53 protein-coding genes and 1 pseudogene (2 of these 54 cut by a window edge) are annotated in these 55,443 nt (G+C 72.2%); 17 read left to right on the forward strand and 37 right to left on the reverse strand.

Annotation, left to right across the window (positions count from 1 at the left end; all coding sequences use genetic code 11):
- A protein-coding gene (locus tag ACFVS6_RS11330; RefSeq protein ID WP_389702780.1) for a hypothetical protein crosses the window boundary here: on the forward strand, nt 1–187 show its 3' end. Its footprint begins 284 nt before the window's first position; 187 of the gene's 471 nt are visible here — the last part of the coding sequence; the start codon falls outside the window, past its left edge; it ends in the stop codon at nt 185–187.
- A gap of 135 nt (nt 188–322) precedes the next feature.
- Here ACFVS6_RS11330 and ACFVS6_RS11335 read toward each other — a convergent pair whose 3' ends face one another.
- Complete coding sequence (locus ACFVS6_RS11335; protein ID WP_389702781.1) at nt 323–1,255, reverse strand: NADP-dependent oxidoreductase; 933 nt, start codon at nt 1,253–1,255, stop codon at nt 323–325.
- 90 nt (nt 1,256–1,345) lie between these two features.
- Between ACFVS6_RS11335 and ACFVS6_RS11340 the strand changes: the two genes are divergently transcribed.
- Entirely contained in the window at nt 1,346–2,287 is a 942-nt protein-coding gene (locus ACFVS6_RS11340; protein WP_389702782.1) for an AraC family transcriptional regulator, read from the forward strand.
- Nucleotides 2,288–2,392: 105 nt separating this feature from the next.
- Here ACFVS6_RS11340 and ACFVS6_RS11345 read toward each other — a convergent pair whose 3' ends face one another.
- The 7 genes from ACFVS6_RS11345 to ACFVS6_RS11375 form a co-directional block, all read right to left on the reverse strand.
- Nucleotides 2,393–3,100, reverse strand: a complete 708-nt coding sequence (locus ACFVS6_RS11345; protein WP_389702784.1) for a sensor domain-containing protein — start codon at nt 3,098–3,100, stop codon at nt 2,393–2,395.
- A gap of 65 nt (nt 3,101–3,165) precedes the next feature.
- Nucleotides 3,166–3,828, reverse strand: a complete 663-nt coding sequence (locus ACFVS6_RS11350; protein ID WP_389702785.1) for a hypothetical protein — start codon at nt 3,826–3,828, stop codon at nt 3,166–3,168.
- Nucleotides 3,829–3,972: 144 nt separating this feature from the next.
- The gene (locus tag ACFVS6_RS11355) at nt 3,973–4,722 is read right to left on the reverse strand and encodes a nucleoside phosphorylase (protein ID WP_389702787.1); all 750 of its coding nucleotides are present in this window, start codon (nt 4,720–4,722) and stop codon (nt 3,973–3,975) included.
- Nucleotides 4,719–5,585: an ABC transporter permease gene (locus ACFVS6_RS11360; RefSeq protein ID WP_389702789.1), complete on the reverse strand. Its 867-nt coding sequence runs from the start codon at nt 5,583–5,585 to the stop codon at nt 4,719–4,721. The genes ACFVS6_RS11355 and ACFVS6_RS11360 overlap by 4 nt, the downstream gene beginning before the upstream one ends.
- Entirely contained in the window at nt 5,585–6,652 is a 1,068-nt protein-coding gene (locus ACFVS6_RS11365; protein WP_389702791.1) for an ABC transporter permease, read from the reverse strand. Before ACFVS6_RS11365 ends, ACFVS6_RS11360 begins: the two co-directional genes overlap by 1 nt.
- 1 nt (nt 6,653) lies before the next feature.
- Nucleotides 6,654–8,153 carry an ABC transporter ATP-binding protein gene (locus tag ACFVS6_RS11370; protein ID WP_389702793.1) on the reverse strand — a complete coding sequence of 500 codons (1,500 nt, stop codon included), beginning with the start codon at nt 8,151–8,153 and terminating at the stop codon, nt 6,654–6,656.
- On the reverse strand, nt 8,134–9,186 hold the full coding sequence (locus ACFVS6_RS11375) for a BMP family ABC transporter substrate-binding protein (RefSeq protein WP_389702794.1): 1,053 nt from the start codon (nt 9,184–9,186) through the stop codon (nt 8,134–8,136). The genes ACFVS6_RS11370 and ACFVS6_RS11375 overlap by 20 nt, the downstream gene beginning before the upstream one ends.
- A gap of 507 nt (nt 9,187–9,693) precedes the next feature.
- Between ACFVS6_RS11375 and mtnA the strand changes: the two genes are divergently transcribed.
- Nucleotides 9,694–10,725: an S-methyl-5-thioribose-1-phosphate isomerase gene (mtnA, locus tag ACFVS6_RS11380; protein ID WP_389702796.1), complete on the forward strand. Its 1,032-nt coding sequence runs from the start codon at nt 9,694–9,696 to the stop codon at nt 10,723–10,725.
- Nucleotides 10,726–10,792: 67 nt separating this feature from the next.
- Here mtnA and mtnB read toward each other — a convergent pair whose 3' ends face one another.
- The 8 genes from mtnB to ACFVS6_RS11420 all read right to left on the reverse strand — a co-directional run bounded on the left by mtnB (nt 10,793) and on the right by ACFVS6_RS11420 (nt 17,614).
- Entirely contained in the window at nt 10,793–11,395 is a 603-nt protein-coding gene (mtnB, locus tag ACFVS6_RS11385) for a methylthioribulose 1-phosphate dehydratase (protein WP_389702798.1), read from the reverse strand.
- Nucleotides 11,392–12,105 (reverse strand): acireductone synthase, encoded by a 714-nt coding sequence (mtnC, locus tag ACFVS6_RS11390; protein ID WP_389702799.1) that lies wholly within the window; start codon nt 12,103–12,105, stop codon nt 11,392–11,394. Before mtnC ends, mtnB begins: the two co-directional genes overlap by 4 nt.
- A complete protein-coding gene (locus ACFVS6_RS11395) occupies nt 12,102–12,686 on the reverse strand; it encodes an acireductone dioxygenase (RefSeq protein ID WP_389702801.1) in 585 nt (194 codons plus the stop codon). The genes mtnC and ACFVS6_RS11395 overlap by 4 nt, the downstream gene beginning before the upstream one ends.
- Nucleotides 12,687–12,805: 119 nt before the next feature.
- A complete protein-coding gene (locus ACFVS6_RS11400) occupies nt 12,806–13,549 on the reverse strand; it encodes an amino acid ABC transporter ATP-binding protein (RefSeq protein ID WP_389702803.1) in 744 nt (247 codons plus the stop codon).
- Entirely contained in the window at nt 13,546–14,463 is a 918-nt protein-coding gene (locus ACFVS6_RS11405) for an amino acid ABC transporter permease (protein ID WP_389702805.1), read from the reverse strand. Before ACFVS6_RS11405 ends, ACFVS6_RS11400 begins: the two co-directional genes overlap by 4 nt.
- Nucleotides 14,464–14,473: 10 nt before the next feature.
- On the reverse strand, nt 14,474–15,343 hold the full coding sequence (locus ACFVS6_RS11410) for an ABC transporter substrate-binding protein (protein WP_389702807.1): 870 nt from the start codon (nt 15,341–15,343) through the stop codon (nt 14,474–14,476).
- Nucleotides 15,344–15,551: 208 nt separating this feature from the next.
- Nucleotides 15,552–16,388, reverse strand: a complete 837-nt coding sequence (locus ACFVS6_RS11415) for an SAM hydroxide adenosyltransferase (RefSeq protein ID WP_389702808.1) — start codon at nt 16,386–16,388, stop codon at nt 15,552–15,554.
- Nucleotides 16,389–16,849: 461 nt separating this feature from the next.
- Nucleotides 16,850–17,614, reverse strand: a complete 765-nt coding sequence (locus ACFVS6_RS11420; RefSeq protein WP_389702810.1) for an SDR family oxidoreductase — start codon at nt 17,612–17,614, stop codon at nt 16,850–16,852.
- Nucleotides 17,615–17,818: 204 nt separating this feature from the next.
- On the opposite strand from ACFVS6_RS11420, the gene ACFVS6_RS11425 reads away from it, so the two are divergent.
- Complete coding sequence (locus tag ACFVS6_RS11425) at nt 17,819–18,700, forward strand: helix-turn-helix domain-containing protein (protein WP_389702812.1); 882 nt, start codon at nt 17,819–17,821, stop codon at nt 18,698–18,700.
- Between the two features lie 366 nt (nt 18,701–19,066).
- Here the strand turns inward: ACFVS6_RS11425 and ACFVS6_RS11430 are convergent, their stop codons facing one another.
- Together ACFVS6_RS11430 and ACFVS6_RS11435 are read right to left on the reverse strand one after the other, a co-directional pair.
- Nucleotides 19,067–19,264, reverse strand: coding sequence for a hypothetical protein (locus tag ACFVS6_RS11430; protein WP_389702814.1), 198 nt, complete (start codon nt 19,262–19,264; stop codon nt 19,067–19,069).
- Between the two features lie 145 nt (nt 19,265–19,409).
- The gene (locus tag ACFVS6_RS11435; protein WP_389702816.1) at nt 19,410–21,518 is read right to left on the reverse strand and encodes a SpoIIE family protein phosphatase; all 2,109 of its coding nucleotides are present in this window, start codon (nt 21,516–21,518) and stop codon (nt 19,410–19,412) included.
- Between the two features lie 243 nt (nt 21,519–21,761).
- Here ACFVS6_RS11435 and ACFVS6_RS11440 point away from each other — a divergent pair, with 243 nt between their 5' ends.
- From ACFVS6_RS11440 to ACFVS6_RS11455, 4 genes are all read left to right on the forward strand, one after another.
- Nucleotides 21,762–22,424, forward strand: coding sequence for a pyridoxamine 5'-phosphate oxidase family protein (locus ACFVS6_RS11440; protein ID WP_389702818.1), 663 nt, complete (start codon nt 21,762–21,764; stop codon nt 22,422–22,424).
- A 70-nt stretch (nt 22,425–22,494) separates the two neighbouring features.
- The gene (locus ACFVS6_RS11445) at nt 22,495–23,244 is read left to right on the forward strand and encodes a GntR family transcriptional regulator (RefSeq protein ID WP_389702820.1); all 750 of its coding nucleotides are present in this window, start codon (nt 22,495–22,497) and stop codon (nt 23,242–23,244) included.
- A 293-nt stretch (nt 23,245–23,537) separates the two neighbouring features.
- Entirely contained in the window at nt 23,538–24,623 is a 1,086-nt protein-coding gene (trpS, locus tag ACFVS6_RS11450; protein ID WP_389702822.1) for a tryptophan--tRNA ligase, read from the forward strand.
- On the forward strand, nt 24,623–26,455 hold the full coding sequence (locus tag ACFVS6_RS11455) for an FUSC family protein (protein ID WP_389702824.1): 1,833 nt from the start codon (nt 24,623–24,625) through the stop codon (nt 26,453–26,455). Before trpS ends, ACFVS6_RS11455 begins: the two co-directional genes overlap by 1 nt.
- Nucleotides 26,456–26,808: 353 nt before the next feature.
- Here the strand turns inward: ACFVS6_RS11455 and ACFVS6_RS11460 are convergent, their stop codons facing one another.
- Entirely contained in the window at nt 26,809–27,867 is a 1,059-nt protein-coding gene (locus ACFVS6_RS11460; protein WP_389702826.1) for an NAD(P)/FAD-dependent oxidoreductase, read from the reverse strand.
- 191 nt (nt 27,868–28,058) lie between these two features.
- Between ACFVS6_RS11460 and ACFVS6_RS11465 the strand changes: the two genes are divergently transcribed.
- On the forward strand, nt 28,059–28,961 hold the full coding sequence (locus ACFVS6_RS11465) for an RNA polymerase sigma-70 factor (protein WP_389702828.1): 903 nt from the start codon (nt 28,059–28,061) through the stop codon (nt 28,959–28,961).
- A 73-nt stretch (nt 28,962–29,034) separates the two neighbouring features.
- Here ACFVS6_RS11465 and ACFVS6_RS11470 read toward each other — a convergent pair whose 3' ends face one another.
- Nucleotides 29,035–29,376, reverse strand: coding sequence for a hypothetical protein (locus tag ACFVS6_RS11470; protein WP_389702829.1), 342 nt, complete (start codon nt 29,374–29,376; stop codon nt 29,035–29,037).
- 121 nt (nt 29,377–29,497) lie between these two features.
- Here ACFVS6_RS11470 and ACFVS6_RS11475 point away from each other — a divergent pair.
- Nucleotides 29,498–29,701 (forward strand): annotated as a pseudogene (locus ACFVS6_RS11475) (NUDIX hydrolase); the annotation flags it as partial.
- A gap of 278 nt (nt 29,702–29,979) precedes the next feature.
- Here the strand turns inward: ACFVS6_RS11475 and ACFVS6_RS11480 are convergent.
- Both ACFVS6_RS11480 and ACFVS6_RS11485 read right to left on the reverse strand, forming a co-directional pair.
- Nucleotides 29,980–30,450 (reverse strand): DIP1984 family protein, encoded by a 471-nt coding sequence (locus ACFVS6_RS11480; protein ID WP_389702831.1) that lies wholly within the window; start codon nt 30,448–30,450, stop codon nt 29,980–29,982.
- A 231-nt stretch (nt 30,451–30,681) separates the two neighbouring features.
- Complete coding sequence (locus ACFVS6_RS11485; protein ID WP_389702833.1) at nt 30,682–31,176, reverse strand: hypothetical protein; 495 nt, start codon at nt 31,174–31,176, stop codon at nt 30,682–30,684.
- 172 nt (nt 31,177–31,348) lie between these two features.
- Here ACFVS6_RS11485 and ACFVS6_RS11490 point away from each other — a divergent pair, with 172 nt between their 5' ends.
- A complete protein-coding gene (locus ACFVS6_RS11490) occupies nt 31,349–32,551 on the forward strand; it encodes a S8 family serine peptidase (protein ID WP_389702834.1) in 1,203 nt (400 codons plus the stop codon).
- 365 nt (nt 32,552–32,916) lie between these two features.
- Here the strand turns inward: ACFVS6_RS11490 and ACFVS6_RS11495 are convergent, their stop codons facing one another.
- The 3 genes from ACFVS6_RS11495 to ACFVS6_RS11505 form a co-directional block, all read right to left on the reverse strand.
- Entirely contained in the window at nt 32,917–33,282 is a 366-nt protein-coding gene (locus tag ACFVS6_RS11495) for a hypothetical protein (protein ID WP_389702836.1), read from the reverse strand.
- 75 nt (nt 33,283–33,357) lie between these two features.
- The gene (locus ACFVS6_RS11500) at nt 33,358–33,993 is read right to left on the reverse strand and encodes a GNAT family N-acetyltransferase (RefSeq protein WP_389702838.1); all 636 of its coding nucleotides are present in this window, start codon (nt 33,991–33,993) and stop codon (nt 33,358–33,360) included.
- A gap of 155 nt (nt 33,994–34,148) precedes the next feature.
- Nucleotides 34,149–35,072: a LysR family transcriptional regulator gene (locus ACFVS6_RS11505; RefSeq protein WP_389702840.1), complete on the reverse strand. Its 924-nt coding sequence runs from the start codon at nt 35,070–35,072 to the stop codon at nt 34,149–34,151.
- 95 nt (nt 35,073–35,167) lie between these two features.
- On the opposite strand from ACFVS6_RS11505, the gene lpdA reads away from it, so the two are divergent.
- Nucleotides 35,168–36,577, forward strand: coding sequence for a dihydrolipoyl dehydrogenase (lpdA, locus tag ACFVS6_RS11510; protein WP_389702842.1), 1,410 nt, complete (start codon nt 35,168–35,170; stop codon nt 36,575–36,577).
- Between the two features lie 180 nt (nt 36,578–36,757).
- On the opposite strand, the gene ACFVS6_RS11515 is transcribed toward lpdA, so the two are convergent.
- Nucleotides 36,758–38,317, reverse strand: a complete 1,560-nt coding sequence (locus ACFVS6_RS11515; RefSeq protein ID WP_389702843.1) for a carbohydrate binding domain-containing protein — start codon at nt 38,315–38,317, stop codon at nt 36,758–36,760.
- 479 nt (nt 38,318–38,796) lie between these two features.
- Between ACFVS6_RS11515 and ACFVS6_RS11520 the strand changes: the two genes are divergently transcribed.
- A complete protein-coding gene (locus ACFVS6_RS11520; protein ID WP_389702845.1) occupies nt 38,797–39,516 on the forward strand; it encodes a class I SAM-dependent methyltransferase in 720 nt (239 codons plus the stop codon).
- A gap of 105 nt (nt 39,517–39,621) precedes the next feature.
- Here the strand turns inward: ACFVS6_RS11520 and ACFVS6_RS11525 are convergent, their stop codons facing one another.
- Nucleotides 39,622–40,314 (reverse strand): DUF4232 domain-containing protein, encoded by a 693-nt coding sequence (locus tag ACFVS6_RS11525; RefSeq protein ID WP_389702847.1) that lies wholly within the window; start codon nt 40,312–40,314, stop codon nt 39,622–39,624.
- A 552-nt stretch (nt 40,315–40,866) separates the two neighbouring features.
- Between ACFVS6_RS11525 and ACFVS6_RS11530 the strand changes: the two genes are divergently transcribed.
- Nucleotides 40,867–41,778, forward strand: coding sequence for a helix-turn-helix transcriptional regulator (locus ACFVS6_RS11530; protein WP_389702848.1), 912 nt, complete (start codon nt 40,867–40,869; stop codon nt 41,776–41,778).
- 60 nt (nt 41,779–41,838) lie between these two features.
- Here ACFVS6_RS11530 and ACFVS6_RS11535 read toward each other — a convergent pair whose 3' ends face one another.
- The 7 genes from ACFVS6_RS11535 to ACFVS6_RS11565 all read right to left on the reverse strand — a co-directional run bounded on the left by ACFVS6_RS11535 (nt 41,839) and on the right by ACFVS6_RS11565 (nt 49,646).
- Nucleotides 41,839–42,219 (reverse strand): STAS domain-containing protein, encoded by a 381-nt coding sequence (locus ACFVS6_RS11535; protein ID WP_389702850.1) that lies wholly within the window; start codon nt 42,217–42,219, stop codon nt 41,839–41,841.
- Between the two features lie 649 nt (nt 42,220–42,868).
- Nucleotides 42,869–44,275, reverse strand: a complete 1,407-nt coding sequence (locus ACFVS6_RS11540; protein WP_389702852.1) for an oxygenase MpaB family protein — start codon at nt 44,273–44,275, stop codon at nt 42,869–42,871.
- A gap of 86 nt (nt 44,276–44,361) precedes the next feature.
- The gene (locus ACFVS6_RS11545; RefSeq protein ID WP_389702853.1) at nt 44,362–44,967 is read right to left on the reverse strand and encodes an N-acetylmuramoyl-L-alanine amidase; all 606 of its coding nucleotides are present in this window, start codon (nt 44,965–44,967) and stop codon (nt 44,362–44,364) included.
- A 29-nt stretch (nt 44,968–44,996) separates the two neighbouring features.
- Complete coding sequence (locus ACFVS6_RS11550) at nt 44,997–45,668, reverse strand: peptidoglycan DD-metalloendopeptidase family protein (RefSeq protein WP_389702855.1); 672 nt, start codon at nt 45,666–45,668, stop codon at nt 44,997–44,999.
- 113 nt (nt 45,669–45,781) lie between these two features.
- Nucleotides 45,782–46,162, reverse strand: a complete 381-nt coding sequence (locus ACFVS6_RS11555) for a hypothetical protein (protein WP_389702857.1) — start codon at nt 46,160–46,162, stop codon at nt 45,782–45,784.
- A gap of 200 nt (nt 46,163–46,362) precedes the next feature.
- Nucleotides 46,363–46,644: a helix-turn-helix domain-containing protein gene (locus ACFVS6_RS11560; RefSeq protein ID WP_389702859.1), complete on the reverse strand. Its 282-nt coding sequence runs from the start codon at nt 46,642–46,644 to the stop codon at nt 46,363–46,365.
- A gap of 1,091 nt (nt 46,645–47,735) precedes the next feature.
- On the reverse strand, nt 47,736–49,646 hold the full coding sequence (locus ACFVS6_RS11565) for a PucR family transcriptional regulator (RefSeq protein WP_389702861.1): 1,911 nt from the start codon (nt 49,644–49,646) through the stop codon (nt 47,736–47,738).
- 721 nt (nt 49,647–50,367) lie between these two features.
- On the opposite strand from ACFVS6_RS11565, the gene ACFVS6_RS11570 reads away from it, so the two are divergent.
- Both ACFVS6_RS11570 and ACFVS6_RS11575 read left to right on the forward strand, forming a co-directional pair.
- Nucleotides 50,368–50,862 (forward strand): helix-turn-helix domain-containing protein, encoded by a 495-nt coding sequence (locus ACFVS6_RS11570; RefSeq protein WP_389702863.1) that lies wholly within the window; start codon nt 50,368–50,370, stop codon nt 50,860–50,862.
- Nucleotides 50,863–50,903: 41 nt separating this feature from the next.
- Nucleotides 50,904–51,626 carry a hypothetical protein gene (locus ACFVS6_RS11575; protein ID WP_389702865.1) on the forward strand — a complete coding sequence of 241 codons (723 nt, stop codon included), beginning with the start codon at nt 50,904–50,906 and terminating at the stop codon, nt 51,624–51,626.
- A gap of 93 nt (nt 51,627–51,719) precedes the next feature.
- On the opposite strand, the gene ACFVS6_RS11580 is transcribed toward ACFVS6_RS11575, so the two are convergent.
- Nucleotides 51,720–52,910, reverse strand: a complete 1,191-nt coding sequence (locus ACFVS6_RS11580) for a cytochrome P450 (RefSeq protein WP_389702866.1) — start codon at nt 52,908–52,910, stop codon at nt 51,720–51,722.
- 477 nt (nt 52,911–53,387) lie between these two features.
- Nucleotides 53,388–53,831: a hypothetical protein gene (locus tag ACFVS6_RS11585; RefSeq protein WP_389702868.1), complete on the reverse strand. Its 444-nt coding sequence runs from the start codon at nt 53,829–53,831 to the stop codon at nt 53,388–53,390.
- Between the two features lie 207 nt (nt 53,832–54,038).
- Between ACFVS6_RS11585 and ACFVS6_RS11590 the strand changes: the two genes are divergently transcribed.
- Complete coding sequence (locus tag ACFVS6_RS11590) at nt 54,039–54,422, forward strand: hypothetical protein (protein WP_389702870.1); 384 nt, start codon at nt 54,039–54,041, stop codon at nt 54,420–54,422.
- Nucleotides 54,423–54,482: 60 nt separating this feature from the next.
- Here ACFVS6_RS11590 and ACFVS6_RS11595 read toward each other — a convergent pair whose 3' ends face one another.
- Nucleotides 54,483–55,443, reverse strand: the 3' portion of a protein-coding gene (locus tag ACFVS6_RS11595) for a nitrate/nitrite transporter (RefSeq protein WP_389702945.1). It continues 200 nt past the right edge of the window; only the last 961 of its 1,161 coding nucleotides appear in the window; the start codon falls outside the window, past its right edge; the stop codon is at nt 54,483–54,485.

Here is a 55,443-nt window from a genome sequence, read left to right on the forward strand (position 1 = left end):
CCACATCCGCCTCCAGATCCTGGTTCCCGAGTTGGCGGGCCCCGCCCAGCAGGCCGCGGACGCCACCTACGTCCTGCGCAAGTCCGTCGACCGGACCGAACTCGACGTCCGGCGGCACGCGGCCAAGGAGGCCTCGGTCGCCTTCATCGCAGCGGCCGCCACGCTGCTGAGCCCCGACCACCACTGACCGGGGCGAGCCCTCGCCGGGACCTTGACGGACCCTTCGCGGTCCGACACCGATCCGCGTCCGGGAACCGTCCGTGTCGGTGGGGCGGTGATGCCGCATCGGGCAACGCGCCTTCGTCGGAAGCCTTGTGGGAGTTCACGGAATGATGAGGACCTTGCCCCTGATCCGCCCGGACTCACTGCTCCGGTGGACGTCCGCGAGGTCGGACAGTGCACGTGACTCGCTGATGTCGATGCCGAGCGCGGCGGCGTCGACGAGGTTCACCAGCGCCGCGAGATCCGCGACGTCGTTGCGTGCGACCATGTGCTTCGTGCTCACCCCGGTGCCGGCGGTCGGTTCGATCGGGGTCGCGATCGACACGATCCGCCCGCCCGGACGCACCAGGGTCGCCAGGGCGGCGGCGTCCCTCGGACCCAGCGGAACCAGATTGAGCAGGGTGTCCACCGGCCCGTCGAGCGCGTCGCCGACCGGACCGGCCGTGTAGTCGATGACTCGGTCCGCGCCTTGTCCGCGGACCGCGTCGGTGCTCCGAGGGCCGGCCGTGGCGATCACCTCCGCTCCGGCGTACTTCGCGAGCTGCGTCACGAAGCCTCCGACGCCGCCGCCGGCGCCGTTGACCAGCACCCGCCGGCCGGCAACCACCTTCCCGTGCTCGAACACCGCCTGCCAGGCCGTCAGACCGGCCACGGGAAGGGCCGCGGCGTGGGCGAGCGGGACGGACCTCGGCGCCGGAACCAGCAGGTCAGCGGGTGCACGGACATACTCGGCCGCCGCACCCCCGGCGCCGAGCCGTCCGATGACCCGGTCGCCGATGGCGGGGCCCTCCGTCCCCGGGCCGATTTCGACGACGGTGCCGGCTACGTCCCAGCCCAGGGTGTAGGGGAGGTCCACGGGGAGGAAGGCGTGCAGCAGCCCGGCTCGCAGGGCTGCCTCGGTCGGATTGAACGAGGTGGCGGCGACCCGGACCAGCACCTCACCGGGGGCGGGTCGTGGACGGTCAACGGTCTCGTGGCGGATCACGGAGGTATCGCCGTACTCGTGGATGCGTGCGCTCTTCATCGTCGTCATGCGGCGAATCTACGACCGCGCGGAGAGACGATCCATGCGCGACAGTGCCCCGTTCATGTGTGTGCGTCTCGCACCCGTACCCTCGACCGCATGGACGTACTCAGCGACGTGGTCGCGGTGACCCGGACCGGCCGTCCCCGGGCCGCGTACGTGCGGTGGCACGCCCCGTGGGGACAGGAGTTCGCGGCCGTCCCCGGGTCGGCGGGTTTCCAGGTGGTCCTGCGGGGTTCCTGCTGGCTGCTGCCCCCGAACGCGGAGCCCGTTCGACTGGGCACGGGCGACGTGGTGTTCCTCCCCCACGGCAGCGGGCACACACTGGCCGACAGCCCCGAAGGCCTCCTGACGGCCCCTGCCTGCGCCCCCGACGACCGTGAGCCGTACGCCGACCGCGCCTCGGACGGCGTCGACCGGACCGGAGGCGGCGGACAGGTCACCGTGGTGCTGTGCGGGGCCTACCGACTCGACCCGTCCCGCACCCACCCGCTCCTGCTGACCCTCCCCGATCTGATCCACCTGCCGGCACGGCCGGACCGTCATCCCGAGCTGCGCGCGGCCGTTGAACTCCTGGCCACCGAGCTGCGGAACCCGCGTCTCGGCACGGACGCGGCCGTACCCGCGCTCCTGGACGCGCTCCTGCTGTACATCCTGCGCATTTGGTTCGCCGATCAGAGCGCCCGTGGTGCCATCACCGGGGCCGGGTGGGCCGCCGCGCTGAACGATCCGCCCGTCACCGCCGCCCTCCATGCCATCCACCGGGACCCGGCGGCGCCCTGGACGGTGGCGGGACTCGCCGCGGAGGCCGGACTCTCCCGGGCACCCTTCGCAAGACGTTTCGCCACCCTGGTCGGCCAACCGCCCGTCGGCTACCTGACCTGGTGGCGGATGACCACGGCGGCGCGCCTGCTGCGGGCATCCGATGTGCCGTTGAGGTCCCTGGCCGCCCAGGTCGGCTACACGTCCGAGTTCGCCTTCGCGCACGCGTTCAAGCGTGCGCACGGAACCGCACCGGGCGCCTACCGGCGAACGGGCTGATGCGGAGGGCGACTTGGTGATGAGGAGGGCGGCTTGCGGATCGCGGCGCCCTCGGCCGTCCGCCTCGTGGCCGCGATGTTGCTCGACAGCGGTGGACCGTACCGCTCATCGAGCCATCCCGGCGGTGGTCGCCCGGCGTTCGTGGTCCCTCGCGGCGCCGTCGACGTACCGGTCCGTGAGCAGGGCGACGGCGAGCCGGGCCTGGAGTGCGGCCAGGGCGCGGACCACCGGGACCGAGGTGGCCAGGAGGAACACTCCGATGGCGGTGTTGAAGCCGATGTCGGCGGCCCGCGAGGAGGTGTCGAAGATCAGCTCGGTCAGGCCCCGGTTGTCGTCTCCCCGGGGAAGGGACCACGACCAGGTGGCGTAGAGCAGCTCGCCGATGCCGCCGAGGGTCCAGGTCAGCGCCACGCTGAAGGTCGTGATCCGGAGCGGGAAGGCGACGACCGCATGGGCGAGGTCACGCCAGGACCGCGGGTCGCGTACCGCGCTCAGCGTTCCCGCCCATCCCGTGCCGGTCGGCAGCGGGCGCCGCGAGGGCATCGGGCGGCCGGTGACGGCCGTGACGCGCCGGCGCTCCCGGTCGGCCAGGGACCGGGCCGCGCGCAGTGTTCCGGCCAGGATCGGCAGCCCGACCCACACCACCAGGGTGGACACCCCGAGGGCCGCTCCGGTCACGGCGACGGTGAACGCCGCGAGCCCGAGAGGTAGTCCGGACAGTAGGTATGCCAGCTCGCCGCGGAACCGGCGGGCTCGCGGCTCGGGCGCGGTGGGATCCGGCGACACCGTGGGGCGTGGGGCGGTCTCAGTCATGGGACCACACTCGCTGTTCCGCAAGGTCGGGACGAGCCTGCTACCCCGCCGGCGGAGGGTGGGGCTTACCCCACCACGTCGTCGAAGCGGGGCATGTCCTCGGGCGGACCCTCGTAGACGTGGGCCCGAAGGGCAGTCGGGGTGTCGAAGGCGTCGGCTTCGCCGCGGTACACGGCGACCAGCGAGCCCGGCCCCCACCACCAGGTGTCGGCCGCGCCCGCCACCGACGGCACCGGCCGCAGGCCGCCGAGGTCGAGGGATTCCACGGCACGCCCCCGTACGGTGGTGACGCGAGCGGCATGGACGCGGGCGGTGTGGGCGAGCGCCAAGGACTCCACCCACCCCTCGACGCTCGCGTGCAGGGCGATCCTGCGGACACCGCGGATCGCGAACTCTCCGTGGGGGCCGATCAGGAAGCCGAACGCCACGGAGCAGCGCTGGTCTCCGGCCGGGAGCCACCAGCCCTCCTCGTCGGAGCCCTCCGGTACGTCCACGCTCAGCACGCCGGGTCCGCCTTCGTACCAGGGCGACGGTGGCAGGACGAGCCCGCCCCAGCGGGCCTCGTAGTCCGCCGCCCGGTCGATGACCTCGGCCGGAACACCCGACTCCCGCCATCGCGACCGGTACCGCTCCACGTCGAGGCGTTCCGTCCGGACCGCGTGGGCCGCCAGGAAACGGGCGGACAACTCGCTCAGCCCGCCGGGCACTTCATCATGTGGGCTGCTCATCGCAGGAGCGTAACCCGGCCGCGAACACGGCAGTGCGGAGGCACCCGCGCACGCAGCGGGCCCGGGCACTCAACGCCCCCGCCCACGCTGTGGGCCGTGGCGTTCCGGGGCGACGGGCCCGTACTCATACGTCGTCCGCGGCAATCACCCCTCGTCCGCCACCAGGATCCGCAGCGCCTCCAGGGCGACGGTGGCGGCCGACCCGATCCCGTCCGCGACGACCTCGCGGTGCGGGTTGTAGCCGCCGGTCGCCTCCTCGTCGACGAGGTCGTCGGCGTTCGCGCCGTCCAGCACCAGTACTCCCCCCGCGATCAGCCCGCGCAGCGAGGCCGTCACCAGCAGTGCGGACAGCTCCATCTCGATCGCGGCGACACCGGCCTTGCCGTAGGCCGGGAGGGGGATGAGCCCGGGTTGGAAGGCGGCGCGCGTCCAGACGATGCCCCGATGGTGGCGTACGCCCGCCGCGCGGGCCGCCTGCTGGAGCGCCAGTACCGCCTCCGGCGTGGCGACCGCGGGATACTCCGGCGGCAGCAGTTGCCCGGTCACCCCGTCGTCGCGTACCGCCGCCTCCGCGATCACGAGGTCGCCGTCTGCCAGGCCCGGCCGGATGGCACCTGCCGTGCCCAGTCTGATGAGGGTGCGCACACCCGCTTCCGCCAGCTCCTGGAAGAGCAGGATCGCCCCGGGGGCGCCGACCCCGTGGGAGGCGACCGCGATCGGGAGTCCCCGCCACGTGCCGGTGAAGAGGCGGTATTCGCGGTGGTGGGAGACCTCCTCGGCGCCGTCGAGCCGTGCCGCGACGGCTTCGGCGCGCGCCGGGTCGCCGACGACGAGCGCACGGGCGGGCAGGCCGGCGCGCGGGATGCGGGTGAGGGGCAGCGGTTCCTGTGTCATACGACGACTCCAGTGGTACGGGTGGCACGGCGGCGGCGCGCCGTGGTGACGAAGAGGGCCACGAGGGTGACGGCGTACGGCGCGGCGTCCGTGGCCTGCTGCGGGAGGCCGAGTCCCTGGAGCCGGAAGCCGACCGCTTCGGCGGCGGCGAACAGCAGGGCCGCGAGCAGCACGCCGAGGGGCAGGGCGCGGCCGAGCATGACCGCGACCACCGCGATCCAGCCGCGGCCGGCGGTCATGTTCTCGGAGAACAAGGTGACGTTGCCGAGGGCCAGTTGGGCGCCGCCCAGGCCGCACAGCGTCCCGGAGGCCAGCACGGCGCCGTAGCGGTACTTGGTGGGGCTCACTCCCAGGGCCGCCGCGGCGTCCGGAGCCTCGCCGACCCCGCGTAGCCGCAGCCCCCACACGTGGCGGGACAGGGTGAGGGCGGCGAGGGCGACGGCGGCCCAGGAGAGGTAGGTCAGTGGTGACTGTCCGCCGATCAGCGGGAGTCCGGCCAGCAGGGGGTCGTCGAAGGTGCCGCGTACGCCGAAGACCGTGCGCAGCAGGAAGCCGGTGAGGCCGACGGCGAGGAGGTTCATGGCCACGCCGAGCACCACCGCGTCTCCGCGCAGTGTGACCGCGCCGACGGCCAGGATCAGGGAGTACGCGGCGGCGGCGAGCGCTGCCGCGAGTACTCCGAGCCACGGGCTGCCGGTGAACCAGCTCGTGGTGACGGCGCTGAAGCAGCCGATCAACATCATGCCTTCGAGGCCGATGTTGAAGACGCCGGCCCGTTCGCAGATCGCCCCGCCGAGCGCGGCGAGCAGGATCGGGGTGAGCGCGCGGAGCACCGAGAGGAGGAGGTCGGCTTCGAGGGACATCAGGCGGCCTTCCCGTCTTCGTGCGCCCGCCGGCGCGGTCGGGGCCACGCCATCCGCAGCTTGGAGGCGAGGAGGACGATGACGAGGGCCTGCAACACCTGCGTGAGCTCGCGCGGCACCTCGGTGACCCGCTCCATGCTCAGGCCACCGACTTGCAGGACGGTGAAGAAGAGCGCGGCGAGCACCGTGCCGATCGGTGCGGCCGCGGCGAGCAGTGCCGCCGTGAGCCCGGTCCAGGTGTAGCCGGGTGCGGTGAGCGCTCCGTCGAGGAAGCGGTGGGGGAAGCTGAGCACCCCGATGGCCCCCACCAGGCCGGCGATGGCGCCCGAGGTGCCCATCAGGCGCAGGGTCAGCCGCGTCCGGTCCACGCCCGCGTATGCGGCGAACCGTGGGTTCAGGCCGGTCATCCGAACCTCGTAGCCGGTGCTGGTCCGCGTATCGGCGAAGGCGTACACGAAGGCCACGACGGCCACGAGGAGCAGGCCGACGGTGACCGTGGTCGACCCGAACGCGGGCAGGGCCACGCCTTCGGGGAGCCGCCGGGTCTGCGGCAGGCTGGAGCCCGGCTCCTTCAGCGGATACCGCGCCAGGTAGGAGGCGAGGGAGACCGCGGGGTAGGACAGGAGCAGGCTGCTCACCAGCAGCGGTACCCCGAGGCGGGTCTCGCACACCGCGGCGAGTACGGCGTACGCGGCTCCGGCCGCCATGCCCGCGAGGAGTGCCGCGGCGACGGCGAGGGGGGCGGGCAGCGGTGCGTGGAGGCCGGTGACCGTTGCGGCGAGGCCGCCGAGGACGAGTTGACCGTCGCCGCCCAGGTTGATGAGGCGGGCGCGCAGCGGCACGGCCAGCGCGAGGGCCATGCCGAGGACGCTGGTGCCGGTGGTCAAGGTCGCGGCGAGCCCGTCGGGGCCGAGGGAACCGCTCAGGACGGCCCCGTACGCGGTGAGCGGGTCCGCCCCGGCGGCGGCCAGGAGGAGCGCCCCGATGAGGAGGGCGGCGACGACGGAGAAGAGGACGGGAGAGCACAGTACGGAGACGTGCGCACGGGGTGTGGTCGAGGTGGTCATGTCAGGTCTTCGCCCCTGCCAGGGCGAGACCCAGGGTGTGTTCGTCGGCGTCGTCGCGGGTGTAGGAGGCCGAGATCCGGCCCTCGTACATCACCAGGATCCGGTCCGACAGGCCGCGGATCTCGCTGAGTTCGGCCGAGACGAGGAGGACCGCGTGGCCCGCGTCGCGGTGGGCGATCAGCTGGTCGTGGATGTGGCGGACCGCGCCGATGTCCACCCCGCGAGTGGGTTGTTCCACCAGCAACAGTGGTGCCTCGTGGGCGAGTTCGCGGCCGACGACCAGCTTCTGCAGGTTGCCGCCGGACAGGGTGCCCGCGGGGGCGTCGGGTGAGGGTGCCTTGATGCCGAAGCCTTCGATCAGGGCGCGGCCGTGCGCGCGCAGGGATTTGGGGTGCAGCAGTCCGCGCCTGGTGGCGAGCCGTCGCCGGTGGTGGCCCATCGCCAGGTTCTCCGCGACGGAGGCTGCGGGCGCGGTGCCCACCGCCGCCCGGTCCTCCGGTACGTGGGCGAGGCCCGCCTCGCGGCGCGCGGCCGGCGAGGCGTGGGTGATGTCGCGGCCCGCGAGCTCGACGCGGCCTGTGTCGACGGGGCGCAACCCGGCGAGTGCCTCGATGAGCTCGCTCTGGCCGTTGCCCGCGACGCCGGCGATCCCGACGATCTCTCCGGCCCGCACGGTCAGGTCCACTCCGCGCACCCCGGACACGGACAGCACCACCTCGCCGGGGGCGCCGGTCGGGTGGACCCGTTCGAGCTCGACCCGGCGTCCGGTCATCGCCTCGGCGATCTCGGCCGCCGTGGTGTCGGAGGTGCGCAGCCGGGCGGTGACCCGCCCGTCTCGCAGCACCGTGACGTTGTCGGTCCCCTCCAGCACTTCGTTCAGCTTGTGGGTGACGAGGATCACCGAACGCCCCTGATCCGCAAGTGACTTCAGGACGGTGAAGAGCCTGCCGGCCTCGTCGGGGGTGAGGACGGCGGTCGGCTCGTCGAGGATCAGCACGCGGGCCCCGCGGTACAGCAGTTTGAGGATCTCCACCCGCTGCCGCACCCCGACGGGCAGGGTCGCGACCCTGGCGTCCGGGTCCACCGGCAGCCCGTGCTCCTCGGCGAGTTCGCCGACCCGGCGGCGCGCGGCGGCACGGTCGAGGAGGCCGAACCGGCGCGGCTCGGCGCGGAGGACGACGTTCTCGGCGACGGTGAGCGAGTCGAACAGCCGGAAGTCCTGGTGGACCATGCCGAGCCCGGCGGCGATCGCGTCGGCCGGGCCGGAGAAGTTCACCTCGCGGCCGTCCACGCGGATCGTGCCCGCGTCCGGCCGCTCCGTCCCGTACAGGACGGACATGAGGGTGGACTTTCCGGCGCCGTTCTCCCCCATCAGGGCGTGGATCTCGCCGTGTCGGACGCTGAGGTCGACCGCGTCGTTGGCCAGGGTTCCGGGGTAGCGCTTGGTGATGCCCGACAGTTCGACGGCCGTCCCCGCGCGACTACTTGGCGGCGGGGTCATCGACCTTCAGCTCCCCGGAGACGATCTGGTCGCGCAGCTGCTTGACCCGGTCGAGGACCGGGGCGTGCCGGGCGATGACGCACTGGGAGTCGGCGACGCCCTGCTCCAGGCCGGTCAGGCTGATGCCGCCCTCCTTGAGCCCGTAGGAGACGCTCTGGCCGCCCTTGCCGCCGATCACCTGCTCGATGCCCTTCTCCACGACGACGTCGGTCTTCTTGATCACGTTGTCGACGACGGTGCCGGGCGCCGACGCGCACTGGTTGACGTCCACGCCGTAGGCGAAGGCGCCCTTGGCCTTCGCCGCCTCGAAGACCCCGTAGTTGCCGGCGGCGGCGGCCGCCATCAGCTGGTCCGTCCCGCCCGTGATCAGGGAGCTCGCCTGTTCCTTGGCGCGGGCCGAGTCGTTGAAGGGCGACTGGCCACCGACGAAGCGGGTGCTCGCCTCGCTCGCGGGCGCGGTCTTCTTCGCCCCGGCCGCGAACGGCTCGCTGTAGCGGCGGAACTGGGGCGTGTCGAGCACGTCCACCGCCCCGACCTTGCCGCTCCTGGTCAGCAGTCCGGCCTCGGCTCCGGCCAGGAAGACCCCTTCGTGCTCCCGGAAGACGGCGCAACTCACGTTGGGGAACGTCTGCTTGGTGCAGGCGTCGACCACCAGGAACCGCTGGCCCGGTCGGGCCTCGGCCTGCTGGGCGACCAGGTCGGCGAATTCGAAGCCGACCAGGACGATCACCTCCGGCTGGGCGTCGACCGCGGCCTGGACGTTCTGCTGCCGGGTGGCGGCGTCGGTGGACTCGAACACCTTGGAGCTGCCCGCGTGCGCCTTGGCCGCGGCCTTCACACCGGCCACGGAGAGCTTGAGGAACTCGTTCTGCCCCACCGCGTCCGGGGTGACGAGCGTGAACACCGGGCCGGCGTTCTTGCCGCCCTCCCCTTCCTTCTTCGCCGCCGCGGCGTTGCAGCCGGTGGCGAGCAGGGCCGCTCCCGCGACGGTGGCGGCGAGTCGAAGGGCGCGGGTACGGGATCTCCGGGACATGGAGGTGACCTTCCAGGACGGTACGGGCGTACGGGCTTACGGACGTACGGGGGCGCACGGGCACGGGGTACCGGTGCGAGGGAGTACGGACGTACGGGGGTACGGGGGTACGGGGGTACGGGGGTACGGGGGTACGGGGGCACGGGGGCACGGGGGTACGGGGGCACGCGAAACAGGCGGCCGCTCGGAGGCGAACGGCATGCGGGACACGTGAAATCGGCGTGAAATCAGACGAGTCGCGAAGGGGCTCGTCGGGCGCCGGGCGAGGGTGCGCTCAGCCGCGACAGGCGTCGCTGGCGCACCGGCCGTAGTCGAGGTAGCGGCGCATGGTCAGCAGCATGTGTGCGCTCTCCCCTCGGCTTTTCCTGCAACAGATTGTTGAGGCAGGAGAGTAGCACTGGGGTTGGTGTGACCGGCCCTCCGTCTCGAACTGTGGTTCCCCGGGCTCCTGTACGGTGGCGCGCACCCCTCCCCCCTGTTCCTTTCCAGCCTTTGGAGTGCACTGCCATGACCCGGGAACTGCGTGCCGTCGAGTGGGTCGGTGACGGCCTCGCGCTGATCGACCAGACCGCCCTGCCCCACCGGAAGGAGGTGCTGCGGGTCGCGGACGTGGACGCGCTGGTGGACGCCATCCGGCGGCTCGTGGTGCGCGGTGCCCCGGCGATCGGGGCGGCCGGGGCGTACGGCGTGGCCCTCGCCCTGTTGCAGGGCGAGCGCGAGGGCTGGGACCGTACGCGGATACGCGAGGAGGTCGCCCGGGTCCGGGCGGCCCGGCCGACCGCGGTGAACCTCGCCGTGTCCGTGGACCGGGTGCTGGCGCGGCTGGACGAAGGCGTGACGGCGGTCCTGGCCGAGGCCGCCGCCGTGCAGCGCGAGGACGTGGAGGCCAATCACGCGCTGGGCGGGCACGGCGCGGACTGGCTGCTGAAGCGGCAGGGCGAGGACCGGCAGCTGCGCGTCCTGACCCACTGCAACACCGGCGCCCTCGCCACCGCGGGCTGGGGCACGGCGCTCGGCGTGATCCGTGAACTCCACGCCCGCGGGCGGCTGGAGACGGTGTACGCCGACGAGACGCGACCGCTCCTGCAGGGATCCAGGTTGACCGCCTGGGAACTGGCCGAGGAGGGCATCGCGCACTACGTCCAGGCCGACGGCGCGGCGGCCGGGACCATTCTGCGTCGGGAGGTCGACGTCGCGGTGGTGGGCGCCGACCGGATCGCCGCGAACGGCGACACCGCGAACAAGGTCGGCACGGTCGCCATCGCGCTGGCATGCGCCCATGCCGGCATCCCCTTCATCGTCGCAGCCCCGACCACGACGGTGGACCTGGCGACCGCGAGCGGCGAGGACATCACCATCGAACTCAGGGGCGAGGAGGAGGTGTTGGAGTGGGCGGGCATACGCACCGCGCCGGCCGCCTCCCGTGGCCACAACCCGGCCTTCGACGTGACGCCGGGCAGCCTGGTGACGGCGCTGGTCACCGAGCGGGGCGTACTGGAGGTGTCGGCGGGCGAACTGCCCTCGGAACACCTTGCCTGATCCGGGATACGCCGAAGGGGGCGCCCCCGGGTGGGGGCGCCCTCCGCGCGACGGACCGCTGGGCGTATCAGCCCGTGGCCAGCTCCAGTTCGAGGAGCCATTCCACGATCTCGGTGTGGTGGCGTGCCTGCCGCGGCGAATCGCCCCACGCGTACAGGCCGTGTCCCGCGACGACCACCGCGGGCATCCGCGGGTCCCGGGCGGCCTCCAGGCGGTCCCCGAGCACCCTCATGTCCTGGCTGTTCTCGATGACGGGCAGGGTGATCTCCGCGCCTTCCGCCGGATGGCCGACGCCCTTGAGCATCTCCAGGTCCTTCAGGACGATGCCGCCCGGTCGCCTGCGTCCCATGAGCACGGAGGCGACCGTGTGCACGTGCACCACCGCGTTCGCGCCGGTCAGGCGTGCCACCCGCGCGTGCAGTTCGGCTTCGGCGGACGGCCTGCCGCCGCCCACCGCCGCGCCCCGCTCGTCCACCAGCACCACGTCGGCCGGGGTCAGCTCGCCCTTGTCGTGGCCGCTCGCCGTCACGGCCAGCCGGAACGGATCCCGGGAGAGGAGGACCGAGAGGTTGCCGGAGGTACCGCGCATCCAGCCGAAGGAGGCGAATCGTGCCGCCTCGGCCGCCAGCACCGCGCCCGCCCGCTCCAGGTCGTGGCCCACCGTCGTCATGCTCCGCTCCCCACCACTTCGATGTCCTCGAAGGTCCCGGCCCGTACGTGGCCCCGCGAACCCTCTTCGTAGTACGGCTCCCCCGGCCGTCGCACGCCCACCACCCGCCAGCCCGCCGCCCGGGCGGCGTCGAGTTCGCTCCCGCGGTCGGAGAGGAACAACAGCCGGTCGGGTGCGATGCCCGTGTCCGCGGCGATGGCGCGGAAGGATCCGGGCTCCTGCTTCGGTCCCGCGTTCTCGGTGTCGTACCAGCCCGTGACGAGCTCGCGCAGATCCCCCTCGGGGCTGTGCCCGAACCACGCCCGCTGCGCGGCGACCGACCCCGACGAGTACACGTACAGCCGCACGCCCTCGGCACGCCAGCGCCGCAGCGCGGGCACCACGTCGCCGAAGAAGTGCGAGACGAGCTCACCGCGCGCGAACCCCTCGGCCCACAGCACGCCCTGGAGGGTCTTCAGCGGGGTGGCCTTGCGGTCCTCGTCGAGCCAGGCGTTCAGGGTCTGCTCGATCCGGGCCGGGCCGGCGTCCGGTTCCCCCAGTTCCGCCCGTACCTGGGCGAGGGCACGGGCCACCGCCGGTTCCCCGGCCCGCTCGGCGAGCAGTGCGCCGAACCGTTCGCGCGCGTACGGGTACAGCACGTCGACGACGAAGCCGGTGGCACTCGTGGTGCCCTCGATGTCCAGTACGACGGCGTCCACGGTGTCGCTCACGCCGCGTGCTCCGCGGTGATCGTGTCGAAGTCGGGGAAGCGGTGGGAGAGGCCGCTGCCGGTGAAGGTGCCGATCCAGCCGTCCTCCTCGTGGAAGAAGCGGATGGCGGTGAAGGCGGGCCGGGTGCCCATGTCGAACCAGTGCGTGGTGCCCTTCGGCACACCCAGGAGGTCGCCCCGCTCGCACAGCACCGCGTGGACCTCGCCGCCCACGTGCAGGTAGAAGATGCCGGAGCCGGCGACGAAGAAGCGCACCTCGTCGTCGTCATCGTGCGTGTGCTCCTCCAGGAACTTCGCCCTCGCGACCTTCGCCGTCTCGGCGAAACCGGGGTCGTCGCCGGGGTGCAGCGCGACCACGTCGACGGTGGCGAATCCCTCCGCCGAGGTCAAGCGGTCGATCTCGGCCCGGTAGGCGGTGAGGACGGCGTCGCCGACGGCGTCCGCCGGTACGTCCTCACGGACCGGCCAACGCTCGTAACGGACCCCGATCGGCGCCAGTGCGGCCGCGATCTCGGCGGGGTCGGAGGTGCGGCGCACGACGGTCTCGGGGCCGCTCTCCGGCCAGGTCGTCAGCAGCGTCACGGAATGCTCCAGGGTGGGACGGGAAGGGGGGGCGGGCGTGCGGACCCTGACCCGGGCCTGATTCTCGCCGCCCTTTGTTGCCGCGGCGTGGCGGCCGTATGGCGGCCGCCACGGACCGTCTAGGAGCGGTCGAGCACCCGGGCGAGGAAACGCTGGGTGGCCTGCTCCCGTGGCGCGGTGAACACCTCCTCCGCGGTGCCCTGTTCGACGATCACGCCGCCCTCCAGGAAGCACACCCGGTCCGCGACGTGCCGGGCGAATCCCATCTCGTGCGTTGCCATCAGGATGGTCAGGCCCCGCAGCTTGAGGTCGGCGACCACGTCGAGGACCTCTCCGACCAGTTCCGGGTCGAGCGCCGACGTGATCTCGTCGAAGAGGAGCAGTTCGGGTTCCGTGGCCAGTGCGCGGGCGATGGCGGCGCGCTGCTGCTGACCGCCGGACAGCCGGTCGGGGTGCTCGTGCGCCTTGTCGGCGAGTCCGAGCCGGGCCAGGAGCTCGCGGGCCGACTCCTCGGCCCGCTTGCGGGGTACTCCGTGCACCCGGCGCGGCGCGAGCGTGATGTTGTCCAGCACGCTCAGGTGCGGGAACAGGTTGTACGCCTGGAAGACGATCCCGATCCGTCGACGGGCGACGTCGGGATCCAGGCGGGGATCCGTCAGTTCGCTCTCGCCCAGGTGGACGGTCCCGTCGTCCACGACCTCCAGCAGGTCCACGCAGCGCAGCAGGGTGGACTTACCCGAGCCCGAGCCCCCGATGAGGCAGACGACCTGGTGCTCGGCGACGTCCAGGTCGATCGAACGGAGGACCACGCGCGACCCGTACGACTTGCGTACGCCGCGGATCCGCAGCAGGGGGACGCTCATCGGGTCGCCTCCGCCCAGGTGCGCCGCGCCGCGCGGCGCTGGAGCCGGTCGGCGAAGCGGGTCAAGGGAATGGTCACCGCGATGAACAAGAGGGCCGCTCCCAGGTACGGGGTGTAGTTGAAGTCGTAGTCCGCCTTGATCTGCGCCGCCCTCAGTACTTCGAGCGGACCGAGGACGGCGACCAGCGCGGTGTCCTTCTGCAGTGCGATGAAGTCGTTGAGCAGGGGCGGGAGTACGTTGCGCACGGCCTGGGGCAGTACCACGTGCCGCATGGTCTGGCGTTCGTTGAGCCCCAGGGCCCGTGCGGCGTTGCGCTGCGCAGGGTGGACGGAGTTCAGGCCGGCGCGCAGCACTTCGCCGACGTAGGCGCTGTAGGAGAGGACCAGGGCGATCACTCCGAGCACCCAGGGATCGGAGGGGGTGCCCTGGAGTCGCAGGGCCGGCAGCCCGAAGCCTATGAGGAAGACCAGCAGCAGGGTGGGCACCCCGCGGAAGACGTCCACGTAGACGGTCGCGGCCAGTCTCAGCGGTTGCAGGCCCGGGGCACGGGACGTCCTGACGAGGGCGATGAGCAGTCCCAGGACCAGGATCAGTACCTCGGCGACGAGGAACATCTGGATGTTCAGCCAGAAGGCGCGCAGGAGTTCGGGGAAGGCATCCCGGAACTCGGCGCCGTCCAGGAACAGGCTGCGGACGCGTTCCCAGCCCGGCGAGGCGACCGCGGCCGTGGCCACCACCGCCAGCGCGAGCAGTGTGCACAGGGCCGCCGTCCAGGTGTGCCGCCGCTTGCGGGAGCGGCGGAAGCGCTCCCGCTCCTGCTCGTGGGCGCTCGGTTGGTGGTGGTCGTCCGGGGGCGGCGCCGACCGGTGCGGCGCGTCCGTCTTGTCGAGCTCTTCGAGCTTTTCGAGGTCCACGGTCGACCCGCTACGGCTTCAGCTCGGGGACGTTCGCCGAGGCGGACAGCCATTGCTCGGTGAGCTTGGCGATGGTGCCGTCGGCCTTGAGCGCGTTCAGGGCCTGGTTGACGCAGGTGGTGTACTTGCTGCCCTTGGGCAGGAGCAGACCGAACTCCTCGGGCGTGCCGCCCGCATAGCCGAACTGACCGACGATCTTCGCGTTGTTCAGCTCTGCGCCGGCCAGGTAGAACACGGTCGGCAGATCGGTGACGATCGCGTCGATCTGACCGTTCTTCAGGGCGTTGAGCTCGTCGTTGGTGGTGTTGAACACGCTCGGTCCGCGCGAGGGCTTCAACTGGTCGAGCACGGCCTGGTAACTGGTGGTGGCGACCTGCACGCCGATCCTGGCCTCCTTGAGCGCGGTCAGCGACGTGGCCTTCGCGAAGGGGGAGTTGTCCAGGGTGAGCACGGCCTGGTCGGCGGTGTAGTAGCTGGTGGAGAAGTCCACCGCCTGCGCGCGCTGCGGGGTGATGGAGATCTGGTTGATGTCGAAGTCGAAGTTCTTCGCGCCGGGGGCGTAGGAGTGGGCGAACGGTTCGACGACCCATTTCACCTGCTCCCGGCCGAAGCCGAGTCTCCCGGCCACCGCGTAGGCGACGGCGCTTTCGAAGCCCTTCCCGTTGGCCGGGGTGTTGCTGTCGAACCAGGGCGCGTACGCCGGGGAGTCGGTCGCGACGGTCAACTGCCCGCTCTTGTGCAGGCCGGGGCTTGCGGTCGTGCAGTCGGGGCCGGCGGAGCCGGTCGCCCCGGCGGGGCTCTCCGGCTGGGGGGCGCAGGCGGCGATCGTCAGCGCCACGGCGACGGCGGAAGCCGAAAGGGCTATGCGGGTACGGGACATGGGGTGGTCCTTCGAAGAGTCCGAAAAAGAGGTACACGAACGGGCCGACGCCGTGCGTTCAGCGACAGAGATCGGCGGCGCAGCGCACGTTGTCCACGTGGCGGCGGCGTACCAGCAGAAGTGTTCCGGACATGTGTTTCAGCATTCCGGTTGGTGGAGCGCGGTGTCAATCTCAATGGACGCCGCAGGGTAACGCGCTGATAACATGTCAGATGGTGAGATGGAATACCTGGTCGCCCTGGCTCAAGCCGAACAGTTCGGCTGCCGAACCGCCGCGGACCACCAGCTCGGCAAAGCCGATCCCGGAACTCCCGATGGTGATTCCGGGCTCGCCGAGCGGTACGTCGGGCAGCCGGTCGTAACAACGCACCCGGACGCGACGGCCGTCGTGCCGGCTCCGAACGGTCAGCCCCTCGGTCCCGTCGTAGCCGGGCAGCTCCACGGCCGGCCGGTCGAGTTTGCAGTTGCCGAAGTTGTCCACGACGGCGACCCGCACGGGCTGCTCGTCGGACGGGCGCACCGCGAGGGGCAGCGAGGGCACGGGGCGGCCGTCCGCCAGCCACCGGGCCAGCAGGGGGACGTACCAGAGGCTGCGGAACTGGGTCCGCACGATCTCCTCGACCTCGGCCGTCGTCAGCTCCGCCCAACCGGCGGCCGCGGCTTCCACCACCTCGCGGACGTCGGTGACCTGCACCTCGTCCAGTCCCAGGTAGCCGGCCAGCGGGGCGAGGACCCGTGGGCTCGCGGTGCTGATGACCAGGTGCTGCCCGTGCCGGAAGTAGCAGAACGGCACGCCGTTGGGCCAGTGCCCGTCCCGCGGGGCGATGTTGACCAGGACGACGACGGGCCTGGTCGGGCCGCCGGTCAGGTCCGTGGAGCGGAGCAGGTCGAGCAGGGTGAGTGCGGCGGCGCCCTCCGGGTCCGGCCCGCTGATCGGCAGGACGGTCGGAGTGGCACCGAAGAGGGTGGCGATCCTGGCGGACTGGCGGGCCAGCGCGTTGGAATCGGCACAGTCGGTCAGGGCTACGACGGGAAGGTCGGTCATGGCAGGTCTCTCGCTCCTGTCGGCTGAGAGTGGGCGGGTGCTGGAATGTCGAGGAGGAAATCCGGGGGAATTCACCGACCCGGATCGGGCGATGGCCGGGGCGGGCGAGCGGGTCGGGGCAACAAAAAAGGACCCTCCGTTTCCGGAGGGTCCGTCGCATCTGTGCGCGCACGACTTCGCTAGCGAAGCGCCTCCGAATTGCGGGGCATCATTCGCATCATGGCGAGGTTGGTGAGCTGCATGGACGGGACTGTAGCAGTCGCCGGGAGTGTCGGTGACAACCATCCATTCCGTGGACGACCCCCGGACAGGACCGGGGGACAGGACCGGGAATTCAGGGCCCGCGGGACGCGTCCGGATCGGCTGTCGCCGGTCCGCCGGGCCCGGTACGGAAGTGCCCACCCGGTGCGGAACGCCGTGACGGCGCCCGCACCGGGTGGGCGGGGTGGGGCGGCCCGGGGTCAGCGGGTGGTGTAGCCGCCGTTGAGGAACAGGGTCTGGCCGTTGGCCCACCAGCCCTCGGTGAGCATGTGCCGGACCCACGGCACGATGTCCTCGATCTTCGTCAGGTCGCCGTTCATCGCCGAGGACTTGTGGTAGGCGACGGAGTCGTCGTCCTCGGCGGGGTAGAAGAACGAGGTGTCCATCGGTCCGGGCGCGATGTTGTTGACGGAGATGTTCCGACCGAACAGCTCCTTGGACAGGGCGCGGGTGAAGTGCTCGACGGGGGCCTTGCTGCCCGCGTACGAGGAGTACAGGCCGGTGTAGGCGGCCAGCAGCGAGGTGACGATGGTGATGATCTTGCCGCCGTCCTCCATGCGGCGGGCGGCCTCGCGCATCACGAAGAACGCGGCCTTGGAGTTGACCGCGAACATCTGGTCGTACTCCTCCTCCGTGATCTGGGTGAGGGGCTTCTTGAGGACCATGCCGGCCGTGTTGACGCTGTAGTCCAACTTTCCGAACCGGCTCAGGACCTCGTCGAAGACCCGCTCGACCTCGGATACGCGGGTGAGGTCGCCCTGGATCGCGAACGCCTCGCCGGGGCCGGCGTTGATCTGCGCGACCACGTCCTCGGCCTTGGCCCGCGAGGAGTCGCTGTTGTAGTGGACGGCGACCTTGGCGCCCTCGGCGCCGAGCGTGCTGCTGATCAACCCGCCGAGATTGCGGGACGCGCCGCCGACGAAGGCGACCTTCCCGTTGAGCGTCTTGTCAGGGGTGTTCACCATGGCTGTCTCCTTTGAGAGCAGGGGTGGGTGTGCCCCGCGGGCCGTGTGAGGGGGCGCACCCGCGTTCAGCAGCATGCGCCGGGCCCGAGGGGAAGTTCTTGGACGATCCGCGCGGAAGGTTGGACGATCCGCGCATCGGTTCCGTACCGGCGCGTAGCGTGACGGCGGTAGCACGCGCCGCGGGCTTCGGGGAGAATCGCGAACGTGGTCGGTTCCTTCATCAAGCCCGGTCTGCACGTCCTCAGCAGCAGCGCGGACGACATGAGGCACGCCGTCGTCGAACGCGGCGTGGAGCGTGCCGCCGGCCGCGAGGACACCGCGCCGCCCGCCGCCGGGCCGCGCACGCACGTGCTCGTGGTGCACACGGGGGCACCCGCGGACCTGTCGTGGAACGCGGACGGGGCCGCCCGCCGGGCCCGGTTCCACACCGGGGAGGCCCTGGTCAACCCGGCCGGATACGCCTCGCGGCCGCGCTGGCGGGACGACGTCGAGCTGATGCTGCTCTCCATCGACCCCCAGTGGCTGGGGGCCCAGGCCCGCGGCGGCGGAGCCGTGCCGGACCTGCGGCCGGATTTCCACTTCACCGACCCCCTGTTGACCTTGCTGGTGCAGCGCCTGGTCGCCGAGTACGAGGCGCCCGGACCGGCCGACCCGCTGTACGTGGAGTCCCTGGTGCAGACGGCAGCCGCGATCGTGCTGCGGCGGTGCGCCCAGGGTGACGAGCCACGGCCGCGGGAGGGTGGCCTGCCCGCCCGGCGCCTGGCGGAGCTGCGCGACTACATCCACCTGCACCTGGCCCGGCGCATCACCCTGGAGGAGCTGTCCACGGTCGCCGGTGTCAGTACCGCGCACCTGAACCGGCTGTTCCGGGCTTCGCTGGGCGAGAGCCCGCACCAGTACGTGCTGCGGCAGCGTGTCGAGCGGGCCCAGAACGCCCTGCTCCACGGCGACGACAGCATCGCCGACATCGCCGTGGCGCACGGGTTCTCCGACCAGAGCCACCTCACCCGCGTGCTGCGACGGACGACCGGCCTGACGCCCGGGGTGCTGCGTGAGGACCGGACCCGAGGGCCGTCGGGCGGCTGAACCGGGGACGGCCCCACGGCCTCGACGACGTCGGGCCACCCTGCCCATGCGGCGGGCGCGGGCAACGATGAGGCATGCACTGCTCCGGTTCGTGCCGAATGGGTTCCTGAACGCACGCACGCCGCCCCGCTCCCCGGCGGGACGGGCGGACAGACCTGACAGATTTACGCATATGGGGCATGGATCCTGTGACTCGACACGCACACGGAAGCGCTCGCGAAGGCACCCGTGGAGGCACCCGTGGAGGCACCCGTACCGAAACGGATCGCGAAGGTCCCCGAAGGGGCGCGGGCCCGCGCGCGTACGGACCCGGAACCCGAGGGCGGACCACCGGAACGGCTCCGCCCAGGGGCGCCGCGCCGGGGCTCAGTCGCCGCAGCCCCCACCGCCGCTTCCGCAGCCGTCTCCCCCGCCGCCGCAGCCCGCGTCGCCGCCCCCGCTGTCGCGACGGCCGCCCGACCGGGGCTTGCCCGTGGTTTCCCGGTGGGCCAGCAGGAAGACCAAGCCCCAGCCGACGACGGTCATGGTCAGAACGATCAGGAAGGCCGCGGCATGGCTGCTCATGGGAGCGGTGTGCCCGGCCGCCCGGCCTGGAACACATGCCTCCGCCGGCGCCGTCCGACGGGCGGTCACCCGCCGGTACGCCGAACGCGCGTCCGGTCCGGGTGTCGTTGCCAGGGCGCCTCCGCCATGGTCGTACTCGGGGTCGTTACGCAAGGTCCTGCTCGGTCCACACGGTCTTGCCGGCGGCCGTGTAGCGGATGCCCCACCGCTGGGCGAGCTGCGCGACGATGAACAGGCCCCGGCCGCCCTCGTCCACGGCGCGCGCGTGGCGCAGGTGCGGACTCGTGGTGCTCGCGTCGTGGACCTCGCAGGTGAGGGTGCGGTCCTTGATGAGGCGTAGCCGCAGGGGCGGGCTGCCGTGGCGCAGTGCGTTGGTGACCAGTTCGCTGACGATCAGTTCGGTCGCGGCCGCGGTGTCGTCCTCCACTCCCCAGCTCTTGAGCGTCCGGCGTGCGTGCCCGCGAGCGGTGGCCGCCTCGGAGAGTTCGTCGGCCAGGAGCCAGGTGGCCGCGCCGTCTGCGGGGAGGGGCCGGGTGCGGGCCAGCAGGAGGACCGCGTCACCGTCGCCGCCGCGGGTCCCGAGCGCGTACAGGACGTTGTCGCACAGGTCCTGGAGGGGTGGGCCGGGGCGGGCTAGGACCTCGCGGAGCACGTCGGGGACGTCATCGGTGGTGGCCGGGGCCGCCCTGAGCAGTCCGGGCGTGTAGAGGGCGAGGGTGCTGCCTTCGGTGAGTTCGACGGTCGTGGTGGCGAAGGGCCAGCCCCCGCCGTCGCCCAGCACCGGCCCGACGGCGAGGTCCGCGGCCTCGGCCGACCCGTCGGGACGGACGATCACCGGCGGAGTCGGCTGGCCCGCGCAGGCGAACGTCCAGGTCCGTTCGAAGGGGTCGTACACCCCGTAGAGGCAGCTCGCGGACAGCGGTGGCAGGCGGGCGGGTTGGCCCGTGGCCTGGGCCGCGCGTTCGGCGGCGAGGAAGCCCGCGGTGTCGTCGAGGCGGGCCAGGAGCTCGTCGGGTTCCAGGTCCAGGGCGGCCAGGGCGTGGACGACCGTGCGCAGTTGGCCCATGGTCGTCGCGGTGTGGATGCCGTGTCCGGAGACGTTGCCGACGACGAGGGCGGTGCGGGCGCCCGACAGGGCGATCACGTCGAACCAGCCGCCGCCCCCGCCCTCGGCCGGGACGTGCAGGTGGGCCGTGTCGACGGTGCTCCGACCCACGGGGTGGCGCGGCAGCAGATGTCGTTGGACGGTCGCGGCGATGGTGTGCTCGCGGGTGAAGCGGCGGGCGTTGTCGACGCACAGTGCGGTGTGGGCGCACACCTCGCGGACGAGACCGAGATCGCCCTCGTTGAAGGGGGACGAGTCCGCCGTGCGGTACAGGCTGACCAGACCCAGGACGCTGCCGCGCAGGGCCAGCGGGGCCACCAGCAGGCTGTGGGCCCCGGAGGCTCGGATCGCGCCGGCCCTCCTCGGGTCGGTCCCGAGCCACGGGCTGTCCTCGTCCAGGGCGACGATCCGCGGGTGCAGGTCCGTCAACGTGCGGCTGTAGGGGGTGGGATTGCGAAGACTGCGCACGTCACCCACCGGATGGGCCTGCTCCTGCCGACCGCCGCCACCTGACCGGAACGCCGCGCGGCGCAACGGCACGTCCTGCGCGAGCGGGCCCGCCGGGGGTTCCTCGCCCCGGACCACCGCCTCCACGACCTCGACCACGGCGACGTCCGCGAAAGCCGCCACGAGGGTCTCCGCCAGCTCCTCGCAGGTGGTGATCGCGTCGAGGGACTGCCCCACCCGCTCGCGCACCGCGTCCAGCACCCGGAGCCGGGCGCGCGCCTCCTCCGCCTCGGTGACGTCGACGGCCGCGACCGCCACCCCCAGAACCGTGCCCTCGTCGTCGCTCAGGCGGAACACCGACACCGAGCGCGCCCGCTCCCGGCCCCGGTCGGACACCAGCCGGGTGCGCACCAGTCGTTCCCGGACCGGCACTCCGGTCTCAAGAACCCCGCGGATCATCTCCGTGACCTCGCCGGGCGAGTTCAGTCCCGTGAAGACCTCGGCGAAGCGCCGCCCCAGCAGGTCCTCCACGGGAACGTGGTGCATGGAGCGCGTGGCGGTGTTGATCCGTACCAGCCTCAGGTCCGTGTCCAGGACGTGCAGGCCCACCGGCGACTGGGTGAACAGGGCGTCCAACACCGCCAGGTCCAGGTCCCCGGGGACACCTTGCCCCGCCCGCCGGGACGGATCGTCGTGCGTCATCCCGATCACCTCCGTGGCCCAGCCTGCACGACCGGCGCGCCACCTGCCTTTCGCGCAGCCGGGAAGTAGCTCGATCAGCCTCCGCACCCGGACGCGGGGCGGTGCGGGACGCGGGCCGCTCCGCCCCCGGCCGACCCGTCATCGGCCCGTGGGGGCGGCTTCGTCCGCGCGCCGAGGAACCGGGCGTCCGCCGCGGCGTTTCGGGAGGTCCCGGGAAACGCTCCCCGCCTTACATTGGCGCGCATGGCACCCACCGCACGCACCACCGCCCAGCGCTACCCGGAGCGCGTCAGCCACGACCGGGAGGCCGCCTACGCGATCCTGGACGAAGCGCTCGCGGTGCACGTCGGCTTCGGCACCGACGACGGCCCGATGGTCATTCCGACCCTGCACACGCGCGAGGGCGACCGGATCCTCCTGCACGGTTCGGTCCACGGGCGCTTCGTGAGCAGCGCCGCGGCCGGCATCCCGATCTGCGTCACGGCGACGCTGATCGACGGCCTGATCCTCGGCCGGGCCGCCTCGCACCACTCGGCCGCCTACCGCTCCGTGATGGTCTTCGGGCGGGCCACCGGGATCGAGGACGTGGAGGAGCGCGCCGACGCCCTGGCCCGCATCGTGGAATGCGTCGTCCCGGGCCGGATGTCCGGTCCCCACGCGGCCCGCCGCCCCAGCATCGAGGAGGCTCGGTACACCGCGGTCCTCACGCTGCCGATCGAGGAGTTCTCGGTCAAGACCCGCAGCGGTTTCGCCCGGGACGAACCCAAGGACGACGCGGTCGAGGCCTGGGCCGGCTTCATCCCCTTCGGCTCGACCACCGGGGCCCCCGTGCCGGACGCCATCACCGGCACGCGTTTCCCGGCCCCCGACGCGGCCCTCCTGGACCGCACCCGCCGGCAGCGCTGAGGCGCGGCGGCCCCGTACGCCCCCGGGCCCTCGCGGGCCGCGTTCCACCCCGGAAGAGTGGGAGCCGCCCGTGTCCGTGGAGCCCGTGTTCCACCCCGTCCCGCCGAACGGCGCGCACCCGCCGTACGTCCTGGCCAAACAGGCCTTGGCGCACGCCATCGCGGCCGGTGCCCTGGCGCCGGAGCAGCGGCTGCCCTCCGAGCGGCACCTGTGCGAGCAGCTCGGGATCAGCCGTTCCACGTTGCGCCGCACCCTCAAGGCGCTGGAGGAGGACGGCCTGGTCGAGTCGTCCGAGCGGCGCGGCTGGCACGTCCGGCACGTCGGTTTCAGCCGCTCGGCGGACACCGCGGCCCTGGCCGGCTTCGGCCCGACGAACCGGAGCCTGGGGTTCGCGGTCACCGCCCGGGTGCTGCTCGCCCGTACCCGTCCCGCCGCGTCGGCGGAGGCCGAGCGCCTGCGGCTCGCCACCAAGGACCCCTTGTTCGAGTTGCGCAGGCTGCGGTTCCTGGACGGCGCGCCGGTGTGCGTCACCCACGATCTCGTCCCTCTGGCCGTCGCCCCGGCCGTCACCGGGGCGGACTTCACGACCGCGTCCCTCTTCGGCATCCTGGCCGCCGCCGGACACGTCCCCGTCGGCGCGCGCTACACGGCGCGCGCGGCCCTCGCCGACGCCGAGCAGAAGCGGCTGCTGGGCCTGAGCGGCGCCGCGCCCGTCCTGAACACGCGCCGCCTGTCGCTCGACGCGGACGGCATCCCCTGCGCCGACACCCGGGAGGGTTACCGGGCCGACCGGTACGAGGTACGGCTCACGCTCGGTTGATGGTCGGCCGCGCCGGGCTGCGGCACTGCCCGTGCCACGTCGCTCGCCCCGGCCCCGGCCCCGCCCCGACAGGCCCGGCCCGGCCCCTGAACCGTGCCCCTCCCCCGACCCGCCCCGACGCGGAGTCGGTGTGCCCGGGCCTTTGGTCGGCATCCTTCCGCCGATCGACCCGTTACGAACGAATTCGATGGAAATGCGGCATTTTCGGGCGTATACCTGAACCATCTGGTCTGCCTCTGGTGTAGGCGCCGGTGTGTCCTCCGCCCGTTGCGACGACCCAGCAGGAGAAGCCCATGAGCAGCACGCAGGCCCCGACGACGTCCCCGGCCCCCGACCTGTCGGCGGCGCGGCGGCGCAGCGCCGAGTTGGAAGGCCTGATCGCCGAGGATCCGGGCCGCTTCCGGGTGCTGACCGGCGACCGGCCGACCGGGCCGCTGCACCTGGGGCACTACTTCGGCACGCTGCAGGGCCGCGTCCGGCTCCAGGACGCCGGGGTGGACACGTTCGTGCTGGTGGCGGACTACCAGGTGCTGACCGATCGCGACGTGGCCGAGCGGCTCGCCGAGCACGTCGAGGACCTCGTCCTCGATTACCTGGCCGCCGGGATCGACCCGGAGCGGTCCACGGTCTTCACGCACAGCGCCCTGCCCGCCCTCAACCAGTTGCTGCTGCCGTTCCTGTCGCTGGTCTCGGTGGCCGAGTTGCGCCGGAACCCGACCGTCAAGGACGAGATCGCCCACTCCCGGCAGGCCGCCGTCAGCGGGCTGATGTTCACCTATCCGGTGCACCAGGCCGCCGACATCCTCTTCTGCAAGGCCGACCTGGTGCCCGTCGGTCAGGATCAGCTCCCGCACCTGGAGGTCACCCGCACCATCGCCCGGCGCTTCAACGACCGCTACGGCACGTCGGGCCCCCTGTTCCCCGAGCCGCACGCCCTGTTGTCCGCTGCCCCACTGCTGCTCGGCACCGACGGCACCAAGATGAGCAAGTCGCGCGGCAACTCCGTCAACCTGTCGGCGACGGCCGACGAGACAACTCGCCTGATCAGGAGCGCGAGGACGGACGCGTACCGCCACATCACCTACGACCCGGTCGGCCGTCCGGAGGTCGCCGGCCTCGTCCTGCTCGCCGCCCTCTGTCAGGAGCGGGACCCCCGGACGGTCGCGGAGGAGATCGGCGACGGCGGGGCGGCGCAGCTGAAGAAGGTGGTCGCCGAGGCGGTCAACGACCGGTTCGCACCGCTGAGGGCGCGCCGCGCGGAGCTGGCCGCGGAGCCGGGTTACGTACGCGAGGTGCTGCGGGCCGGGAACGAGCGGGCGAACGCGGTCGCCGAGGCCACCCTGGACGAGGTACGGGCCGCCATGGGAACGGCGTACTGATGCGCGGCTTCCCCGCGTGGTTGCGGCACTCCATGGAGATCCGGGCCGTACCGGTGGACCGCTCCCTGGTCGTGCGCGGGATGCTGGGAATGCTGCTGCCGTCGGCGCTCGGGCAGATGACGGGGCGGCCCGACCTCGGCGCGGCGGCCGCCCTCGGCGCCTACGGCGCGGCCGTCGACGATTCGGCCGCCCCCCTGCGGACCCGTGCCCTGACCCTGCTGCTCCCGCAGTTCGCCGGCGCGGTCGGCCTGGCCCTGGGTCGACTCACCGACGGCCGGGCGTGGGCGCAAATCCTGTTGGTCTGCTTCGTCGCCCTGGTCTCGGGGCTGATGTCGACCGTCGGCCGTGTCAGTGACATGGCTGCCCTGGTGCTGCTGCTCGCCACCGCCATGGGCCTGGGGCTGCCCACCGCGCCGCCCTGGTGGGAGGTGCCGCTGCTGTTCCTGCTGGGCGGTGTCCCGCTGGTGCTGCTCTCACTGGCCGACGCGCTGCGCCATCCCGGGCGGGCGGAGCGGAGGGCCGTCGCGGGTGCGTTCCGGGCCGTCGCCGACCTTCTCGGGGCGACCGAGGACACGTGGGGCGAGCGCCGCCATCGGGTGACCGGGGCCATGGACGCCGCCTACGACACCGTGGTCGTACGTCGCCTCCGCGCACCCCGCCCGGGCAGTGCCGCGGCCTGCCTGGTCGGCCGGCTGGACCGCCTGGTCGAGGTCGTCGCCGCTGCTCCCGCGGTCCTCCGCGTCCCCGCGGAGGAGGTGTCCGGCGGGTACGCGGATGCCGTGCGCGCCGTCGCCGACTCCGTGGAGGCGGGGACCGCGGGACCGGTCGCCCTGCCGCCGCCCCCGCGAGCCCGGGCCGCCCTCGCCCTCCGCGCCGCCGTGGCCGCGCTCGCCGCGCCCGCCGACCCGCAGGCCGGTGGCCGCCCGCGCCTCCTGCCGCCGCGCCGGACACCGTTGCGCCGTCCCGCCGCCGCGGTGGTCGGCCGGGTCCGTGATCCGGCGGCCCGCCGCTACGCCCTGCGGTTGATGCTGTGCCTGACCACCGCCCAGGTCATCGCCTCGTTCAGCGGCCTGCCGCGCTCGGGATGGCTGGTGCTGACCGTCGCCCTGGTGGTGCGGCCGGGCCTGGGCACCGTGCCGGCCCGGCTCGTGACGCGCACGGTCGGCACCATCGCCGGAGTCCTGATCGGCCTCGCCGCGATCGCCGTCCTTCCCACGGGCTGGTGGCGCATCGGCGCCATGATCGTCCTGACCGGCCTCCTCCAGGCGTACGGCCGCCGCAACTACGCCCTGCAAACCCTCTTCCTCACCCCCGTGATGCTGCTCCTCGCCGACCCCCTGGGCCTGGCGGGCTCCGCCGTACCCGTGGCCCGCCTGCTCGACACCGTGATCGGCTGCGTCGTCGCCCTCGTCTGCGGCCATGTCCTCTGGCCGGAGGACACCCGCTCCCGCGTCACCGAGCGGCTGGCGGGGGCCCATGACGCCATGGCCGCCTACGCGGAGCACACCGCCGACCCCAGCGGTGACGCCGAACTGCCGCACGCCCTGCGCCGCCGCGCCCACGCGGACCTTGCCGCCGTCCGCACCGAACTGGAACGCCTGCGCACCGACCCGCGCCACCAAGGCGCCCTGGACGCCTGGCGGACCGAACTCGCCCACGCGGAAGGGGTCATGGCCCACCTCACCACGGCCACGGCCACCGGCGCAGGCGCCACCGGCCGGCGTGGGGCAACCGTCGCGCGAGCGGACACCGAGCGCGACCTCGCCGCCCACCTCCGCCGACGCGCCGCGAGCCTGCGCGCGACCCCGACCCACGGAAAAGGAAGGCGCTGAGCCGCCGGTCGGCCCCGGGTGGGACGGCCCGCGGACGGTCGACGTCACGCCCGGCGGTTCCGGACCGGGACCGCGGCCCGGATGCCCCGGGTGCGGGGACCACCCGTGTCGGAGCCCGGGCACGGGGCAGCCCTCCCGTGGGGAAGCCGGGAGGGCGCCCGGCCGGGGAGGTCCGGTAGCCGTCACCGTAGACCCATCACACCGGTCGGCGGTAGGCATATGACAGAGCGAGCTCCGGCCTCCCGCTCCCCCGAACGAAGCGCGCTGCCAACCCGTCCGTCCACCGCGGCCGGGGGCACCCGCACCGCCGGACGACGGGCACCGGTGCGCGTCCGCGCGGGCGGGTCCTGCCTTCAGCCGCCCGTGCCCGTACGCGCGCCGTACTTCCCACCCCGGGATGCCATCTCCTTGATCACGACCGCGGTGCGCCCGGTGACGTACCCCCGCCGGAGGGTGTCGTCGGGGCGGGTGAACTGGCCCACCGCGTCCTTCCGTCCGAGGGTGACGGCCCGGGCGACGTAGCGCGGGGAGTAGGCCTCGGGCGTGCGGCCGTCGGTCAGGCGGACCAGGGTGTCCACCGCGTGGGCGGCCTGCGGTACGGCGAGCGCGCAGGCGAAACGGGCTCCGGGTACGGCCGCGCAGTCGCCGACCGCGAAGATCCGTCCGTCGCTGACGCTGCGCAGGTGCTCGTCCACGACCGCACGGCCGCCCGCGTCGACCCGCAGACCGCTGCGCGCGGCGAGGTCGGGGACGTCGGCCACGATCGCCCACAGGGTCAGGTCGGAGGCGAGGGCAGGACCGGACCGGAGGCGTACGGCTCGGTCGGCGACCTCCGTGACGCCGTCGTCCACGATGTCGACCTCCAGCCGTTCCAGTCCGGCCCGGACCCGCCGGTGGGCGCGTCGGGAGAAGACGCCGGCGACCGACGAACCCACGAGCCGCACCAGGAGGTCCGGCCTGGCCTCGGCCACCTCGGCCGCCGTCTCGATGCCCGTCGCGCCGCCCCCGATCACCGTGACCGTGCTGCCCGCGGGGAGCGCCGCGAGTGCCGCGCGAGCCCGCTCCGCTCCCTCCCACGTTCCCACGGGGATCGTTCCCGGCATGGGTACGACCGTGCTGCCCACGGCGAGGAAAGCGTGGTCGAAGTCGAGGCTCGTCCCGTCGTCGAGTCGAACCCTGCCGTCGCCGATCCGGTCGACGGTGGCGACGCGCGCGGTGATCCCGTCGCGGAGCATCGACGTGAGGGGCGTGGCCACGGCGGCCGTCCCCGCGAGCTGTTGGTGCAGGCGTACGCGCTCCACGAATTCGGGGCGCGGGTTGATCACCGTGATCTCGGCGCCCTTCACCTTCTTCGCCAGCCGGTTCGCCGCGTACATGCCCGCGTATCCGGCACCCATCACTACAACCTTCATGTCGGCCTCCCACCTCGGTGACTGGTCGGACATGGGATGCCGGCGGTACGGCTTCCGTGACACCCACGGAGAGGTGTCACGCGTCACAGTGGCGCGGTGTCACGGACCGGGTCGGTCCGGTGTCCTGTGAGGACCGGGTCGAGAACGAAGCAGCGAACCGCGAAACCAGAACGAGAAGCAGGAGACACCGCATGAGTGATGAGGTCGACCGCCGTCCCGACGCCGCCACCGAGACGTTCATCGCCCACCGCAGGCTGCTGTTCACCATCGCCTACGAGATGCTCGGGTCGGCCGTGGACGCGGAGGACGTCCTTCAGGAGACCTGGCTGCGCTGGGCCGGCGTCGATCTCGACGTGGTGCGGGACCGGCGTGCCTACCTGGTCCGGATCACCACCCGGCAGGCGCTCGGACGGTTGCGCACGCTCGCCCGCCGCAAGGAGTCGTACGTGGGGCCCTGGCTGCCCGAGCCGCTGCTGACCACACCCGATGTGGCCGAGGACGTCGAGCTGGCGGACAGCATGTCGATGGCGATGATGCTGGTGCTGGAGACGCTCGCGCCGACCGAGCGGGCGGTGTTCGTGCTGCGGGAGGTGTTCGACCTGGGGTACGAGGAGATCGCGGAGGCCGTCGACAAGAGCCGGGACGCGGTGCGTCAGATCGCCCACCGGGCGCGGGCCCACGTCGCGGCGCGCCGACCACGCGGCGAGGTGTCGGCTGCCGAGTCGCGGGCCGCGCTCGGGGCCTTCCGAAGGGCGGTCGAGACGGGTGACCTGCAGGGTCTGCTCGACCTCCTCGCGCCGGACGTCGTCGCCCTGAGCGACGGCGGTGGCATCAAGCAGGCCATGCCGCGGCCCGTCGTGGGGGCCGACAAGGTGGCCCGCGCGCTGGCCGCGGGCATCGCGGTGTTCGGCCCGGTGTCCACGGTGGAGTCCACGCGGATCAACGGACACCCGGCTCTGGTCGTGCGGATCGACGGGGAGATCGACATGGTCGTGGCCGTGCGGATCGACGACGGCCTCGTCACGGGCCTCTACACCGTGCGCAACCCCGAGAAGCTGACGCGCGTGGAACGGGCGACCGCCGTGAGTCGTTGAGCGGCCGGGCCGCCGGTTCATCGGGAACGCGCCGGGGGCGGGGGCCGGGCGCGGCCCCCGCCCCCGGCGGGGATCAGTTCCCGACCGGGTGCCCCGGCACGTGAGCGGTGCCCGGGGCCGCCTCGACCGTCTCGCTGTACGAACCGCCCTGCGACGCGGGCGCCACCTTGCCCGCCGGTACGTGGTCGGTTCGCGGAGCCGCCTTGACCGTCCGGCTGTGCGGGTTGTCCTCCGAGGCGGGCCGGACCTTCTGTGCCGCGGTGCTGTCCGTACCCGGTGCGGCCTTGGCCGTCCGCTCGTACGGGGCCTTGCCGGCGCCGCCGCCCTGGCTGTCGGCGTGGGCGGCCCCGCCCAGGGCCAGGGTGGCGAGCAGGACGGCGGCACAAGTGGCGGCGATGCGCTTTCCGGTGTTCATGAGGTGCTCCTTGGAGTGGGTGTCCGTCTGACACCCCGAACGTACGAGGGACCGACCTTTCGTCTCTCTCACGTCCTGCGGCAGTTCGACCCCTCCACGCTTACCGCGACCTCACGCCGCGGTCGCCGAGGAGACCGGCTGCGAGGCGGTGGTCGAACGTCTGCTGGGCGTGGACTCCCGGGTGATCCCCGCAGCCGAACGCGCCGCGCCGGGTGGACCGGAACACCACAACGTCGGAATCCACTACCAGGTCCGCATCACCGGCGGCCGGCTCCGACCCGAACCGGACGGCGAGACCGCCGAATCGGTTCGGACCCTCATTCCGCCGCGCGGTCAAGAAACGGCGCCCGGTCCGGGAGCCTGAGCTCCGGACCGGGCGCCGTCCTGCGATGCGGATGCCCCGAACCCGCCCTCGTCGCGACCGGATCTGCACGTGGTGATGAGATGTGCGCGATGCACGGTGACTCGTCACGCTGCTGAGCTGCACTGTCACTTCGGGACTCGAACCCGATGCGCTGCTCTCCGCGCGCCAGTCGGGCCGGTAACCGCCGGCCCTCGGTTGTGCACGCCTCCGGAGCGACTACCTGCTCCGCACCGCCGGTCTCAGTCCAGGAGGTCGGCCTCCCAGTTGGTGCGCTGGATGCGCACGTCGATCTCGCGGATCTCACGGGCGGCGTCGTCGGCGCGGGCCCGGAGCTCGGCGACGGGCAGCGCGGGGAGCACCATCAGCTCGGAGCGCAACTGCCGGCCGTGTCCGCGCTCGCCGCCACCGGCGGCGGCGTCGGCGGCCGAGGTGAGTACGGAGTGGCGCAGCCGCAGGGTGTCCCGGCGGGCGAGGGCGTCGGTGAGGGTGCCGTCGGCGCCCATGTCGACGGCTGCGTTGGTCCGGTTGACGCGCCGGATGAGGGACTCCAGGGCGTCGAGGGTCGCGGTCACCTCGGCGAGCAGCGCGGCCGGATCCTCGGCAGGGGTCTCGCCCTCCTGGTGCCGGGCGTTGGCCACGATGCGGGCCCGCAGCTGTTCGACGCGGCGAGCCGCCTCCGCGCGCTCCGCCAGCGCTTCCCCGAGCTTCATCGTGGTGGTCCCCTCCCCCTGGTGTCGTTCATCGGTCGTGCGCAGTACGTGGTGCGCCGTGCTTGGTCCGTCGCGCTCGGTCCGTCGTGCTTGGACCGTCGTGCTTGGACCGTCGTGCTTCGTGCGAGACGCGTCGCCGGCACGGCGCTACGGTGCGCCGATCACCCTACGTCACTTCGAGGCCGGCTCGGCCCGCGGCGGCCGGCGGATCCCGCCGCTCGTCGGTGACGGTCACGCCGCGAAGCACCCGAAGTCCTCGTTGTCACGGCTCCGGTACTGCTCCGGCGATTCCTCGTTGCCGTCGCCGAAGACCAGTTGTCCGGCTGCGAGTTGCTCGGGTCGAAAGGTGACGAAGCCGGATACCCCGCCGTCGGAGGACATGTTCGTCCTGACGGCGTACGTGGTCCCGGAGACGAGTTGGGTGGTCATGGGGAGAAGGCTCGTGAAGCCGGCCGGCGTTTCACCGATGGAGATGCGCTTCGAGAGGTTGCCCTGGGTGGCTTTGATGTGCCAGATCAGCTCGCCGGGGGAGTCCGCGGTGGCCTCGTCCGCCCCCTCGTAGAGCCCCACTTCGGCGACTCCGTCGGGCTCGGAACCGGGACAGTCCCGCCAGCCGATGACCGGTGTCGAGACGTCACCACCGACGAAGAGCGGGTCGTACTTGGCCACGCATCCGCTCAGTAGCAGTACGAGCCCCGGAACGATCGCCGCTCTCCCCCATTTCATGCCGGGAGTGTACGTGTTCGAGCACCGAGGGGACTCACCCTCGTCCGGCCACGGCGGACGGCCGGGCGGTGCGTCTGGATGGCGGAGCTCAATGCGGCGATGCTTCCGCCCCGGGACGAATCGCCGGGGAGGGTCCTTGGGCAAGATCGTTCCTGCATGATCGCCTCACGCCGTGAACACTCGCAGCAAGCTCGCTCTGGCCGGTGCCCTCACCGCCGCCGTCGCCCTGACCGGGCCCCTCGCCTCCGGTACCGCTTCCGCCTCGGCCCCCGAGCCGGAACCCGCACCGCTGATCCGGGCGGCGGACCCGGTGCCCGGTCAGTACATCGTGACCCTCGACAAGCTCGTGGACCCGGCCAAGGCCGCTCAGAAGCTCGGTCTGAAGCCGACGTTCGTCTACAGCAAGGCACTCAACGGCTTCGCCGTCCCCCTGACCCCGCTGCAGCTGACGCTCGTGCGCAGCAGCCTCGGCGTGAAGGCGGTCGAGGAGGACGCGAAGCTCGCGGCCCCCGAGTCCGTGACCGCCGCCGGCACATCCGCTCCCCGCGGTCCGGCGTCGGCCTGGGGGCTGGACCGGATCGACCAGCGGAACCTGCCGCTCGACGGCAACTTCACCACCGACGGCAATGGCGCGGGCGTGACCGCGTACATCCTCGACACCGGTATCGACTACAAGCACACCGAATTCGGCGACCGTGCCGTCTTCGGGTTCGACGCCATGGGTGACGGCCGCCAGGGCATGGACTGCAACGGCCACGGCACCCACGTCGCGGGTACGGTCGCGGGCAGGACGTACGGCGTCGCGGGCAAGGCCAATCTCGTCAGCGTCCGCGTCCTGGGCTGTGACGGCCGGGGCACGTACTCCGGGATGATCGCGGGCTTCGACTGGGTGGCCAAGAACGCCAAGCAGCCCGCCGTCCTCAACGGTTCACTGGGCGGGGACCGGTCGCAGGCGTTGAACGACGCCGCGACCGCGCTCTCCGACGCGGGCGTGCTGCCGGTCGTGGCGGCGGGCAACGACGCGAAGGACGCCTGCGCGGTCTCGCCCGCGTCCGCCCAACGCGTGGTGACCGTGGCGGCGAGCAACCGGTACGACGAGGAGACCTCCTTCTCCAACTACGGCGAATGCACCACCCTCTACGCACCCGGTGAGGAGGTCCTCTCCGCGAAGCTCGGCGGCGGCAGCGTCGCACTCGACGGCACGTCGATGGCCTCCCCGCACGTGGCGGGCGTGGCCGTCCTCTACAAGGCCGCGCACCCGAAGGCGGACCCGGCCGAGCTCTACGAGTTCCTCGAAGGCGAGTCGACCAAGGACGTCCTGTCCAAGATCGGCAAGTCCAGCCCCAACAAGCTCCTCTTCACCAACGGGCTGTAGACCCAGGCCCACCGACGCCGCGCCCCGACGGACCCGCGTCCTCCTCGACGCCGAGCGCGTCGGGGCGCACTCCCGACGTGGCGGGCCGGCGTGCCGGCGGCCGAGCCGGGACCCGGTCGGAACAAAAAGGTCCCGGCCTCCAGAAGGAGGCCGGGACCTTGATCGAGCGCTGGGCAGGCCTTGCACCTGCATTCCCCCACGGGAAGTGGGGTGTCTTTCCTTGGACCACCAACGCCTGACCCGACAGTCGTTTTCCGCGACCGCGAGCTCAAGATCAACCATACACCAGCCGGCGCTTCCGGCGGCGACGACCCGGCGGCGGTGAAGTCCGGGGCGCACGTGGCGGAACTCCGTGCACGGGTGGACTACCCGCCGAGGTAACGGTGTCGGGCGCCGGCGGGCGAGGTGAACAGCTCACCGTCGCGGACCTGCCATTCGCTCGTCCCCTCGACTTCGTGGCTGACGAGGAACAGCCCCTGCACGAAGTCCCCGTCCTCGTCGGAAGCCGGGATCCGAGCGATCTGCCTGATCTGCTCCTCGAACCGGTCCAGGGCCGACTCACGGATGTCGGCGCCGTAGAACATGTAGCTGGTCCAATTGACCTGCCGGCGCGGTGCGCCCCACCCGTTGGAGTAGTGGTCGTCCTCATGGGACGAGACGATCCTTCGCACGGCGACGAGTTGCGTCCCGTCGCACTCCAACCACCCTCTGATCGACACGTACACACCCATCGGTGCGACCTCTCCCTCGTCGCCGGTTCCGGCGTCCTCGATGCGGTCCGACCGCGAGCCTGCCCGCGGCGGGATTCAGGGAGCGGCGGGCCTGTAGGTGAAGCCGGTGAGCGGCGCGAGGACCTTCCAGTCGAGCGTTTCGTAGAGGGCTCGGCCCGGGACGGTCGCGCCCAGGATGCCGGTGACCACACCGTGCTCGACGGCCGCGTTGGTGAGTGCGCCCATGACCACCGTCCCGAGGCCGCGGCGCTGGTGTGCCTCCTCGGTGATGATCTGGTCGAAGACGCAGGTGGCACCGTTCAGGCCGATCCGGCCGCGGGCGGCGAGCCCGCCGTCGGCCGCCAGGACGCGCACGTCCATGACATCGTCGACGGTCTCCGTGGTGACGGTGTAGCCGTCGGGCGCGCGCACGGCGGACGTTCGCAGGTCGACGGCCATCAGGAAGCCGGGATCGGCGGGCTCCCACTCCGGCGAGAACCACGGTTCCATGGCCTCCGGTTCCAGGAAGGCCTTGATGCAGGTGGTCGGTCGGGTGATCGCGCCGACGAGCCCGCGGACGGTCCCGGCATCGGCGTCATCGAGCAGGACGTGACGAACCGCCTGGGCGGGCAGCCCGACCTGGATGCTCAGCCCCCAGGGCGCGTCCACCGGCTTCGGTGTCCTCCGCGAGACGGTCCATCCCTCGACCCACGCACGCGCGATCTCCCACATCGGAACACCCCTCCAAGTAATGACTGATACGCAGATTGGGATGTTACACATGCGGGGTGACGGTGGTCGACGGAAATCATCCGCATCCCCCGGGGGACCGGTGGACACCCCCGGGCGTTGCCACCGACCGCGCGCCCCGGCCCGCACTTCGAGCCCTACACGGACGATCGCGCGGCGTCGACCGCCGGGCAGGCGTCGGGCAGTGCCCGGACCCCGGTGAACAGTTGCGCGAAGGCCGCGGCCGCACCGGTCAGCGGGACCCGGGAGAAGACTGCCAGCGGGCGGTGCCACGAGGGTTCGAGGGAGAGCAGGGCGCAGTCCTCGCCGACCGCCCCGCGGACCATGTGGGCGGGGGCCACGACGATGCCCACCCCGGCGGCGGCCATCCGTACCGCCGTGGAGGTGTGTTCCGTACGCATCACCGTGCGCGGGGTGTATCCGACGGCCCCGCACGCCCGATCGATCACGAGCTGCCCGTCGACGACCGGTTCCATGGCGCAGCGGATCCAGTCGCGGTCCGCCAGCTCGGCGAGGCCCACCGCGCCCCGTCCGGCGAGCGGGTCGTCGAACGGGACGACGAGGACCAATTCCTCGCGTCCGATCCGCCGCACCGGGCCGGGCCAGCTCGCGGGTTCGGGGCCGACGGCAAGGTCCGCGACGCCACGCTCCAGCTGTTCCTCCAGTGCCTCCGTCGAGCCGTACTCGCGCAGCACCAGGGCCACCCCCGGGTGCAGGGTCCGCCACCGGGCGGCTATGCCCGGCAGGATGCCGACGGCCAACGCGTGGACCGTGGCGATGTGCAGTTCGCCGCCGGCCACTCCGGCGGCCGCTCGGGCGGCCCGTTCCGCCTGGCGGGCGCTGCGGACGGCGAGCTGGGCGTGCGGGAGGAAGGCGCGGCCCATCGGGGTGAGCCGCACCCCGCGCGGCATGCGTTCCAGGAGCGCACCGCCCACGGCCTTCTCCAATGCCTTGACCTGATGGGACAGGGCGGGCTGGGTGACGTGAAGGGTGTCGGCGGCCCGGGTGAAGGAGGACTCCTCCACGACGGCGAGGAAGTACTCCATCTGACGCAGGCTCATGATCGGCCAGTCTAGAGAACCCCATAGAGAGCGTGCATGGAGTCCAGAAGATCATTGCCTTGGACTCCCGCCAACGGCCGGCGCAGGCTTGGCACATGACCAACGACAACAGCGTGGACGTGATCGTGATCGGCGGCGGTACCGGTGGCTACAGCACCGCACTGCGCGCCTCGGCCTTCGGACTGACCGTCCTGCTCGCCGAACGCGACAAGGTCGGCGGCACCTGCCTGCACCGCGGCTGCATCCCCAGCAAGGCGATGCTGCACGCGGCCGAACTCGTCGACGGGATAGCCGAGGCGCGGGAGCGGTGGGGCGTGCGTGCGCACGTGGAGGCGGTCGACTGGCAGGCGCTGACGGCGACGCGGGACGACATCGTCGGGCGCAACCACAAGGGCGTGGAGGGGCATCTGGAACACGCCGGGGTACGGGTGGTGCGCTGCGGGGTGCGGCTGACCGGGCCCCGGTCCGTACGGGCGGAGGACGGCCGGGAGTTCACCGCCACCCGGGGGATCGTCCTCGCCACCGGGTCCAGGCCGCGCACCCTGCCCGGGCTGGAGCCCGACGGGCGGACGGTCGTCACCAGCGACGACGCACTGTTCGCCCCCGGGCTGCCGGCTTCGGTCCTGGTCCTGGGCGGTGGTGCGATCGGCGTGGAGTACGCCTCGTTCCACCGGTCGATGGGCGCCGAGGTGACCCTCGTGGAGGCCGCGGACCGGCTGGTCCCGCTGGAGGACGCGGACGTGTCCCGGCACCTGGTCCGGGGGTTGAAGAAGCGGGGCATCGACGTACAGACGGGTGCCCGGTTGGAGGGCGCGGAGGTCTCCGACGGACATGTGCGGGCCACCGTACGGACCTCCCGGGGGGAGCTGCGGGAGCTTCGGGCGGAGCGGCTGCTGGTGGCGGTGGGTCGGGTCCCGGTCACCGACGGGCTCGGCCTGGAGGCGGCCGGACTGACCACGGACGAGCGGGGGTTCGTCGCGCCCGCCGACTGGTCGCGGTTGGAGACCGCCGTCCCGGGGGTGCACGTGGTGGGCGACCTGCTGCCCCCGCCGTCGCTGGGACTGGCCCACGCCTCCTTCGCGGAGGGGATGCTGGTGGCGGAGACCCTGGCCGGAGCGGCGGGCGTACCGGTGGACTACGCGGCCGTGCCCCGGGTCACGTACTCGTCCCCGCAGACCGCCGCCGTCGGTCTGACGGAGGCGCAGGCACGCGAGGCGTCGTACGACGTCGTGGTCAACACGATGCCGCTCACCGCTGTCGCCAAGGGGATGGTGCACGGGCAGGGCGGCATGGTGAAGGTGGTCGCGGAGCGCGGCGGCCGGGTACTGGGCGTGCACCTGGTCGGCCCGCACGTGTCGGAGATGATCGCCGAGAGCCAGCTGATCGTGGGCTGGGAGGCGGAGCCGGCGGACGTCGCACACCACGTCCACGCCCATCCCACGCTGTCGGAGGCGGTCGGGGAGGCGTTCCTCACCCTCGCGGGCCGGGGTCTCCACCAGCAGTAACCCGGTCGCCACCGGCCCGCGATCCATCCGGCCCGTGATCCACCCGGCCCGCGATCCGTCCCGCCCACTCGCGGGACCATCCCCTGCGCCTCCCGGCGCGTTCACGTCGGGGTCGTGACGGCCGTCCCGCGGGCCGCCACGACCCCGGGTGTCAGGCCGGACGGGAGGCCTGCCGGCAGGTCAACGGCCCTGGATGGACTTGACGTTGTCGCCGAAGGTCCAGCTCTTCGAACCGTCCCAGTTGACCGACCACGTCATGAGTCCCTTCAGCGAACCGCCGAAGGCGTTCCACGACTGGCCGACGAGGCTCGGAGCCATGTGGCCCCCGCCCGCTCCGGGTTGGGCGGGCAGGCCGGGCACCTGCTTGTCGTAGGGCACCTTGATGGTGGTTCCCTGGATGTTCAGGCCGTTGTTCAGGCAGGTGGTCTGCGCGGTGAAGCCCTGCACCGTCCCGGCCTGGTAGGAGTCGCCCGCACAGCCGTACATGCTGCCGTTGTAGTACTGCATGTTGAGCCACCACAGGCGCCCGTTGTCGGCGTACTTCTTGATGATCGGCAGGTAGGAACCCCAGATCGATCCGTAGGTGACGCTTCCTCCGGTGACGTACGCGGTCTCGGGGGCCATCGTGAGACCGAAGCCCGCGGGCATCTGTGCCAGCACTCCGTCGATGATGCGCACCAGGTTGGCCTGGGAGGCGGAGAGGGTGTTGATGTTGCCGCTGCCGGTGAGGCCGGTCTCGATGTCGATGTCGATGCCGTCGAAGTTGTACTTCTTCAGGATCGGGACGACGGTCGCCACGAACCGGTCGGCGACGGCGGCGGAATTCAGGTCGATGCCCGCGGTGGCGCCTCCGATCGACATCAGGATCGTCGCTCCGGCCGCCTTGGCCCGGCACATTTCGGCGGGGGTGGCGACCTTGACGCCGGTGTCCATGCCGTCCTGCCACAGGACCGTTCCGTCCGAGAGGATCACCGGGAAGGCGGCGTTGAGCACGTTGTAGCCGTGCGCGGGGATCCTGCTGTCCGTGATGGGGATCCAACCCATCCCGGGGTGGACGCCGTTCGCGGCGCCGTCCCAGTTCTCCCAGTACCCCTGCAGGACCTTGCCGGACGGCTTGGGCTTCGTGGCGCAGGACTCGTCCGACGGAGGGGTGGTGGTGGGGGTCGGCGTGGGGGTCGGAGTCGGGGTCGGAGTCGGAGTCGGGGTGGGCGTGGGAGTCGGAGTGGGCGTGGGAGTCGGAGTGGGCGTGGGAGTCGGAGTGCCGCCGCCGGGGCCGACCAGTGACACCTCGTCCGCGTGGTACGCGGGCTGCCCGTACCAACCGTGCAGGTGGATGGTCACCGAGGTGGTGCTCGGACCGGTGGTGAAGCCGACGGCGAGCCGACTGTACGACGGGCTGTTCGGAGTCCAGGTGGAACCGGCTCCGGTGACACCGGTACCGGTGGCCCCGAGGTGGACGTAGCTGCCCTGGACCCAAGCGCTCAGCGTGTACGAGGAGTTGGGCTGCACACTCACCGTCTGACTGCACCGGGCGGTGTCGGATCCGGTGGGCGTGGCCTTGAGCGCGGCGGAGCCGGAGTGCACCGGGCCGGCGACGACGGCGCCGGAACCGCCGGAACAGGTCCAGCCGGAAAGGCCGTTCTCGAAACCGGCGTTGGCCACCAGTTCGGCGGCGACGGCGCCGGCCGAGCCGGTACCGGACACCGCGACGCCGGCGCCGATCACTGCGGCGGCGCTCACCCCGGCCAGGGACCGCACGAAGGCCGACGCTCCGCGCCGGGCCCGTCCGGTGGCCCGGTACTGCCGGTCGGCGTCCGCGCGACCGGGTTCCCGAAGGGGGTGGGCATCGCCCGTGGGGCGTGAAGTACGCGAGCTCCGACGGAACATGGAGTGCTCCCTTCCCGCTGGACGCCATGGACATGGCCTGCGCGTGGGGGCGCGACGCCCGGCTACGGGTGAGGTGGGGACAGGTGGGGCTGTGCCGGTCCGGATCGTATGGGGGGCGGAGGGGTCGGTCAATAGGTATGGACCAATGCCGAGGTGGGGCGTCGGGGCGGCCACCCCCGGCCACGGCCTCCCACCGAGCGGGGCCCGCCTTCGAACACAAGGTCCGTCTCCAGACCGTTCGAGTGAGGGTCGGCCGCGCCCCAGCGGGGTAGCCACCTGGCACGCGAACCCCGACGCACGACACCGCACACCGCACACCGCAGGGAGACCCGATGACCGTGTCCGACCGCTACCGCACCGCTTGGGACGGCTTCTGGGAGCAGAGCTCCGGCGAACCGGGCGAACCCTTCTGGGACGCGGACCCGGCCCTGACGGCGAAGCGCGACCTCGACCACCTCGCCCCGTACGCCGACCGCTCGCTCCCCATCGCCGACCTCGGGTGCGGCAACGGCACCCAAACGCGCTTCCTGGCCACCCGCTTCGCCGGCGCCGTCGGCGTCGACCTCTCCTCCGCTGCGGTCGCCCACGCCCGCCGCGCCGACCCCGAGGGCGCCGCCACGTACGAGCAGCTCAACCTCGCCGACCCGATCCGGACCGGCGCCCTGCACGAGCGCCTCGGCGATGCGAACGTCTACATGCGGGCCGTCCTGCACCAGAGCGACCCCGAGGACCGCCCCGCGGTCGCCGCCGCGGTCGCCCGGTTGGTCGGCGCGCGCGGCCGCGCCCTCGTCCTCGAACCGACCGGTGAGGCCAAGGAGGTCATCGCCGCCATCGCGGCGCAGCCCGGTGGCCCCTCCCCCAAACTGCGCCGCGTCAAGGAGCACGACCTGCGCCCCGGCGAGGTCGCCGAGGGCGAGGTCTCCGCCCTGCTGCGCACGGCCGGCCTCACCGTCCTCGACGAAGGCACCACCACCCTCGCCATGAGCGAGGCCCGCCCCGACGGCTCCCCGGTCGAACTCCCGGCCACCTGGTTCGTCGTAGGGCGGCATTGACCCGACATCCCCGCCGCCCCAGGCGGCCACACCAACCGGCCGCCCGACCACCGGCCCGTCCGCCCACCGGCCCGGGCGCCGGTTCCTCGGCTCCACGGCCTGCGGTCAGCCGCCCTGGCCGGCGCTTCCGATCGGGCCGACCTTGATCGGGGAGCCGGTCCCGTCCGTGACGGGCAGGGTGGCGGCGCCGGGCCAGGCGAGGGTGACCGCCTTCGTCTCGTCCGGCGGGGTCACGACGAGCCCCGTGACGCGCACGCCGGAGCCGCCCGTGGTGTTGAGCGGGTAGTTGACGCCGAAGGAGACGGCAGTCCCCTTCTTCAGGACGGTCGGGCCGGGGTGCTCGCCGGTGCGCTGCGCGGACAGCGATCCCGCGCTGGTCCTCAGGTCGACGCCCGCGTACTCGGAGAGGGTGCAGTCCTTGCCGCCGCGGTTCTTCAGTCGCACCGCGACGGTGCCTTCGGTGTCCCCGCCGATCGTGCTGTCGATCGCCGTGATCTCCAGGTCGTCGGTGCGGCACCTGCCGGCCTTGCCGCTCCCGGTGGAAGCGGCGGCGCCGGCGGCCGTACCTTTCCCGTCGGAGCCCGTGCCGGCCGTGGCCGTGCCGCCGTTCCCGTCCGAACTTCCCGCGCTCGAACCGCCGCCCGAGGGCGAGGACGAGGACGAGGAGGACGCCGCGGAGGGCGTGGACGCGGACGACGGGCCGCCTTGCGCCGTGCCGTCCTCGCCGTTCTGGCACGCCGTGAGCGAGAGACCGGCCGCAACGGCCAGGGCTACGAAGGTGAGCTGATGAACGCGCATCGTTGCTTCCTCGGAATCGGTTTGCGGTGTCGGCCGCTCGGGTCGGGTACGGGTCGGTACGAGCGAGCGGTTCCGATCATCAGGACCCTCCCGGCCGGTGAGCCGTTCCCTTCCACCACCCCCTCATACCTTCCCGTTACACGCACGACCGTGCGCACCGCACGGAGGACGACGCCGACCGGCCAGGACGGCGGTCCCCGCGGCGGTTCCCCCTCCGGCGGAGCCACGGTCCGTCGGGACGGACCCGTGACGTGGCGGTTCTTGACCGAGCGATGGCATGCCCTCCTCCATTGCGTTCCGCCGCGTCACGGCCGGGAACCGCGGTGACGCGGCAGTCCCGTGACGGGCCACGGGGAAGGGGTGCTCTCGCCTCGCGGAAGGGGATCGGGAAGGATGGGACGGTTGACGCGATCGACGCCGGGCTGCGGAGGAAGGCGCGGGTGGGTCTCGTGAGCACGTGCGGCGTCCCGTCGCTTCCTCGTGCCCACGTGCGTGAATCCTTTGCCCCGCGGGTCGGGGCCCGGCCCGGACGAGTGGGTGAGCATGGAACGAATGCTGTTTCGCAGTGAGAGCCTGGAGGAGACGGAGGCTTTCCTGTCGTCCGCGTACACGCCCATGACGATCAGTGGCCTCCCCGAGCACACCGGTGCGCGGATCGAGCGGCGTGCCGCCGGCGGCCTGAACGTGGACCGTCTCGCCTTCGACTTCACGATGTCGTACGACGCCGGACCGCTGGAGAAGGTCTGCCTGATCACGGTCGATCGCGGCGTGCACACCAGCGGCTCCGACGTCTGCGGGCCCGGCGGGACGTTCCTCGTCGCCCTGCCCGGCCGGCCCTACGCCGGTGAGGTCCGCGCCGCCCGCTACACGATCACGATGTTCGACGCCGACCTGCTGGACCAGGCCACCGGGGGCGGCGAACAGGTCCGGCTCTCGGGGCAGACCGCGCTCGGCGCGGCGGAGAACCGGATGCTGGGCCGGACGGTCGCGCACGTCCGCGACACGTTGCTGCAGCCGGGTTTCGCTGACCAACCCCTCCTCACCGGTGCGGCGGCCCGCCTACTGGCCGCCACCACGCTCAGCTGTCTGCCCCACACCCGCGTCGGCGCCGTGCCCGACCGGACCGGCTCGCGCGACGGCACCAGCGACACCCTGCGGCGGGCCGTCGCGTTCATCGAGGAGAACGCGCACCGCGACATCGGGCTCGCGGAGATCGCGGCGGCGGTCCCGGTCACTCCGCGTGCCGTGCAGTACGCCTTCTCCCGGTACGCCACGACCACCCCGCTCGGGCACCTGCGCAGGGTGCGGCTGGCCCGCGCCCACGAAGAGCTGAGGGCCGCCGCGTCCCCGCGGACCACCGTGACCGCCGTCGCCCTTCGCTGGGGCTTCCCGCACCAGGGGCGCTTCGCGGCGGCGTACCGCGAGGCGTACGGCGTCACACCGGGGGCCACCCTGCGCGGCTGAGCCGGACGACCTCGGGGCGCGGGGTGCTCGGATCCACGGCGCGCGTCCCCGCACGCCACCTCATCCCCCGTACGAGGTGCAGCGCTGGGGGTGGGGGGCGTGGCGGTGCTCGGCCGGGACCGTACCGAAGACCCCGTCGGTGCCGGTCAGCGTCAGCAGGACCCGCAGGGGGCGGCTGGCCGCGGTCACCGCGAAGGCGACGCCGCGGGCCTCTGCGGCCAGGCGGACGGTCAGGAGTTCGTTCAGGCAGGCCGAGGAGCAGAACGTCAGACCCGAGCCGTCGACTTCCAGGCGGTGCGGGGCCGGTTCGGCCGCGAGCGCGTCGTGCAGCGCCGTGCGCAGGACGGGACAGGTGTCGTTGTCGGCCTCCCCGGCCACCACCACCCGAAGCACACCCGGCTCGACCTCCGTCAGGCTCGCCCGCAGCGGTGTGTCCTTCACGACCCGTCCTCCGTCCACGAGGCGGCGCCCCGTCTCCCCCGACCATGCACCGCGGACCCACCCCTCCACAGCCCGCAGAACGAAGCGTCCCGCCGGGAACGTCCACGGAACGAAGCCCCCGACGAACCGCGGCTCGGTCGAGTCGGGTCGGGGCAGGTCGAGCCGGGTTCGGTTCGCCTCGGCTCGGCGGGCACGCGCCTCACCGGCACCGCGCCGGTCCGGTGCCGTGCCGCCGCTTCCGGCCGTCGCAGTCGTCCGGTGGTCGGACCGTTCGTAGGACGGGACACCGCACCGGGCGTTCCTACGGTCGAAGGGCGACGCCCGATCGGACATCGCCCCCACAACAGAGGAGACGGCCATGGCCCCCCGCATCGACAGCCCCCGGACCGACACCCGCGGCCTCCCGGCGGCGCTCACTCTGGATCTCCGTCCCTCGGCCGGCCGCTCGGCCGGCCATGACAAGCGGGCCTGTGTGTGCGGCTGGAACTGTTTCACCCGGGCCTCGGGTGCACAGGTCCCCTCCCGCACCCCCTGACCCGGCGGCGAAGAAAGCACCCGCCCGCGGCCCCGTCCGGCCCGGGCGGGCGCGTCGGGTCCGGTCGGCGCGTCGGCTCGGACCGGGTTCCGTCACGCCCACCCCTCCTGACCGTCAGGGACGACCCAGCAGCGCCACGCCCGCGGCCGTGTCCGCGCGGGCGGTGAAGAAGTCGGTGAACGCGGCGACGAACTCCTCCTCGCTGATCCGTCCGTCCCCGTCCGCGTCCAACTCCCGGAAGGCCTCGTTCAGTTCGGCCGGGTGCACGCGTGGCCCTCCGAACAGCACGCGGTACTCGTCGGCGCACAGGTGCCCGCTCCCGTCGGTGTCGACGGCCCGGAACAGGGCGCGCACCGCCGGCCCGAGACCGCGCTCGATGTAGTCCGCGTCACGATCGACACCCGCGAGCATGGCGGTCACGAACTCCGCGCAGTCCACCGCTCCGTCACCGTCCGCGTCCATTCCTTCCCGCAGTTGCCGCCACCACGTCTCGAAGGCGGCATGGAGCAGGTCCTCGCGGTCGACGGGGAGTTCCAACTGCCAGCACACGTTGTGGACCATCGCCTGGAGGTCGGCGCTGTCCACCCGCCCGTCACCGGTCTGGTCGAGCACCTGGCGGAAGAACGCCTCCAGCCGTGCCGGGCGGGAGTCGACGGTACGGGGCCGGGGCAGACGTGCGGCGGCGGGGCGCCGCGATGCGGCTCGTGGTGCGTCACCGTCGGAATGACCGCGGTAGCGCAGTCGGTCCGGCAGTCGCGTCATCACCTGCCGCATGCCGCGGTGCACCGTCCAGGAGAGGGCGGCGGCCGTTCGGGTGCGGGGCATCGCGAACCGCTCGTGCCAGGCGGGCGGCAGGTCGGCGACGGTCAGGGTGGTCAGTACGCTCGCGGCTACCGCGCGCATCAGTGGCCAGGCGGGGTGCAGCAGTCCGAGGCGGCGGGGGGCGGGAGCCTCGCGCAGCATGTCGAAGAGCAGGTAGCGGACCTGCTCGCCGCATTCCAGAACCTCGCGGACGGTCCGGTCGACGTACGCGGGCACGTCGGCGGCGGTCGCGGGGAGGGCGTCCTCGGGAATGCCGAGCTCCGCGCAGATCTCCTTGAACTCCCCGTACAGGATGTCGAGTTCGCGGGTGGCGAGGGGGTCGCCCGACAGCTCGCGCATGGCCGTCATGGCCTCGTACAGGGTCACCATCACCCAGGCGCGGACCTGCGGGTCCTCGGCGTCGTACGGGCGGCCGGCGTCGTCGGTGCCGCGGATGCGGCGGTGCGCGCGCTCCAGTCGGGCCACCTCGCGCCGTCGTTCTTCGGGAGTGGCGAAGAACAGCCGGCTCCCGCTCTCCATGGTGTGCTCGATCCGCCGCCAGGGGTGGGCCCGGTAGGTGGAGTAACGGGCGGTGCCGGCGGCGACGGCCGGGTGTGCGGTCTGCAGGACGAGAAGTCGCCACGCCACCAGCCCGATGCGCCATTCGCCGAGGGTGAGGCGCAACAGGCCGGCCGCGGAGGGTGGGGGGTTCGGTGTCACGTGGTGCTCCTCGATGTGGGCCGACGGGAGCACAACGCGGCAACGGCGCGGGAGGTTGCGGTGATCGGCTCGGCTCCTCGCGCGGCTCATGTCAGCCGGCGTGCCACGGAGGAGCGGACGGCGCCCATCGTGATGCCGGGTCCCCTCGGGTCCACCTTGCCCGGTTGCCACTCCGCGTGACCGATCACCGACGTGTCGCCGGTCGTGCCCCAGCCGTGGGCCCGGCACAGCGCCGCGCACACCCGCACGATCGCGTCCACCTGCTCGGGCGGCCAGGGGTCCTCCCCGTCACCGAGGTTCTCGCACTCGAAGCCGTAGAAGTGTCGGTTGCCGTCCGTCGTCGTCTCCGCGACCCCGGGCAGCGGGCCCTCGGCCCGGACCGCGGCGAGTACGGCCGGATCGCCGAGGCCGGCGTGGTTGGCGCGGCCGTACCCGACCAGGTGCAGGGTGCCGTCCTTGCCGATCACGCCGTGGCACAGCGGCCCGGGCAGGTCCCCGTGCCCGCCGGAGCAGAGCCGCACGGTTGCCTCGATGCCCTTCGTCACGGTGTGGTGCACCATCACACCGTGCACGGGCCCCCACCGGCCCTTGTGGTCGCGGTTGTGGGTGCGCCAGCCGGGGCACTCCACGATCTTGACGCCTTCGTCGACGAGCGCGGCGAGGAAGGCGTCGGGACTGAGCGGATCGGCCAACGTGACCTCCTGCGCGGGTGCGTTCGTGGCTATCGGGGCGGCAGTTTCAGCTTCTGGCCGACCCCGATGCGGTCGGGATCGGTGATGCCGTTGAGTCGGGCGATCTCCGGATACCGGCCGGCGTTGCCGAGTTTCGCCAGTGCGATCCCGGACAGGGTGTCCCCCGCCTTGACGGTGTACGCGGCGGGGGCCTTGGCCGCCGCCGGGCGGGCGGCCGCCTTCTTGGCGACGGGTTTGCGCACGACGCTCTTCTTCGTCCCGACCTTCGTCCCGGCTTTCGTCCCGATCTTCGTCCCCGCCTTCGCCACGCCCTTGCCGGCCAGGTACGCCATGGGGTCGGTATGGCCGTTGTAGCTGTTGGCGGTGCGCGTCTCGAAGTGCAGGTGCGGCCCCGTCACGTTGCCCGTCGCACCGGACAGGCCCAGCCGCAGGCCGCCGCTCACGCTCTGACCGGGCTTGACGTCGACCCTGCTGAGGTGCGCGTACAGGGTGAAGCGTCCGTCCTCCATCCGAAGGATCACGCAGTTCCCGTACGCGCCCTGGTCACCGGCCGCCACCACGGTGCCCGGGCCGACCGCCGCGACCGGGGTGCCGGCGGGGCACCCGAAGTCCACTCCGGTGTGGAAGCCGGCCGCCCAGCCCCCGGGTTGCCGGTACTTCGCGGTGATCCGCCCCTTGGCCACGGGCATCTGCCAGTTCATCGGCCGGGTCCTCTCGTCCGCGGCGCGCGCGTTCGCGCAGCACCCCTGCCAGCCTGTGCCGGGACGCGCCGGAGCTCACCCGGGAAGAGGCCGAACGGGTGAGGCGTCCCCGCTCACGCCGCCAGGGGCCGGTCCCGTCCGCCGGTCGGGTCTTCGACCGGTGTCTCCTCGTCGTCCTCGTCGCCGCCGTCGTCGCAGTCCGGACACCACGGGCCGAGGCGGCTGTGGGTCCGGATCATCCATTCGCCGACCGCCGTGACGGACAGCCCGAGCGCGAGGAAGGGATTCACCCGCTCGGGCGCGCCTCCCGTGACCACCACCCGGCACACGGCGCCGAGGCACAGGACCGTGGAGCCCGCGATCACGGTGAGGGTCATGACGACCTTCGGGAGTGATCCGGTGGAGCTGTGGAACACCCTGAGGCCCCAGCGCGCGTTGCGATCCCCGCGCGCCGTCTCCGCCGGGTTGAGCGGCATCCGCTTGACGCACTCCACGCACAGCGGCCCTTTGTTGTGCCGCCTCCGCATCGCGAGGGAGCAGACCAGCAGTACGTCGCCGATCAGGAGGGTGATGGTGGCGTAGTCCGTGGTTTAGGCGGCCACGGCGGCGAGGACCACCACCGCGGCGGCCACCACGGCCGGCGTGTCCACGAAGTGGCGGTGCCTCATTTCGGCGGCGCGACTGCGCCAGTACGTCATGGGGCGACCTCCTCGACGACCTTGCGGTCGGCTTCGCGGGGCACCAGGGCCACGGTGAGGTCGGTGCCCAGCGCCTCGGCGACCCTGCGGAGGACGTCAAGACTCGGGAGGCTCCGGGCGGCTTCCAGCCGGGAGACGTGCGGCTGCCTCATGCCGGCCGCCTCGGCGAGTTGACTCTGGGACCAGCCGAGTTCCGTCCGGCGGTCGAACACCGCCTGGGCGATGCGGTAGGCGAGATCCCGTTCGTCGAGCTCGCCGGACTCCTGCTTCCTGAGCATACCTCTGATGGTATGTACGCCTTGAGCGGGACACAAGGGGCGGGGCGCAGGAGGCGGGCCGGCTCCCGATGCGCGTGGCGCCATCGCCGACCGGGGGGCACTCGACCGGCCCTCGCCCGGACGGGCGGCGGGTTGTCCGGGGGAAGCGGCTCCTGCCACTCCCCCGGCACCCGTCGTCCGGTGTTCAAGGCGACCGGATCGCCCGCAAGCACGCCGTCACCCTCTTCCGGGTCCACTTCCGTGCCGTACACCCCCGTGGTCCGGCACTGCACGATTTCTCGAACCGTGGGTTCCGAAATGCTGGTCGGGCTGTGCTTGCTCCGACAACGCTACGCAGGTACGGAATCGCTCACCATTGCGCAGATGCACAATCCGAGGAGTTCGACCTGTGGGTTCTGCACCATGACTCATACATATGCACCTGAGGTGCACATGCCGCGGCTCCGACCCTCCGGAGTTGCACATCGGGCCCGCCGCAAAGAAAACCCGGCCGCTTATCCCGTGAGTCGAAGATTCGCGGGACGCCGATTTTCGGCCACCGAGTCCAATTTCGGATTCAACGAATCACGCACGACCCGACCCGGATTCATGGAGGTAATTCCGGTCAAACATCCCGCGTATTTTCGGCCACCCGAAGGCGTCGTCATGGGCGCCGGCGTCTACTGCGCCGGATGCTCCCACCTGCGTTTTCCTCAAGAACTGCACCTGCCGCGCCGCACGGAGCGCTCTGCGGACTCCTCGCGGAAGCCACAGCCGCCACCCGTATCGGTCGCTTCGTCCGGCCGCTCGGGAAGTAAACCCGTTTCCAGCCGTCCTTCGCGTTCCCGCCGGCCGAAAAGTCAAAATCGTGGAGCCGGTCACAGACCGTCCGCGCGGAATCGCCCCCGAGCCTCCGAAAAGGGTTTCCAGTAGCAGACGCCCGACGGAGGACGAACTCGTCGCAAGCCGATCAGATTTCGCTCAACCTGCGGAAAGGAGCACCGGACGACGGGACATGTCCGCTCCGTTCCGCAGCCGGTGAAACAGGCACTCGAAAGGGCCCGGCACCTCGGTTCGGGGCATGACGGCCTGTATCCCGCGGGCCGATCGGATCAGGCGGCCGCGCACAGTTCGCGGGACGAGTCCGGAAGCTGGGGGGCGCCCGACATGAGGTTCAATGCGAACAGCAGGTCGCGCATGCCGCTCAGCGAGGACAGGTCACGCGACAGGTGCCCTTCCAGCGCTCTGATGTGCGAGCGGACCGTGGCCTCCGACAGACCCAGTTCACGCGCGGTCGCCTCCAGGTGCGCGTCGAACGTGAGCCACGCCGTCGCCGTGCTGAGCAGGTCGCGCCTGTCCGCGCAGGCGGGCCGCAGCAACACCTCGGCCCAGGCACGGATCTGCGGGCCGTCGAGCAGCCCCCGAAGCGTGGGCTCCTCGGCTTCGAGGCATCCGCCGGGAGGCTCCGGCAACTCCCGCTGGGTGACGATCTCCAGCGCCAGGCCGACGGTGACGCGGTCCGTCAGCGCCGCGAAGTCCTTGTTGAGCAGTTCGGCGGCGCGGGCCACCCGCCGGGTCACGGTGTTGCGATGCAGGTCCAGACGCCGCGCGGCCACGGTGTACGGGTAGGCCAGGGCGGTGGGGAGCGTCTCGCGGAGCAGTTCCCACTGGGTGTCGACCTGCATCAGGGGACTCAACAGCCGGCGGGCCCACACCTGGGCGTCGTGGGCCGGAAGCAGGCTCACCAGGTCGGTGTCCTGCACGGAGAGCGCGACGGAGTCCGGCTGGTGGACGGCGAACCGCTGGGCGGTGGTCGCTTCGTGGAGGGCGCGGCCGAGGAGGGACATGGAGTACACCCCGCTGCCGCCCAGCGAGGCCTCCGCACCGAGTACGGAAACCAGCCGGGTCAGCTCGACGGCCACCTTGTCGTCCGTCTCGTCGGCCCGGACCGGGTGGATCACCAGGATCCGGTCGTGGCGGCGCGCGTCGGCGATGACCATGGCGCGGCCGGCCGTGACGGCCTCGCAGCGGCGGACGGCTGCGTCGCGTCGACTGGGCGAGGTCTCCACGACGAAGACCCGGGCGGTCTCGGGGTCGAGCAGTCCCGGCGCGAGGCTCCTCATGACCCGGCGGGCCTTGGACACCTCGCCGTCCAGCAGGAGCTCCGCGGCGGCGCCGCGCGCGTCCCGGACGGCGTCGGAGGCCGCCCGGTACTCGCGGCGCGCCTGGTCCACCAATCCGAGGAGCTTGGCGGCCTGCCGGAGCAGTCGCAGATCGGCGTCGTCGAACGGCGTGCGCCGGGCCACCGCGAGGACCGTGTCCGCGGCGGAGGAGGGGCCGAGCGAGATGAGCCGGGTGTGCGGTCCGGAGCGGGCGTCAGGGGCGTTGCCGTCGACGGATTGACGGATGATCGCCTGCGCGAGTTCCTCGGCCGCCGTGGCCGGCGACGCGACGAGGACGCGGTCGGGTTCGCTGACCATCACCTGTACGTCGAGGGCGCGGGCGAGCCAGTCGGCGATGCGCTGCATGGCCCTGTGGTCGGCGAGTCGGGCCGGCAGTTCCTGTACGAGTGAGGCGAGTTGGGCGGCCCGCCGCTCGGCGCACGCGACCCGGGACTCCTGGATGGCTTCGTGCACCCCTTGCCACTGTTCCACCGGCGCGGTGGTGAGGAGGAGGGGGATGCCCAGCCGGTCCGCCAGGTCCACGAGGGGCTGGGGGTACGGCTGACGGGCACCCGGAGCGGAGCTGAGGATCAGACCGGCGCAACCGTCACGACTCATGCGCCGCAGCAGTACCTCCAGCACGATGGTGATGCGACCGCGCAGGCGGAAGGGGACCGTGTCGGCGATCAGTACGACGAAGCCGTCGGGCAGCGTGGACGGTGCCCCTTCTTCCAGGAGCTTCTCCGGGGTCAGCGAGAGGACGCCCGTCACCTCCACCGCCCGGGCGGGAGCGGAGCACTGGCCGAAGAAGGTCAGTTCGAGCTCGGGGTTGCGGGTGGGCAGCGTGCCCAGGGTTGGCATCGAGCGCTCCTCGAAGCAGTCCGGAAGTTGTCGCGTGGGTGCCCCGTGCCGTACAGGGAGCTGCACGGGCACCTCGGTCACGACCTCATGCCTGCTCTCCCGCGAGCCTCACGTGCTCACCCGGATCCGGCAGGGCCCCTGACTCGAAATGCACAGTGCGCGAACGGCGCTCGGGCATGCTGGGAAGCGGTCGTGCCCCCACGGTCGGAGCGGTCGGACGGGGCTGGACGGGTACGTTCCCACGACCGCGGAGCCCACCATCGAGGACGGGAGTGGAGCCGTTGTCGTGTCGTCGGAGGCGGCCGGGCGAGAAACGCACGTCCCCCGCGGCCCGTCCCGACGCCCGGTCACGGTCCCTGAATGCCAACTCCGGACTCAACTGCCCCCCTGTATGGTGCAACGCCGACCGCGTGGGTACGCGCCGCACGGTGTGCGGCCGACCAGCGGCCGGTCGCTCCTCCGCCCCGTGTCCAACCTGCGGGGACGTCTCGTACGAGGGGCCGCCACGGCAGCTCGACGCCCCCTCGTGCGCAGGCCCGAATTCCCGCGCACACGCCGGTGCGCAAGGTTGCGTTCCCTATCGGGATACTGCCTTCCGCACCCAACCGTGTCAACTAAAGTACACAGGCGTAGGCCCAGACAGAGCGAGAGACCGGTACGTGGTTGTGTGCATGCATCAGCAGGACGTCCTTCGGGCCGTGAGCGGCACCTCCTGCCTGGCGTGAGCGGCGACCGTCCGTCGATCGCGGACAAACTCAAGGCCCTCATGACCGGCCTGCGGGGCCGTAGCCACACGTCCAGGTCGCTCTCGGAATCCGTCGACGCCCTGCCCGACGGCCATCCTTCGCTGTCCCATGCCGCCATCGCCAAGATCGCGAACGGTTCGCAGACCAACCCGACCGTCGGCACCCTGCTGGCCCTGTGCGAAGCTCTGGGCGTCCCACCCGCCCACCTCCTCCCGCACGAGGCCTACGACGACCTCGAGGCGCTGGAGGCGTTCGAAAACCCTCTCGCGCGACACGTCCTGGCCCTGCTGAACGGTCTCCCGGAGAGTGAACTGTCGGGCGTCATCAAAGATTTGGAACGGCGAAGGGCCCACGTCGGCCTGGAACCGGTTCCGCCCCGAGCGGCCGTCACGCCGCCGAGCAAGCGCCGGCGACGGCGGAAACCGGACGAGGCCGCTCACTATGCGGCCGACTCATTGGAAGGGCTGTAGTAGTGGACGGCATAGTCTTCGGGACGTGCACACTGGCCGGCTTGCTGGTCACCGTGCTCTGCACGCGCAGGGCCCTGGGAACTCCCCGGGTATCCACATGGGCCATCGCCATCGCGTTCGGGGTGTGCACACTTGGCGTCCTGTTCGCGGTCCCCGTCGTGGCCGGGGCGGCGGAGGACGTCACCGGTGTCGTCAACATCGGCAAGCTCATCGCGCACGTCTGCGCGATCCTCTGGTGCGCCGCACTGCAGATCACCATGGTGGACCTGGCCTACCGTCCCGAGTACGTGAAGTCGGCCATCTTCCACCGGGGTTTCGCCGCCGTGGTCGAGCTCGCGATCATGGTTCCGCTGTTCCTGGCGACGAACGCCCCCGACATCGCGTTCACGACCGCCCACGCCGACAACCCCAAGGTCGCGGCGTACCTCCTGCTCTACCTCTCGTACGTCATGGTCACCTGCGGGGAGTTGGCGTTCATGTGCGGCAGGACGGCCCGCCGCAACTGGGGCATCCGGCCCTGGAGCGGCGCCGGGTTCTCCCTGTCCGCCATGGCGGCCGTCTTCGGACTGGCCTACGCCCTGACCAAGGGGAGCTACATCATCTTCTACACCCTCGACAGGCCGTGGTCGCTGAAGACCGAGGAGTTCATCAGCCCCACCCTGAGCGGCCTCGCGGTGATCTTCCTCTTCGCCGGCCTGACGCTCCCCATGATGGGCGCCTTCCGGGAACGACTCCGTCAGAAGAAGGCCCTGGCGTCGGGTTAGGTCGTCTCCCTCGGCTCCACCACCAGCTCCACCACGAGCCCTGCCGACGCCGCCACGGCGTGGGCAGGGCTCGCTGCCGTTCCGCACGCCGCATCAGGGCGATTCGCGTACCGCCTCGTAGCGGACCGACAGTTCCCTCAGACCTCGGGAGCGCAGGGACCGGCGCCACTGCGGAGCCGGATCCACCAACTCCAGCGTGGGGTAGCGCTCCAGGAGGGCCGCGAGGGCGATCTCCACCTCCGCGCGGGCGAGGGGGCCGCCGAGGCAGTAGTGGATGCCGTGGCCGAGCGCCAGGTGGCCGGAGGTGTCGCGGTCGAGGTCCAGAACGTCGGGCTGCGCGAAGCGCGCCGGATCCCGGTTGGCCGCCGACAGGGACACCAGGACCGTCTCCCCCGCCGCCACCGTGACGCCCGCGATGGTCAGGTCCTCGGTGGCGAACCTGCGGATCGCGAGCAGGGCGGGACCTTCCAGACGGGCGAACTCGGCCACCGCGGCGGGAAGTCGGGAGGGATCCTTGCGGAGCAGGGCCAGCTGCTCCGGATGCCGCAGGAGGGTGTGGATCGCGTTGCCGATCAGCTGGGCCGTGTTCTCGTAGCCCGCGAACAGGGCGAGGAAGGCGACCGACATCAGCTCGTCCTCGCTGAGGCGGTCCCCCTCGGCGTCCCGGACCGCGATCAGGTCGGACAGCAGGTCGTCGGCGGGCCGGCTCCGCTTGTGCGCCATGAGCTCGGTGAGGAAGCCGAGCATCGCCACCAGCGCCTCCTTCACCGCCTGCGGTCGCGCGGGATCCGGTGCCACCAGCGCCTCCGTCCAACCGCGGAAGTCCACACGCCGGTCCTCGGGTATCCCCAGCAGGTCGCAGATCACGATGATCGGCAACGAGAACGCGTAGCCGGCCAGCAGGTCCGCGCTGCCGGCCGGCCCGAGCCGGTCCAGGAGCCGGTCGGCGGTCTCGCGGATCGGCGTCCGCAGCTGCTCCACCCGCCGCGCGGTGAAGGCGCGGGCCACCAGCCCGCGAATGCGCGTGTGATCCGGAGCGTCCATGTTGAGGAGGTTGGCGTCCAACGCGGGCGGGAGGGCGAAGCCCCGGTAGGTTCCCTCCGCGGCGTTGGACTTGTCCAGGGACAGCCTCGGGTCGGTGAGCGCCGCACGGACGTCGTCGTACCGTGTGACGAGCCACGCGGGCGTGCCGTCGGTGCCCGTGACGCGGCACACCGGCGCGGTGTCCCGGAGCCTGTCGTAGACGGAGTACGGGTGCTCGATCAGTTCGCCCTGAAGATCCATGATCCCACCCTAGAACGTGGCGCGTTCCTACCGAACGGGGCCCATCGGCGTGCGCGAGCGGGGCGTCCGCCGCGTGACCGGCACCGTCCTTCCGCTCGAACTGATCTTGAACTGCGGAATTGTGGGAACGGTGAGGGGAGACATCGATTCTCCGTACGCTGCCGCCGCACAAGGAGCCGCACTCCATGAGCACCACCCAGACCCGGCTCGCCCGCCAATCCCCTCGGTCGGACGCCCCCACGCCCACCGTCCTGCCCTACTCGTGGGGGGCCGACGCGATGCTGGACGCGGTGTACGAGACGCACCGCCGTTTCCGGCACGGCGCGTACGCCGTGCCGTGCCCGGACTGTCACGCGCCGGCCGGCGAACTGTGCCTGGCGCGGCGGAGCGTGCACGCCGCACGCAGGCGGGCCCACCGGGACGGACCGGCGCGGAACGAGCAGGGCGCCGTCCCGGTGGCGGCGGTCGGCCCTTCGATCAGGAGGCGGGGGGTGTCGCGGTGTGGTCCGGATGGCCGGGGGTCCGCCGCGTCGTCTTGAGGCGGGCCTCCAGGAGGTGGTCGCGTCCGCCGGCCAGCTCGTCGACTACGTCACGTTCGACGGCGGCGAAGGGACGGTAGTAGGTGGAGTTGTAGGCCTCGATGATCTGGAACGTCCAGTGGCCCGGGATCACGTTGCGGCCCACGATCTCCCGTTCCACCCGCCGGGCGTGCTCCTCGTGGCCCGCCTCGCGCAGCAGCCGCACCGCTTCGCCGAGTTCGAAGTCCGCCGTCCCCGTCAGCTGGTGGAAGCCGTAGAGGTGGCCGCGGGCCCGCTCCGTGGTCTCCAGCGCCTTCGAAAGCGCGCCCAGGGCGCGCACCGTCCCCTCGTCGACGCCCTCGGGCACCTGGTGCGCCGGATCCGTCTCGCGATTGCTGTCCATGAGGGTGTTCTGCCCGGGGAGCGCCGCGCCGAGCGGCCCGTTGGACCGAGCGGCGTAAGGCCCGCCCGTCGCCCCGACGGGTGTGCGGGCCGATTTCACGCCTGCCTGGGTCCGGTTTCGGTCTGTACCGGGACGTAACCGGGGCGGGTCGCGCCGGCCGTTGTTCAATGCGCAAGTACAGGCGGAGACCGAGACGGGAAACGGCCCATGGCCTTATGGGTGCAGCAGCGCCACCAAGACCTCCACGAGCACGCACTGGACCACCTCCACGCACTCCACCGCTTCGCCGGACTCGACGATGCGGCGGCCCGCTTCTGCTGGCACCCCGAACAGGCCCGTCGGGCGGCCGCGCAGGGCCTCGTCTATCCGATCGACGGCCTCGACCACACCATCGTCCTCCACCCCGGCGCCCCGCCGGCCGACGCGATCCGCGCCGCCCACCGCCCCTGGACGCTCATGCTCCACCACCAGGGCATGACCGCCCACCACGCGTTCAACGCGCCCACGACGCCCGAGGCGTTCGAGCGGATCGTCAAGACCCTGGACTGCACGTTCGACGCCCGCCGGGCCGAGTGCCCGACGGGTTCCTGACCCGTCCGCTTCGGATCCTGTCGGCCGGGGCCGCGCCGGCCGGTGCGTCTCCGGGACGGCTCACCGGCTCGCGCGCAGGGTCCGCATGCGGCCGAAGGCGTACACGCATCCGGCGAGGGCCAGGTCGGACAGCAGCATGAACCCGATCGAGTAGGAGCCCTTGGCGCTGTAGATGGCGCCCATCAGCAGTGGTGGCACGAATCCCCCGAGGCCGCCGACGGCGCCGACGATGCCGGTGACGCTGCCCACCTGCGATTGTGGAGTCACCTGGGAGACCAGGGCGAAGACGCTGCCGCCCGCCGTGCCGAGCCCGGCCGCCATCAGCAGCAGGGCGACGGTCCCGTAGGGGGCGAGCGGCGGGTCGAACGCCTGCACCACGGCGAACAGGGCGACGACCGCCAGGGCCGCCGCGGTGACGAGTGCCGGGTGGAACCGGTCCGACAGCCGGCCTCCGACCGGACGGAAGATGACGGTGACCAGGGCGAAGCCGGCCGCCTTGGTGCCGGCGTCGGTCGGGGTCAGCTCGTACCAGGTCTTCAGGTAGGTCGGGAGGTAGACGCCGAACGCCACGACTCCCCCGAACCCGATCGCGTACAGGGCCGAGAGCTCCCACGTGACCCTCAGTCCTCCGGCCTGCCGGAGCCGGGAGGCCAGGGACGCGCTCGGTACCGGGCGCCCGGGTCGATCGGTGATGAGGATCGCGGCCAGCACGGCGTACACCGCGAGTGCGGCGGCCACCACGACGAAGGGCAGGTTCTCGCCGTGCGCGGCGATGCGCGGGGTGAAGTAGCCCGAGAGGGCCACGCCTCCGGTCCCCATGCCGAACACGCCCAGCGCGAAGCCGCGCCGACCGGGCGGGAACCAGGAGTTGACCAGCGGAACACCGATCGCGAACGTGGTGCCGCCCAGACCGAGCAGGAGGGCGACCACCAGGAGCAGCGCGTAGTCGTTCTTGACGGGGATCAGCAGGAGCACCGGCACGATGGTGAGCGCGGACACCAGCGGAAACATCAGCCTGGCG

The organism is Streptomyces sp. NPDC057939 (genome assembly GCF_042887545.1).
GTDB lineage: Bacteria > Actinomycetota > Actinomycetes > Streptomycetales > Streptomycetaceae > Streptomyces.

What these genes read in the sequence shown, in the direction of transcription:
- ACFVS6_RS11335 (WP_389702781.1), bottom strand. Translation starts at nt 1,255, where the DNA reads ATGACGACGATGAAGAGCGCACGCATCCACGAGTACGGCGATACCTCC.
- ACFVS6_RS11340 (WP_389702782.1), top strand. Translation starts at nt 1,346, where the DNA reads ATGGACGTACTCAGCGACGTGGTCGCGGTGACCCGGACCGGCCGTCCC.
- ACFVS6_RS11345 (WP_389702784.1), bottom strand. Translation starts at nt 3,100, where the DNA reads ATGACTGAGACCGCCCCACGCCCCACGGTGTCGCCGGATCCCACCGCG.
- ACFVS6_RS11350 (WP_389702785.1), bottom strand. Translation starts at nt 3,828, where the DNA reads ATGAGCAGCCCACATGATGAAGTGCCCGGCGGGCTGAGCGAGTTGTCC.
- ACFVS6_RS11355 (WP_389702787.1), bottom strand. Translation starts at nt 4,722, where the DNA reads ATGACACAGGAACCGCTGCCCCTCACCCGCATCCCGCGCGCCGGCCTG.
- ACFVS6_RS11360 (WP_389702789.1), bottom strand. Translation starts at nt 5,585, where the DNA reads ATGTCCCTCGAAGCCGACCTCCTCCTCTCGGTGCTCCGCGCGCTCACC.
- ACFVS6_RS11365 (WP_389702791.1), bottom strand. Translation starts at nt 6,652, where the DNA reads ATGACCACCTCGACCACACCCCGTGCGCACGTCTCCGTACTGTGCTCT.
- ACFVS6_RS11370 (WP_389702793.1), bottom strand. Translation starts at nt 8,153, where the DNA reads ATGACCCCGCCGCCAAGTAGTCGCGCGGGGACGGCCGTCGAACTGTCG.
- ACFVS6_RS11375 (WP_389702794.1), bottom strand. Translation starts at nt 9,186, where the DNA reads ATGTCCCGGAGATCCCGTACCCGCGCCCTTCGACTCGCCGCCACCGTC.
- mtnA (WP_389702796.1), top strand. Translation starts at nt 9,694, where the DNA reads ATGACCCGGGAACTGCGTGCCGTCGAGTGGGTCGGTGACGGCCTCGCG.
- mtnB (WP_389702798.1), bottom strand. Translation starts at nt 11,395, where the DNA reads ATGACGACGGTGGGCCACGACCTGGAGCGGGCGGGCGCGGTGCTGGCG.
- ACFVS6_RS11400 (WP_389702803.1), bottom strand. Translation starts at nt 13,549, where the DNA reads ATGAGCGTCCCCCTGCTGCGGATCCGCGGCGTACGCAAGTCGTACGGG.
- ACFVS6_RS11410 (WP_389702807.1), bottom strand. Translation starts at nt 15,343, where the DNA reads ATGTCCCGTACCCGCATAGCCCTTTCGGCTTCCGCCGTCGCCGTGGCG.
- ACFVS6_RS11415 (WP_389702808.1), bottom strand. Translation starts at nt 16,388, where the DNA reads ATGACCGACCTTCCCGTCGTAGCCCTGACCGACTGTGCCGATTCCAAC.
- ACFVS6_RS11420 (WP_389702810.1), bottom strand. Translation starts at nt 17,614, where the DNA reads ATGGTGAACACCCCTGACAAGACGCTCAACGGGAAGGTCGCCTTCGTC.
- ACFVS6_RS11430 (WP_389702814.1), bottom strand. Translation starts at nt 19,264, where the DNA reads ATGAGCAGCCATGCCGCGGCCTTCCTGATCGTTCTGACCATGACCGTC.
- ACFVS6_RS11435 (WP_389702816.1), bottom strand. Translation starts at nt 21,518, where the DNA reads ATGACGCACGACGATCCGTCCCGGCGGGCGGGGCAAGGTGTCCCCGGG.
- ACFVS6_RS11440 (WP_389702818.1), top strand. Translation starts at nt 21,762, where the DNA reads ATGGCACCCACCGCACGCACCACCGCCCAGCGCTACCCGGAGCGCGTC.
- trpS (WP_389702822.1), top strand. Translation starts at nt 23,538, where the DNA reads ATGAGCAGCACGCAGGCCCCGACGACGTCCCCGGCCCCCGACCTGTCG.
- ACFVS6_RS11455 (WP_389702824.1), top strand. Translation starts at nt 24,623, where the DNA reads ATGCGCGGCTTCCCCGCGTGGTTGCGGCACTCCATGGAGATCCGGGCC.
- ACFVS6_RS11460 (WP_389702826.1), bottom strand. Translation starts at nt 27,867, where the DNA reads ATGAAGGTTGTAGTGATGGGTGCCGGATACGCGGGCATGTACGCGGCG.
- ACFVS6_RS11465 (WP_389702828.1), top strand. Translation starts at nt 28,059, where the DNA reads ATGAGTGATGAGGTCGACCGCCGTCCCGACGCCGCCACCGAGACGTTC.
- ACFVS6_RS11470 (WP_389702829.1), bottom strand. Translation starts at nt 29,376, where the DNA reads ATGAACACCGGAAAGCGCATCGCCGCCACTTGTGCCGCCGTCCTGCTC.
- ACFVS6_RS11480 (WP_389702831.1), bottom strand. Translation starts at nt 30,450, where the DNA reads ATGAAGCTCGGGGAAGCGCTGGCGGAGCGCGCGGAGGCGGCTCGCCGC.
- ACFVS6_RS11485 (WP_389702833.1), bottom strand. Translation starts at nt 31,176, where the DNA reads ATGAAATGGGGGAGAGCGGCGATCGTTCCGGGGCTCGTACTGCTACTG.
- ACFVS6_RS11495 (WP_389702836.1), bottom strand. Translation starts at nt 33,282, where the DNA reads ATGGGTGTGTACGTGTCGATCAGAGGGTGGTTGGAGTGCGACGGGACG.
- ACFVS6_RS11500 (WP_389702838.1), bottom strand. Translation starts at nt 33,993, where the DNA reads ATGTGGGAGATCGCGCGTGCGTGGGTCGAGGGATGGACCGTCTCGCGG.
- ACFVS6_RS11505 (WP_389702840.1), bottom strand. Translation starts at nt 35,072, where the DNA reads ATGAGCCTGCGTCAGATGGAGTACTTCCTCGCCGTCGTGGAGGAGTCC.
- lpdA (WP_389702842.1), top strand. Translation starts at nt 35,168, where the DNA reads ATGACCAACGACAACAGCGTGGACGTGATCGTGATCGGCGGCGGTACC.
- ACFVS6_RS11520 (WP_389702845.1), top strand. Translation starts at nt 38,797, where the DNA reads ATGACCGTGTCCGACCGCTACCGCACCGCTTGGGACGGCTTCTGGGAG.
- ACFVS6_RS11525 (WP_389702847.1), bottom strand. Translation starts at nt 40,314, where the DNA reads ATGCGCGTTCATCAGCTCACCTTCGTAGCCCTGGCCGTTGCGGCCGGT.
- ACFVS6_RS11530 (WP_389702848.1), top strand. Translation starts at nt 40,867, where the DNA reads ATGCTGTTTCGCAGTGAGAGCCTGGAGGAGACGGAGGCTTTCCTGTCG.
- ACFVS6_RS11550 (WP_389702855.1), bottom strand. Translation starts at nt 45,668, where the DNA reads ATGAACTGGCAGATGCCCGTGGCCAAGGGGCGGATCACCGCGAAGTAC.
- ACFVS6_RS11560 (WP_389702859.1), bottom strand. Translation starts at nt 46,644, where the DNA reads ATGCTCAGGAAGCAGGAGTCCGGCGAGCTCGACGAACGGGATCTCGCC.
- ACFVS6_RS11565 (WP_389702861.1), bottom strand. Translation starts at nt 49,646, where the DNA reads ATGCCAACCCTGGGCACGCTGCCCACCCGCAACCCCGAGCTCGAACTG.
- ACFVS6_RS11580 (WP_389702866.1), bottom strand. Translation starts at nt 52,910, where the DNA reads ATGGATCTTCAGGGCGAACTGATCGAGCACCCGTACTCCGTCTACGAC.
- ACFVS6_RS11585 (WP_389702868.1), bottom strand. Translation starts at nt 53,831, where the DNA reads ATGGACAGCAATCGCGAGACGGATCCGGCGCACCAGGTGCCCGAGGGC.
- ACFVS6_RS11590 (WP_389702870.1), top strand. Translation starts at nt 54,039, where the DNA reads ATGGCCTTATGGGTGCAGCAGCGCCACCAAGACCTCCACGAGCACGCA.